The 55,082-nt window shown below is 66.3% G+C and carries 56 protein-coding genes (1 of these 56 cut by a window edge); 32 read left to right on the top strand and 24 right to left on the bottom strand.

All coding sequences use genetic code 11. The features are described from left to right. The 3 genes from BLJ79_RS23665 to BLJ79_RS02320 form a co-directional block, all read left to right on the top strand. On the top strand, positions 1 to 393 hold a 393-nt coding region (locus tag BLJ79_RS23665), incomplete at its 5' end, for a GMP synthase (glutamine-hydrolyzing) (RefSeq protein WP_502686090.1). Between the two features lie 236 nt (positions 394 to 629). Next, positions 630 to 4,466, top strand: a complete 3,837-nt coding sequence (locus BLJ79_RS02315; protein WP_071213026.1) for a DNA helicase — start codon at positions 630 to 632, stop codon at positions 4,464 to 4,466. Positions 4,467 to 4,468: 2 nt separating this feature from the next. Then, the gene (locus BLJ79_RS02320) at positions 4,469 to 4,762 is read left to right on the top strand and encodes a hypothetical protein (RefSeq protein ID WP_071213027.1); all 294 of its coding nucleotides are present in this window, start codon (positions 4,469 to 4,471) and stop codon (positions 4,760 to 4,762) included. Between the two features lie 9 nt (positions 4,763 to 4,771). Here BLJ79_RS02320 and cpaB read toward each other — a convergent pair whose 3' ends face one another. From cpaB to BLJ79_RS02335, 3 genes are all read right to left on the bottom strand, one after another. Next, positions 4,772 to 5,476: a Flp pilus assembly protein CpaB gene (gene cpaB / locus BLJ79_RS02325; RefSeq protein WP_083410941.1), complete on the bottom strand. Its 705-nt coding sequence runs from the start codon at positions 5,474 to 5,476 to the stop codon at positions 4,772 to 4,774. Positions 5,477 to 5,596: 120 nt separating this feature from the next. Then, positions 5,597 to 5,878, bottom strand: coding sequence for an FmdB family zinc ribbon protein (locus BLJ79_RS02330; protein WP_071213028.1), 282 nt, complete (start codon positions 5,876 to 5,878; stop codon positions 5,597 to 5,599). A 153-nt stretch (positions 5,879 to 6,031) separates the two neighbouring features. Continuing rightward, positions 6,032 to 6,625 (bottom strand): 5-formyltetrahydrofolate cyclo-ligase, encoded by a 594-nt coding sequence (locus tag BLJ79_RS02335; RefSeq protein WP_286135248.1) that lies wholly within the window; start codon positions 6,623 to 6,625, stop codon positions 6,032 to 6,034. Between the two features lie 87 nt (positions 6,626 to 6,712). Between BLJ79_RS02335 and BLJ79_RS02340 the strand changes: the two genes are divergently transcribed. The 3 genes from BLJ79_RS02340 (at position 6,713) to BLJ79_RS02350 (ending at position 9,751) form a co-directional block, all read left to right on the top strand. Continuing rightward, the gene (locus tag BLJ79_RS02340; protein WP_071213031.1) at positions 6,713 to 7,333 is read left to right on the top strand and encodes a GNAT family N-acetyltransferase; all 621 of its coding nucleotides are present in this window, start codon (positions 6,713 to 6,715) and stop codon (positions 7,331 to 7,333) included. Positions 7,334 to 7,603: 270 nt separating this feature from the next. Continuing rightward, positions 7,604 to 8,458, top strand: a complete 855-nt coding sequence (locus BLJ79_RS02345; protein ID WP_071213032.1) for a hypothetical protein — start codon at positions 7,604 to 7,606, stop codon at positions 8,456 to 8,458. Positions 8,459 to 8,479: 21 nt separating this feature from the next. Further along, positions 8,480 to 9,751, top strand: coding sequence for a phosphotransferase (locus BLJ79_RS02350; RefSeq protein ID WP_071213034.1), 1,272 nt, complete (start codon positions 8,480 to 8,482; stop codon positions 9,749 to 9,751). 76 nt (positions 9,752 to 9,827) lie between these two features. Here the strand turns inward: BLJ79_RS02350 and BLJ79_RS02355 are convergent, their stop codons facing one another. Then, a complete protein-coding gene (locus tag BLJ79_RS02355) occupies positions 9,828 to 10,361 on the bottom strand; it encodes an Lrp/AsnC family transcriptional regulator (RefSeq protein ID WP_071213035.1) in 534 nt (177 codons plus the stop codon). Positions 10,362 to 10,441: 80 nt separating this feature from the next. On the opposite strand from BLJ79_RS02355, the gene BLJ79_RS02360 reads away from it, so the two are divergent. From BLJ79_RS02360 to BLJ79_RS02375, 4 genes are all read left to right on the top strand, one after another. Then, entirely contained in the window at positions 10,442 to 10,930 is a 489-nt protein-coding gene (locus tag BLJ79_RS02360; RefSeq protein WP_071213036.1) for an NUDIX hydrolase, read from the top strand. Then, on the top strand, positions 10,927 to 11,943 hold the full coding sequence (locus BLJ79_RS02365) for a type 2 periplasmic-binding domain-containing protein (protein WP_071213038.1): 1,017 nt from the start codon (positions 10,927 to 10,929) through the stop codon (positions 11,941 to 11,943). The genes BLJ79_RS02360 and BLJ79_RS02365 overlap by 4 nt, the downstream gene beginning before the upstream one ends. An 86-nt stretch (positions 11,944 to 12,029) precedes the next feature. After that, positions 12,030 to 13,259 (top strand): pyridoxal phosphate-dependent aminotransferase, encoded by a 1,230-nt coding sequence (locus BLJ79_RS02370; RefSeq protein ID WP_071213039.1) that lies wholly within the window; start codon positions 12,030 to 12,032, stop codon positions 13,257 to 13,259. A gap of 194 nt (positions 13,260 to 13,453) precedes the next feature. Then, the gene (locus BLJ79_RS02375; RefSeq protein WP_083410942.1) at positions 13,454 to 14,329 is read left to right on the top strand and encodes a PPK2 family polyphosphate kinase; all 876 of its coding nucleotides are present in this window, start codon (positions 13,454 to 13,456) and stop codon (positions 14,327 to 14,329) included. Positions 14,330 to 14,409: 80 nt separating this feature from the next. Here the strand turns inward: BLJ79_RS02375 and BLJ79_RS02380 are convergent, their stop codons facing one another. Together BLJ79_RS02380 and xseA are read right to left on the bottom strand one after the other, a co-directional pair. Further along, the gene (locus BLJ79_RS02380) at positions 14,410 to 14,646 is read right to left on the bottom strand and encodes an exodeoxyribonuclease VII small subunit (RefSeq protein WP_071213040.1); all 237 of its coding nucleotides are present in this window, start codon (positions 14,644 to 14,646) and stop codon (positions 14,410 to 14,412) included. Positions 14,647 to 14,651: 5 nt separating this feature from the next. Then, on the bottom strand, positions 14,652 to 15,914 hold the full coding sequence (gene xseA, locus BLJ79_RS02385; RefSeq protein WP_071213041.1) for an exodeoxyribonuclease VII large subunit: 1,263 nt from the start codon (positions 15,912 to 15,914) through the stop codon (positions 14,652 to 14,654). 186 nt (positions 15,915 to 16,100) lie between these two features. Between xseA and BLJ79_RS02390 the strand changes: the two genes are divergently transcribed. Continuing rightward, the gene (locus tag BLJ79_RS02390; protein ID WP_071213042.1) at positions 16,101 to 17,042 is read left to right on the top strand and encodes a hypothetical protein; all 942 of its coding nucleotides are present in this window, start codon (positions 16,101 to 16,103) and stop codon (positions 17,040 to 17,042) included. Positions 17,043 to 17,096: 54 nt separating this feature from the next. Next, positions 17,097 to 18,197, top strand: a complete 1,101-nt coding sequence (locus BLJ79_RS02395) for a 4-hydroxy-3-methylbut-2-enyl diphosphate reductase (RefSeq protein ID WP_071213044.1) — start codon at positions 17,097 to 17,099, stop codon at positions 18,195 to 18,197. An 86-nt stretch (positions 18,198 to 18,283) separates the two neighbouring features. On the opposite strand, the gene BLJ79_RS02400 is transcribed toward BLJ79_RS02395, so the two are convergent. Then, on the bottom strand, positions 18,284 to 19,621 hold the full coding sequence (locus tag BLJ79_RS02400; protein WP_071213045.1) for a DNA recombination protein RmuC: 1,338 nt from the start codon (positions 19,619 to 19,621) through the stop codon (positions 18,284 to 18,286). A gap of 54 nt (positions 19,622 to 19,675) precedes the next feature. Between BLJ79_RS02400 and ychF the strand changes: the two genes are divergently transcribed. Next, on the top strand, positions 19,676 to 20,761 hold the full coding sequence (ychF, locus tag BLJ79_RS02405; RefSeq protein ID WP_071213046.1) for a redox-regulated ATPase YchF: 1,086 nt from the start codon (positions 19,676 to 19,678) through the stop codon (positions 20,759 to 20,761). A gap of 176 nt (positions 20,762 to 20,937) precedes the next feature. On the opposite strand, the gene BLJ79_RS02410 is transcribed toward ychF, so the two are convergent. After that, positions 20,938 to 22,242, bottom strand: coding sequence for a glycine cleavage T C-terminal barrel domain-containing protein (locus tag BLJ79_RS02410; protein WP_071213048.1), 1,305 nt, complete (start codon positions 22,240 to 22,242; stop codon positions 20,938 to 20,940). 515 nt (positions 22,243 to 22,757) lie between these two features. Here BLJ79_RS02410 and BLJ79_RS02415 point away from each other — a divergent pair. The 4 genes from BLJ79_RS02415 (at position 22,758) to BLJ79_RS02430 (ending at position 27,777) form a co-directional block, all read left to right on the top strand. After that, on the top strand, positions 22,758 to 23,402 hold the full coding sequence (locus BLJ79_RS02415) for a dihydrofolate reductase family protein (RefSeq protein WP_071213049.1): 645 nt from the start codon (positions 22,758 to 22,760) through the stop codon (positions 23,400 to 23,402). 545 nt (positions 23,403 to 23,947) lie between these two features. Beyond that, positions 23,948 to 25,141 carry a mechanosensitive ion channel gene (locus BLJ79_RS02420; RefSeq protein WP_286135235.1) on the top strand — a complete coding sequence of 398 codons (1,194 nt, stop codon included), beginning with the start codon at positions 23,948 to 23,950 and terminating at the stop codon, positions 25,139 to 25,141. 304 nt (positions 25,142 to 25,445) lie between these two features. Next, entirely contained in the window at positions 25,446 to 27,356 is a 1,911-nt protein-coding gene (gene typA / locus BLJ79_RS02425) for a translational GTPase TypA (RefSeq protein ID WP_071213052.1), read from the top strand. Continuing rightward, the gene (locus BLJ79_RS02430) at positions 27,337 to 27,777 is read left to right on the top strand and encodes a hypothetical protein (protein WP_071213054.1); all 441 of its coding nucleotides are present in this window, start codon (positions 27,337 to 27,339) and stop codon (positions 27,775 to 27,777) included. The genes typA and BLJ79_RS02430 overlap by 20 nt, the downstream gene beginning before the upstream one ends. A 102-nt stretch (positions 27,778 to 27,879) precedes the next feature. On the opposite strand, the gene BLJ79_RS02435 is transcribed toward BLJ79_RS02430, so the two are convergent. Further along, positions 27,880 to 28,374, bottom strand: coding sequence for a helix-turn-helix domain-containing protein (locus BLJ79_RS02435; protein ID WP_071213056.1), 495 nt, complete (start codon positions 28,372 to 28,374; stop codon positions 27,880 to 27,882). A gap of 103 nt (positions 28,375 to 28,477) precedes the next feature. Beyond that, positions 28,478 to 28,729 carry a putative acetyltransferase gene (locus BLJ79_RS02440; protein WP_071213058.1) on the bottom strand — a complete coding sequence of 84 codons (252 nt, stop codon included), beginning with the start codon at positions 28,727 to 28,729 and terminating at the stop codon, positions 28,478 to 28,480. A gap of 280 nt (positions 28,730 to 29,009) precedes the next feature. Between BLJ79_RS02440 and fdxA the strand changes: the two genes are divergently transcribed. The 4 genes from fdxA (at position 29,010) to BLJ79_RS02460 (ending at position 32,661) form a co-directional block, all read left to right on the top strand. Then, positions 29,010 to 29,333: a ferredoxin gene (gene fdxA, locus BLJ79_RS02445; RefSeq protein WP_071213059.1), complete on the top strand. Its 324-nt coding sequence runs from the start codon at positions 29,010 to 29,012 to the stop codon at positions 29,331 to 29,333. A gap of 11 nt (positions 29,334 to 29,344) precedes the next feature. Further along, positions 29,345 to 30,454 carry a succinyldiaminopimelate transaminase gene (dapC, locus tag BLJ79_RS02450; protein ID WP_071213061.1) on the top strand — a complete coding sequence of 370 codons (1,110 nt, stop codon included), beginning with the start codon at positions 29,345 to 29,347 and terminating at the stop codon, positions 30,452 to 30,454. 103 nt (positions 30,455 to 30,557) lie between these two features. Further along, positions 30,558 to 31,841, top strand: a complete 1,284-nt coding sequence (locus tag BLJ79_RS02455) for a citrate synthase (protein WP_071213063.1) — start codon at positions 30,558 to 30,560, stop codon at positions 31,839 to 31,841. A gap of 220 nt (positions 31,842 to 32,061) precedes the next feature. Next, the gene (locus BLJ79_RS02460) at positions 32,062 to 32,661 is read left to right on the top strand and encodes a hypothetical protein (protein WP_071213064.1); all 600 of its coding nucleotides are present in this window, start codon (positions 32,062 to 32,064) and stop codon (positions 32,659 to 32,661) included. Positions 32,662 to 32,672: 11 nt separating this feature from the next. Here the strand turns inward: BLJ79_RS02460 and BLJ79_RS02465 are convergent, their stop codons facing one another. Together BLJ79_RS02465 and dapD are read right to left on the bottom strand one after the other, a co-directional pair. Further along, positions 32,673 to 33,590, bottom strand: coding sequence for a hypothetical protein (locus tag BLJ79_RS02465; RefSeq protein WP_083410944.1), 918 nt, complete (start codon positions 33,588 to 33,590; stop codon positions 32,673 to 32,675). After that, positions 33,580 to 34,542, bottom strand: coding sequence for a 2,3,4,5-tetrahydropyridine-2,6-dicarboxylate N-succinyltransferase (gene dapD / locus BLJ79_RS02470; protein ID WP_083410945.1), 963 nt, complete (start codon positions 34,540 to 34,542; stop codon positions 33,580 to 33,582). The genes BLJ79_RS02465 and dapD overlap by 11 nt, the downstream gene beginning before the upstream one ends. A gap of 37 nt (positions 34,543 to 34,579) precedes the next feature. Here dapD and dapE point away from each other — a divergent pair, with 37 nt between their 5' ends. Beyond that, positions 34,580 to 35,731, top strand: coding sequence for a succinyl-diaminopimelate desuccinylase (gene dapE / locus BLJ79_RS02475; protein ID WP_071213065.1), 1,152 nt, complete (start codon positions 34,580 to 34,582; stop codon positions 35,729 to 35,731). A 126-nt stretch (positions 35,732 to 35,857) separates the two neighbouring features. Here the strand turns inward: dapE and BLJ79_RS02480 are convergent, their stop codons facing one another. From BLJ79_RS02480 to BLJ79_RS02495, 4 genes are all read right to left on the bottom strand, one after another. Further along, entirely contained in the window at positions 35,858 to 36,763 is a 906-nt protein-coding gene (locus BLJ79_RS02480; protein WP_071213067.1) for an amino acid ABC transporter permease, read from the bottom strand. Continuing rightward, entirely contained in the window at positions 36,760 to 37,440 is a 681-nt protein-coding gene (locus tag BLJ79_RS02485; RefSeq protein WP_071213069.1) for an amino acid ABC transporter permease, read from the bottom strand. The genes BLJ79_RS02480 and BLJ79_RS02485 overlap by 4 nt, the downstream gene beginning before the upstream one ends. A gap of 87 nt (positions 37,441 to 37,527) precedes the next feature. Beyond that, positions 37,528 to 38,358, bottom strand: a complete 831-nt coding sequence (locus BLJ79_RS02490; RefSeq protein ID WP_071213070.1) for a glutamate ABC transporter substrate-binding protein — start codon at positions 38,356 to 38,358, stop codon at positions 37,528 to 37,530. A 73-nt stretch (positions 38,359 to 38,431) separates the two neighbouring features. Beyond that, on the bottom strand, positions 38,432 to 39,208 hold the full coding sequence (locus BLJ79_RS02495; protein WP_071213071.1) for an amino acid ABC transporter ATP-binding protein: 777 nt from the start codon (positions 39,206 to 39,208) through the stop codon (positions 38,432 to 38,434). 124 nt (positions 39,209 to 39,332) lie between these two features. On the opposite strand from BLJ79_RS02495, the gene BLJ79_RS02500 reads away from it, so the two are divergent. The 3 genes from BLJ79_RS02500 (at position 39,333) to BLJ79_RS02510 (ending at position 40,795) form a co-directional block, all read left to right on the top strand. Continuing rightward, positions 39,333 to 40,121 (top strand): LOG family protein, encoded by a 789-nt coding sequence (locus BLJ79_RS02500; protein ID WP_071213072.1) that lies wholly within the window; start codon positions 39,333 to 39,335, stop codon positions 40,119 to 40,121. Between the two features lie 48 nt (positions 40,122 to 40,169). Beyond that, on the top strand, positions 40,170 to 40,517 hold the full coding sequence (locus BLJ79_RS02505; protein WP_071213252.1) for a DivIVA domain-containing protein: 348 nt from the start codon (positions 40,170 to 40,172) through the stop codon (positions 40,515 to 40,517). Between the two features lie 110 nt (positions 40,518 to 40,627). Beyond that, positions 40,628 to 40,795 (top strand): DUF3117 domain-containing protein, encoded by a 168-nt coding sequence (locus BLJ79_RS02510; protein WP_007269948.1) that lies wholly within the window; start codon positions 40,628 to 40,630, stop codon positions 40,793 to 40,795. Between the two features lie 131 nt (positions 40,796 to 40,926). Here the strand turns inward: BLJ79_RS02510 and BLJ79_RS02515 are convergent, their stop codons facing one another. Beyond that, complete coding sequence (locus tag BLJ79_RS02515; RefSeq protein ID WP_071213073.1) at positions 40,927 to 41,562, bottom strand: O-methyltransferase; 636 nt, start codon at positions 41,560 to 41,562, stop codon at positions 40,927 to 40,929. Positions 41,563 to 41,786: 224 nt separating this feature from the next. On the opposite strand from BLJ79_RS02515, the gene sigE reads away from it, so the two are divergent. From sigE to BLJ79_RS02530, 3 genes are read left to right on the top strand one after another with little or no spacing between them, the layout of a single operon-like run. Further along, on the top strand, positions 41,787 to 42,401 hold the full coding sequence (gene sigE / locus BLJ79_RS02520) for an RNA polymerase sigma factor SigE (protein WP_071213253.1): 615 nt from the start codon (positions 41,787 to 41,789) through the stop codon (positions 42,399 to 42,401). A 24-nt stretch (positions 42,402 to 42,425) separates the two neighbouring features. Further along, positions 42,426 to 43,304, top strand: coding sequence for a zf-HC2 domain-containing protein (locus BLJ79_RS02525; RefSeq protein WP_071213074.1), 879 nt, complete (start codon positions 42,426 to 42,428; stop codon positions 43,302 to 43,304). Between the two features lie 42 nt (positions 43,305 to 43,346). Next, complete coding sequence (locus tag BLJ79_RS02530) at positions 43,347 to 43,724, top strand: sec-independent translocase (protein ID WP_071213075.1); 378 nt, start codon at positions 43,347 to 43,349, stop codon at positions 43,722 to 43,724. Positions 43,725 to 43,890: 166 nt separating this feature from the next. On the opposite strand, the gene BLJ79_RS02535 is transcribed toward BLJ79_RS02530, so the two are convergent. From BLJ79_RS02535 to BLJ79_RS02545, 3 genes are read right to left on the bottom strand one after another with little or no spacing between them, the layout of a single operon-like run. After that, positions 43,891 to 45,000 (bottom strand): Mrp/NBP35 family ATP-binding protein, encoded by a 1,110-nt coding sequence (locus BLJ79_RS02535; RefSeq protein WP_071213076.1) that lies wholly within the window; start codon positions 44,998 to 45,000, stop codon positions 43,891 to 43,893. Further along, a complete protein-coding gene (locus BLJ79_RS02540; RefSeq protein ID WP_071213077.1) occupies positions 44,997 to 45,620 on the bottom strand; it encodes a DUF1003 domain-containing protein in 624 nt (207 codons plus the stop codon). Before BLJ79_RS02540 ends, BLJ79_RS02535 begins: the two co-directional genes overlap by 4 nt. Next, positions 45,613 to 46,950, bottom strand: coding sequence for a magnesium transporter MgtE N-terminal domain-containing protein (locus tag BLJ79_RS02545; RefSeq protein ID WP_083410947.1), 1,338 nt, complete (start codon positions 46,948 to 46,950; stop codon positions 45,613 to 45,615). The genes BLJ79_RS02540 and BLJ79_RS02545 overlap by 8 nt, the downstream gene beginning before the upstream one ends. 150 nt (positions 46,951 to 47,100) lie before the next feature. On the opposite strand from BLJ79_RS02545, the gene BLJ79_RS02550 reads away from it, so the two are divergent. Beyond that, a complete protein-coding gene (locus tag BLJ79_RS02550; RefSeq protein WP_071213078.1) occupies positions 47,101 to 47,949 on the top strand; it encodes a YflT domain-containing protein in 849 nt (282 codons plus the stop codon). Between the two features lie 164 nt (positions 47,950 to 48,113). On the opposite strand, the gene BLJ79_RS02555 is transcribed toward BLJ79_RS02550, so the two are convergent. Next, a complete protein-coding gene (locus BLJ79_RS02555; RefSeq protein ID WP_071213079.1) occupies positions 48,114 to 49,664 on the bottom strand; it encodes an aminopeptidase P family protein in 1,551 nt (516 codons plus the stop codon). A gap of 217 nt (positions 49,665 to 49,881) precedes the next feature. On the opposite strand from BLJ79_RS02555, the gene BLJ79_RS02560 reads away from it, so the two are divergent. The 3 genes from BLJ79_RS02560 to BLJ79_RS23520 all read left to right on the top strand — a co-directional run bounded on the left by BLJ79_RS02560 (position 49,882) and on the right by BLJ79_RS23520 (position 53,232). Further along, the gene (locus BLJ79_RS02560; protein ID WP_071213080.1) at positions 49,882 to 50,742 is read left to right on the top strand and encodes a PHP domain-containing protein; all 861 of its coding nucleotides are present in this window, start codon (positions 49,882 to 49,884) and stop codon (positions 50,740 to 50,742) included. Positions 50,743 to 51,394: 652 nt separating this feature from the next. Continuing rightward, positions 51,395 to 53,077, top strand: a complete 1,683-nt coding sequence (locus tag BLJ79_RS02565) for a sodium:solute symporter family protein (RefSeq protein WP_071213081.1) — start codon at positions 51,395 to 51,397, stop codon at positions 53,075 to 53,077. Positions 53,078 to 53,100: 23 nt separating this feature from the next. Then, positions 53,101 to 53,232, top strand: coding sequence for a putative transporter small subunit (locus tag BLJ79_RS23520; protein WP_217641775.1), 132 nt, complete (start codon positions 53,101 to 53,103; stop codon positions 53,230 to 53,232). A 142-nt stretch (positions 53,233 to 53,374) separates the two neighbouring features. On the opposite strand, the gene BLJ79_RS02570 is transcribed toward BLJ79_RS23520, so the two are convergent. The 3 genes from BLJ79_RS02570 to BLJ79_RS23235 form a co-directional block, all read right to left on the bottom strand. Further along, a complete protein-coding gene (locus BLJ79_RS02570; RefSeq protein ID WP_071213082.1) occupies positions 53,375 to 53,842 on the bottom strand; it encodes a hypothetical protein in 468 nt (155 codons plus the stop codon). A 480-nt stretch (positions 53,843 to 54,322) separates the two neighbouring features. Continuing rightward, complete coding sequence (locus BLJ79_RS22740) at positions 54,323 to 54,979, bottom strand: DUF6318 family protein (protein WP_139194674.1); 657 nt, start codon at positions 54,977 to 54,979, stop codon at positions 54,323 to 54,325. Positions 54,980 to 55,074: 95 nt separating this feature from the next. Then, positions 55,075 to 55,082, bottom strand: the end of a protein-coding gene (locus BLJ79_RS23235) for a hypothetical protein (protein WP_175475365.1). It continues 160 nt past the right edge of the window; the window shows 8 of its 168 coding nt (coding positions 161-168); its start codon lies off the right edge, out of view; it ends in the stop codon at positions 55,075 to 55,077.

Below are 55,082 nucleotides of genomic sequence, written 5' to 3' on the forward strand. Positions count from 1 at the left end.
AGCGTCATGCGCCAGCCGTTCCCCGGCCCGGGCCTGGGCATCCGCATCATCGGTGCAGTCAACGAGGAACGCCTGGAACTGCTGCGCAAGGCCGACGCCATCGCGCGCGCCGAGCTGACCGCCGCCGGCCTGGACGAGGAAGTCTGGCAGATGCCCGTCGTCCTGCTGGCCGACGTGCGCTCCGTGGGCGTGCAGGGGGACGGCCGCACCTACGGCCACCCGATCGTGCTGCGCCCGGTGTCATCCGAGGACGCGATGACCGCCGACTGGTCGCGACTGCCCTACGACCTGCTGGCAAGGATCTCCAACCGGATCACCAACGAGGTCGACGGGGTCAACCGCGTGGTGCTGGACGTGACGTCCAAGCCGCCGGGCACCATCGAATGGGAGTAGGCCCGAGGACGTAGGCGCCAGAGGAAAAGTTCAGGGGGAGGCCCACGCCAGGGGCTCCCCCTGAACTGTATGCGCAGGGAGCCCCGGCTCCCCGCGCGGGAACGGGGCCGGTGCGGACGTGTTTCGGTCCGGCACCGGAGCCCCGTTTTGCACTAGGTTGGTAAGGGCTGACTGTATCCGTGCGGCAATGCGCCACGCGGCTGCGGTCGCATTCGCGGCAGAGGTGAAGGGACGGTATGGTGACAGAGCACCAGCAACACACAGATGAATTGGTCTCCACGTGGGTTGACTCCCTGGGCCCCGGGGTGGGGACCGACACGCTGCTGCGTTTCGCGCCCTCGGTGTCCAACAGCATCGACATCACCCATGCGCACCCCTCGGGGCTGGCCCAGTTCCTGGCCGGACGACGCACCCGGCTCTCCACGCTGCTGCGCGACTCCGACCAATACGACTCGGCCCGCCGCACTGCCGACGCCCTGCGCGGGAAGATCCGCGAGCTCTGGGATGAGCGCGGCATCGACGTCGGGTACCTCTCCGCCGGCCAGGCCAACTGGCGCGCCGTGCACGAGGGCCGCAGCGAACAATTCAACGCCCCGATCATGCTCGGGCGCATCGTGCTCTCGGTGCGCGAGGACCAGGACGACTTCGAGATCCAGCTGATGGGCCGGGCCGAGTTCTCGCCCGCCCTGCTGCGCTACTTCAAGCGCCAGCACCACCTGGACATCGACGTCGAGGGTATCAATGCCGCCGCCTACTCGATCGCCCGCTTCGACCCGACCCGCGCCATGGATGCGCTGCGCACCCAGGTTGCCGACGTATCCGGCATGGTCATCGCCCACCGCCTGCTGATCTCCACCTTCGCCGACCTGGCCGATCCGGCCGACCCCGGCACCATCAATCTGCAGCACCCGGTGCTGGCCAGGCTCTTCGACGCGGAAATCAACCGCACCCGTGATTCCGCCCCAGGCACCGGCGAGGCGAATGCCGGCACCGCGGGCGGCCGCCAGGGCACCAGCCCCCGCCGCACCAGCGACCAGCGCGACCCGGCCGACGAGCTGTTGCTGCTGGATGCCGACGAATCCCAGCAGGCGGCCCTGGACCTCATCGAGGCCGGCGAATCGGTGGCCATCAGCGCCCCGGCCGGCAGCGGGCAGACCCAGACGGCGCTCAACGCCGCCGGCGTGCTCGCCGCCGCGGGCAAGCGCGTGCTGGTGGTGGCCGAGCGCCGCTCCAGCGCCGAGGAATTCGTCTCCCGCTTTGCCGAGCTGGATCTGGCCGGCACCGCGCTGCTGCTTTCCCCGGAGGATGACCCCGATGCGCTGCGCAACCTGCTGACCCGGGCGATCCTGCGCAACGAGCGCGCCACCGAACCGTCGCTGGGCAAGCTGCACGCCGCGCTGCGCGACCACCGCCATGCCCTGCTGGAGCACGTGCACTCGCTGCACTCGACCCGCGCCCGCTGGGGCTGCTCCCCATACCGGGCGATGCAGGAACTGGCCCGGCTCACCTCGCTGTCCCCGGCCCCGGCCACCACGGTGCGCCTGAAGCGCTCGGTGCTCGACTCGATCACCGACCGCACCGCCACCGCCGCCAAGCTCACCCGCGCCGCCGAGCTCGGCGCGTTCGTGCGCGCCTCGGCCTCCAGCCCCTGGTACGGGGCCCGGTTGCGCAACAAGCGCGACACCGACACCGCCCTGGACCTGGTCACCGGCCTGCAGCGGGACCTGCCGATCCTGCGCGACCACATGCTCAAGGTCGCCGCGCACTCCGAGATCCGCCTGGCCGACTCCTACAACAAGTGGGGCGAGCAGCTGGACTTGCTGGTCGCGGTGCGCGGCTCGTTGGACAAGTTCGAGTCCGACATCTTCGACAAGTCCGTCGAGGACCTGATCTCCGCCACCGCCTCCTCGTCCTGGCGCCGGGAACGCGGCATCGAGATGAGCTCGATGACCCGCTCGCGGCTGCGCAAGGTCGCCAAGGACTACGTCCGGCCCGGCGTGCACGTCACGGACCTGCAATCCGCGCTCGAGGCCGTGCAGGAACAGCACCTGGCCTGGCACCACCACGCCACCTCCCAGCGCCACCCGATGGTCCCGGCGGGGCTGCTGGACGTCAACGCCGGCTACCAGGACGCCGGGGCGCGCCTGGACAAGCTGGCCACGCTGCTGCCCGCCGCATCCGGCGCCCACCTGCGCGACGAATCCATCGCCACGCTGCTCGAGCGCATGGGCAAGCTGCTGGAGCACCAGGGCGAACTGGCCCAGCTGCCCGAACGCACGTTGATCACCGAGCAGCTGGCCGAACACGGCCTGGGCGAACTGATGGACGACTTCCGGGCACGCAACGTCGCCCCCGGCGCCGTGCCCGCGGAACTGGACCTGGCCTGGTGGCAGTCGGCGCTGGAGGCGATGATCTCCGGCGACGACTTCCTGGCGATGAACGACGGGGAGAAGCTGCGCCGGCTCGAGGCCGAGTACCGGCTGGCCGACTCCGCGCACGTGGCCTCCGGCGCCTCGCGCCTGCGCTGGGCCCTGGCCAAGAACTGGAAGGCGGCGCTGGCCGACCACCGCGCGGCCTCGCGCGAGCTGCGCGCCATGCTCAAGGACGGGGAACCGGCGGTTTCGGACCTCGAGGCCCTGGGGGACGCGCTGCTGAACTCGCTGTGCCCCGTGTGGGTCGGCTCCCCGCTGCTGATCCCCGCCACGGTCCCGGCCGGAATGGAATTCGACGCGGTGATCCTGCTCGACGCCGACTCGCTGTCGCTGCGTTCGGTGCTCGGCTCGATCTCCCGCTCCAAGCAGGTCATCGCGTTCGGCGACACCATGATGGGCGCCCCGAACCCGTTCGAGGTCTCGGTGGACCCGACCGCGCACGCGCGCATCGAACCCGCCCCGATCTCCGCGATGGAATCCCTGCAGGGGGTGCTGCCGCTGTGCCGGCTGGCCACCGCCTACCGGGGCATCGACGAGGGGCTGACCGAGTCCCTCTCGCACGACTTCTACGCCGACTCGCTCTCCCGGCTGCCCGCCGCCCGCTCGCTGGGTGCCGGCACCCCGGCGCTGAAGGCCGAGTACGTGATGGACGGCACCGGGTCCCTGGGCGCCGACGGCGAATCGGTGGCGACCACCGTCGCGGAGGTCCAGCGCGTCGTGGACCTGGTCTTCACCCACCTGGCCCGGCGCGGCGAGCAGACTCTGGCCGTGGTCGCCGGGAACCGCCGGCACGCCGCCGCGATCGCCGAGGGCATCCGCGTGCAGCTGCCCAACCACCCGTGGGCGACGAAGCACTTCCGCGCCGCCAAGGAGCGCTTCCTGGTCACCAGCGTCGACAGGCTGGCCGGACTGCAGCGCGACTCGATCATCCTGTCCCTGGGCTACGGCCGGACCACCCACGGCAAGGCCGTGCACGACTTCGGCGCGCTCTCGGTGGCCGGCGGCGACGAGCTGTTCGTCAACGCCGTGACCCGGGCGCGGGAGTCGATGGTGCTGGTCTCGGCGTTGCGCCCGCAGGACATGGACCTGTCGCGGATGCGCTTCGGCGCCTACCGCTTCCTGGAGCTCTTCGGCCGGGTGCTCGGCGGGGACTCGGGCATGTCCGCCACCGCCACCCCGCTGCAGGACCCGCTGGTCACCGACCTGATGTCGCGGCTCTCCGAGCGCGGGGCCATCGTCACCCAGCACTACCGCGGCGTACTGGACATCGCCGCGCACGCGCTGGATGTCACCGGCAACGGCACCGCGGTGCCGCTGGCCGTGGTGTACGACGGCACCCAGGGCTACCGGGAACTGTCGGTGCGCGAGCGCAGCCGCCTGCGCCCGCAGCTCTTCGAGGCCCTGGGCTGGCGCTATGTGCCGCTGTGGACCATCGACGTGTTCTCCGACCCCGACAAGGTCGCCAACATGCTGGCCGGCTTCCTGGGTCTCGAAGGCACCGACGAGGGCACCGGCGGCGGCGCCGATGCCGCGCCCGCGGGTGGCCCGGGGCAGGGTTCCCGGTCCTCCGGGACCCCCGGTTCCGCGGCCCCGAACGCCGCGGGCGCCGGCTCCCGCGCCTCGGACCTGGCCGATGCCTAGCCATGCCCGCCGCTAACGACGCGCCGCGGCGGAAAAAGCCGCGGCGCTTCACCGCCCCGCCCCAGCAGGTCAGCGAATCGGCGCTGGTCGGGGTCTTCCGGCTGCCCCATGGTGCCGGCCGCCCCGAAGCGGCACCCGGCACCCAAAAAGCCACTCCGGCGAAGCAGCCGGATGCCCCGGCGACCGGCCCGGTCCTTGAACAGCGCGCCGCGGACGACGATCCGCGGCGTTGGGGAGACGCGGACGACGACCTCGGCGACTGGATGAAGGCCCAGCGCCCCCCGCACTGGGACTGAGCCGCCCGACTACGGGTTGACCAGGACCACCGAGACCTTGCCGCGCTGCGCCGCGGTGGAAAGCTGCTCGGCACTTCCCGGACCGGCGCCCACCACGATCAGCCCGCCCTGGCCCGATCCCGCGGCCACCGACCACGGCGCCTGCCCGTCCGGCTGCGCCTGGGCCCCGGTCCACAGGATCGGCACGGCCCGCGCGAGCACCCGGGAGACCAGCTTGGTCTCGAACCCGTTGCCCTCGGTGAGCACCACATCGACCAGCTGGCCCGCCCGCACCAGGGACGCGGTCTGCTCGTCGTCCAGCCGCAGCGGCACGGCCACCGACCCCGGGGCCAGCCCGGCCAGCAGCCCGGGCCCGATGACCATGCCGGGCAGCACCGGGGTGCCGGCGGGCACGGGTATCGCCAGCCGCGACCCGGCCGCCGGGGGCTGGCGGTCGGAGGTGCCTGCGGGCACCAGCGAGCGCGCCACCGGCTGGCGCCGCAGGTCGCCTTCGCGCAGCGCGGCGCCAACCGGCAGGTCGTGCGCGGCGACCAGCACCTCGACGCGTTCCTCGGTGTCGGGGGCCAGCACCGCCAGGGACACGGCCAGCGAGAGCATCAGCAGCGCCGCGGCAAGGTGCCTGCGGTACTTGGCGAACAGCTCCGGGCCGGTGCGGCGGGGCACCCGGGTGGCGGTGGACGGGCGGGCCATGGCGGAGCGGCGAAATAGGGACATGCCTTAAGCAACTCATGGGCCCCACCCAAACGGATGGAGCCCATGGCGAAGCGGTGATACGAGCGGCCGGGGCGAGGCCCCTGTGCGAGGAAGTGCGCCGCGGCCCGCCGGGGAAGGGGCCTAGGCCGAAGCCGACGCGGAAGCCGAGGCGGAAACCGGTGCCGCGGCAGGAGCCGGCGCGGATGCCTTGGTGTCGGCGGCGGCCGGGGTGCTGGAGCTGGTGGTCGAACGCGAATCGTTGCGGTAGAAGCCCGAGCCCTTGAAGACCACGCCGACGCTGTTGAACTTCTTGCGCAGGGCGCCCTGGCATTCGGGGCAAACGGTCAGTGCCTCGTCGGTGAACGACTGGACGACCTCCAGGCCGTGGCCACAGTCCTTGCAGGCGTAAACATAGGTAGGCATATCGATCCTTTCGCACGGGTAGTGCGTGCATGGCGCGGGGCCGCCGGGGCAGCAAAGCGGCACGGCACGGCACCCGGGCAAGCGACTGTTGATGGGGGAGTGCGGGCGCCCGAGGGCGTCCACCTGCACCAATTCTAACGCACCCGCCCGCGGCTACCGGGTGAGGTTACGCACCCCGGAGGGCAGCACGACCGCCTCGACCCGCTGGTCGAAGGGCTCGACGGGGATCTGCCCGGCCGCGACGAACTCGTGCTCGAACAGGATGCTCACCAGCTTCGGCCGCTTGCCGGGCCCGGGAAGCGCGGAGATGAAGCGGTCGTAGTAGCCGCCGCCCTGCCCCAGCCGCTCCCCGTTGGCGTCAACCGCCTGCGCGGGCACCAGGATCACGTCGACCTGCTCCATCAGCCCGGGGCCGAAGCGCTCACCGACGGGCTCGTCGATGGGTCCGACCGCGCTGCGGGCCATCTCGACGCCGGGGTGCCAGCGCGTCCAGGACAGCTGCCGCCCCGGCTCGCAGATCGGCACGTGGATCGTGTAGCCGGCCGCATGGAGCCGGGCCAGCAGGGCCTCGGTGGGCGGCTCGGCGCCGTAGGACAGGAAGCAGGTCACGGACCGGCGCGGTGCATTGGCCTCAAGCCACGGCAGCAGGTGCTCGGTGAGCAAGGCCATTTCGGCGGCGCGCGCCGCCGCTCCCATATCCCGGCGTCGGGCACGAAACCGGTTCCTCACCTCGTCCTTGGAGTTCATCTGTGTCACGATCCACAGTCTAGCCCCGCCGCCGCGGGCCCCGGGGCGGTGCATGCGCGGGGCCCGCGCATCGCTAGGATTGTTGACATGTCCGAATTCGATCGCCACTGGCCCGTCACGGTGCAGGGCCCGCGCGTGGTGCTGCGCCCGATGCGCCGCCGCGACAAGGCCGAATGGATGCATTTGCGCCGCACCAACGAGCAGTGGCTGACCCCCTGGGACGCTACCCTGCCCGAGGGGGCCGGCTACCCGGCGGACTTCGGGCAGATGGTCTCCACGCAGAACCGGTCCGCGCGCCTGGGCCAGTGCCTGCCCTGGGCCATCGCCCTTCCGTCGCTGCACTCCAAGCACGCCCCGATCGTCGGCCAGCTGACCGTCTCCTCGATCATGTGGGGTGCGGCGCGCAGCGGATCGATCGGCTACTGGGTTGATGTGCGCCACGCCGGGGAGGGCATCGCGCCGGAGGCCGTGGCGATGGCGGTGGACCACTGCTTCAAGGCGATGGGCCTGCACCGGATCGAAATCAACATCCGCCCCGAGAACGGCCCGAGCCTGCGCGTGGTGGAGAAACTGGGCTTCCGCGACGAGGGGCTGCGCAAGGACTTCCTGCACATCAACGGAAACTGGGCCGACCACCGCAGTTTCGCGCTGACCGCGCCCGAGGTCCCGGGCGGGATGCTCAATCGGTGGCTGGGCATGACGCAATAGCGACACAAGCACCCCAAACACCTCGAAATCCCGATTTTGGCCAGAGTATTGCCAGACACACCGGGTCGAATGCGGCGTCGCACGCGCTTGCATGCTTAATGTGGTTGACGTGGACGTTTCACATTGGTGAGCCAAACCCCGCAGCAACCTGCGCGAGCGGGGCCGAGGCACCGCCAGTGAACCGCCGCGACGGGGTAAACCGGCCACCAGGACACTGGGCCGGGCGGATCCGCCACAAAGAAGTCAGTCGCCAGCCGACGAAGGAGCAACATGGCACCGGTAGCATCCAACGCTTCAGCCGCGTCACGTCCGGCTGCGCAGGCGCCCTTGCGGATTTTCTACGACCGCCTGGCCGTTGCACTGCTCGGATGCCTCGCCGTCCCCACCCTGCTCATCGGCGGGGTGCTCGCCCTGGTTTCGGTGGTCTCCGGCTGGGTGCCGCTGATCGCCCTGCTCGTGGGCCTGGCCAGCTTCTCCACGCTGCGCGGCCTGGCCGTGCGCGACCGGCGCAAGAAGCTCCTGGCCCGCCTGGATGCCACGCGCACCCGTGCCATGGAAACCGGCCGCACCCCGGTGAGCGAACCGGTGAAGAAGACCGCCGTGGTCTTCGACGCCCAGCCGAACTCCAACAAGCGCGCCCCGCGGCTGACGGTCCAGGAACTGCGCGCCGAGGCGCTGCGCATCGCCCACAAGGGGGCAGCGGTCCAGCGACCCGAGGGCTGGGAGCCCACCGAGGTCCCGCTGCCGCAGTACGTCGTGGCCAACACCGCCAAGCGCCAGGCCCCGGCCCCGCTGGAAGCCGCCGAGGCGCCCCAGGCATCGTCCAACGCGACGCTGCGCTCCCAGGAGGCCGCCGCGCGCCTGGCCGAAGCCACCGGCTCCGCCAACGCATCCGCGTCCGCCGATTCCTCGATTGCCACCCTTCCCGTGGTCCCGGCAACCCCCGTGGTTCCGGCGGCCGAAGCGACCCCCGCAGCACCGGCCCCGTCGGCCGGATCCGCGCCCTCGACCGCGCCGAAGACCGCCGCCGAAGCATCGGCGGCCAACGGCCCCCGCGCCCCGCGCACCGAGAAGGCCGCCGACCGCATCAACCTCGACGACGTCATGCAGCGTCGCCGCGCCTGACCTGGTCCACCGGGTGACCCGATGACCGCCGGCGAATCCGGCCCCGCGCACGCCTTTACCGACGCGGCAGGGATCATCGATGCCGACGCCCGGGAACTTGCCGCCCTGCCCGCCGCCATCCCCGAGCTGGTGCGCCGGCTGGGCGGGCGCGTGCCCACCGGAAACTGGGACTACGAGGCCAACCGGCTGCGCATCCAGCACCGTCCCGGCGCCGGGATCAGCGCAATGTACCGCATGCCCGCGGGCACCGGGTTCAACGAACTGGGCGTGAGCACCGAGGAGATCACCGTCCCGGGAGTCGCCGCCACCCGCGTCCTTGCCACCCACCGCGCCCCCGGGGTCGTCGTCAGCGGCTGGATCCACCCCCGCGACCCCAGGCTCCCGGCCCTGGCCCGGGCGGCGGACCGGGCCTTCGTGCAGGAAACCTGGGGCGAGGGGGACTTGCTCACCAAGCTCAAGACCGTCGCCTACCGGCCGCTGCGCCGCGCGGTGTTGCGGGCGACCTTCACCACGCGCGGCCCGCTGCGCATCGACCGGACGATCTACCTGAAGGTGGGCCGGCCCCCGGCGATCGAGGCCCTGAACCTCCGCCACCGGCTGCTGGCCGGAACCCCGGTTCCGGTGCCCCCGGTGCTGGGGCCGGAAATCGCCGGCATCCTCGCCCTGGAGGCCGGGCGCGGGGAGTCGCTGTCCGCGGCCATCCGGCCCCACGCAGGAGCGGACCTGGACCCCCGGGACTTCATTTCCCTGCTCGAGGCCCTGCCCGGGTCGGCCATGGCGCTGAAGCCCAGGGGGGCCTGGAGCGATTCGACCAGGCGCTACCAGCAGGCAGCTACCCTCGCCCTGCCGCATCGCGCCGAACGGATCGAGGAGCTCACCGGACGGATCGAGGCGCATCTAGCCGCCTCCGACCGCGGGGAGCAGGTGCCGGCCCACGGGGACTTCTACGACGCGAACATCCTGTTGCACGGCGGGAAGATCTCCGCGCTGCTGGATTTGGACTCGCTGGGGCCCGGATACCTGGTCGATGACCTCGCATGCCTGCTCGGACACCTGGCAATCCTGCCTACGCTGGGGGAGAAGAACGACGGCGCCGGGGCCGCCCTGGAGCGTTTTGCCGCGGTCTTCGAACGCTGCGTGGACCCACGCGCCCTGTGGGCCCGCTCCGCCGCGGTCGCGCTGACGTTGATTGCCGGGTCCCGCGGCCTGGGCGAAGAACGCTGGCTGCAGGTGGCCGAGGCCCGGCTGCGGGTCGTCGGGGCGCTGGTGCGCCGCGCTGACTCCCGCGCCTAGCAGGCATATAGCCGGTGCCTAGCCGGCGCGGACCGGTGCATGCCGGCCTCGTGGATCCCTGCGGGGGCCTCGGTGCCTAGTGGGCGCCGGCCCGGTGCTCGGCCGGAACCTGGCCGGGTTCCTCCGGGATCGGTCCGCCGGCGCCCTTGTGGTGCCCGAAGACCAACGTGGTTTCGGTGTGCCCCACCGACTCGTCGGTGGCCAGGTTGTCCAGCACCCAGTCGCGCAGGGCCTCGGTGGAGCTCACCGCAATGTGCAACAGGTAGTCGGTGACCCCGGAGGTGTGGAACATCGAGAGCACCTCCGGCAGCTGCGGCATCTTCTGCGTGAACTTGTCGATCAGCACGCGGTCGTGCACGCGCAAACGCACCGAGATCAGCGCCTGCACGCTGCGCCCGACCGCCGGCAGGCTGACCTCCGCGTGGTACCCGGTGAGCACCCCGCGTTCGACCAGTGCACGGGTGCGCAGCAGCGCCGTCGAGGGTGCGATCCCGGTCCGCTGCGCCAACAACGCATTGCTTATGCGCGCATCATTGACCAATTCCTGAATAATCCGACGGTCAACGGCGTCAAGATCAACGGGTTGTTGCGGAAAAGTTGAAGGTGCCATGCTGATATTCCATCACAGTTGCCCGTGGTTCGGGAGATTTGGACCCCGGGATTCCGCCGGCGACACCCTAAAATGGAACAATGACTACCCCTGAACCCCCGGTCCACCGCGGCTTCGACACCCGGCTGGCCGCCTATGCCGTGGTGGTCCGCGACGGCGAGATCCTGCTGGCGCTGTGGGACATGCGCGGCCGCGACCCGCAATTCGTGCCGCGCTGGACGCTGCCCGGCGGGGGAGTGGAGCTCGGCGAGGCGATCGCCGACGGAGCGGTCCGCGAGGTCGAGGAGGAAACCGGGTACCGGGTGCGCATCGACGACCTGCTGTCGGTGGACTCCGGGGTGATCCCCGCGCACAAGCGCTACAGCGGCACCGAGCACCCCATGCAAACCGTGGCGGTGCTCTATTCCGCCTCGGTCACCTCGGGGGGATTGCGCCACGAGGCCGACGGCACCACCAGCCAGGCCGCCTGGTTCCCCCTGGAAGAAGTCTCCTCGCTGAACCGCGTCGAGCGCGTGGACGCGGCCATCTCGCTGTACCGGGAAAACCTGCACAAGGAAAGCGCCAAATGATTCGCACCACCGGCCCCTGGGGCCTTTTGGGCCTCGGCGCGGCGCTGCTGTCCCTTGCCGCCTGCACCTCAAGCACCGAGGTCACCACCTCCCAGGCCGCCACGACGCGCGAGCTGGTCCTGGTCCAGGGCCCCGACGCCACCTCCCAGGCACTGGGCCATGCCTATCGGGACATGCTGGCCGACGCCGGCATCGATGCGCGGATGGCCGACCCGGCCACCGATCCGGTCGGCGAGGTCCTGGCAGGACGGGCCGACTTCACCGCCGCGGGATCCAGCCGGTTGCTCACCGCCCTGGGCAAGCTGCCGGGTGCACACGGCGCGGATGCCTCGGCGTCCGGGACCTCCGCCGACGCGTCCGCGGACGCCACCGCCGGCCCCGACACCTCCGCGGGAAACGCCTCCGCTGCCCCCGGGGACCTGGATGCCGCACAAACCAAGCGGGAGCTGCACGCCCTGGCACTGAAGGGCTTCGCCGTGCTGGAATCGGCCGACGCCGAACGCACCGGCACCCTGGTGCTCACGGCCGCCACCAGCGCGGGGGACCGGCTGGTGAACACCTCCGAGCTCGCCCCGCTGTGCCCGCAGCTGGAGTTCGGCATCGCCGGCGGCATCAAGGCGGAACTCACCTCCCAGCTCGCGGCCAAGCTCGCCTGCCACCCCAAGGCCGTCATCGAGCTGAGCGACGCGCAGGGCCGCGGGGTGCTGCCGGTGATCAGCGACGAGGTCCAGATCCAGGCCACCACCCTGGAGAACGCCGGGATCCCGGACAACTCGCTGGTGGTGCTCCAGGGCGCCGAAAAGCTCTTCGCCCCCGAATCCATCACGCCGCTGATCACCACCGACGGGGTGGGGCAGGACGCGGTCAAGGCCATCAACAAGCTCAGCTCCGCGCTGAAGCAGGAAGACCTGCTGAACCTCAACCGCATGGTCACCGGCCGCGACGCGCTGGAACCGCCCAAGGCCGCCGACGACTGGCTCACCGACAAGGCACTGGTCACCAACCCCAGATGACGCCGCGGCTTCACATTCGCCGCAGGCCGCGAGTTGGCTTGCTCACAGTGCAGGCACGCCCCCGGCCCCCAATGAGAAAGTAGAACATGCCAGAATTCAAGCAGTCCACGAAACTCCACAATGTGCTCTACGACATTCGCGGGCCGCTGCTGGAACACGCCCAGCGCATGGAGGCCGAGGGCCAGCGCATCCTCAAGCTGAACATCGGCAACCCCGCGCCCTTCGGCTTCGAGGCCCCCGACGCGATCCTCGTGGACATGATGCGCAACCTGCCCAACGCGCAGGGCTACTCGGACTCCCGCGGCATCTTCTCCGCCCGCACCGCGGTCTCGCAGTACTACCAGACCCGCGGCATCCAGACCATCGGCGTCGACGACGTCTACCTGGGCAACGGCGTTTCCGAGCTGATCACCCTGAGCCTGAATGCGCTGCTGAACAACGGCGACGAGGTGCTGATCCCGGCCCCGGACTACCCGCTGTGGACCGCCTCGGTCTCGCTGGCCGGCGGCACCCCGGTGCACTACCTCAACACCGAGGAGGAAGGCTGGCTGCCGGACCTCGAAGACATGGAAGCGAAGATCACTCCCCGCACCAAGGGCATCGTGGTCATCAACCCGAACAACCCCACCGGCGCGGTGTACCCCAAGGAAACCCTCGAGGGCATCCTCGAGCTGGCCCGCAAGCACAGGCTGATCGTGTTCTCCGACGAGATCTACGAGAAGATCCTCTACGACGACGCGGTGCACATCAACACCGCGGCATTGGCCGACGACGTGCTGGTGCTGACCTTCTCCGGGCTCTCCAAGGCCTACCGGGTCTGCGGCTTCCGCTCCGGCTGGATGGCCATCTCCGGGCCCAAGCACCTGGCCCAGGACTACATCGAGGGCATCAACCTGCTGACCAACATGCGCCTGTGCGCCAACGTGCCGGGCCAGCACGCGATCCAGACCGCGCTGGGCGGCTACCAGTCGATCAACGACCTGATCCTGCCCGGCGGGCGGCTGAAGGAACAGCGCGACACCGCCTTCACGCTGCTCAACGAGATCCCGGGCGTCTCGGTGCAGCAGGCCAAGGGCGCGATGTACCTGTTCCCGAAGCTGGACCGGGAGATCTACCCGATCCACGACGACGAGCACTTCGCCCTGGAACTGCTCAAGCGGCAGAAGATGCTCATCACCCAGGGCACCGCGTTCAACTGGGTCGCCCCGGACCACTTCCGGCTGGTCACCCTGCCGGCGGTGCGCGACTTGCAGGACGCGATCGGGCGCATTGCCGAGTTCCTGGCGGAGCTGCGCGAGGGCAAGCTCAGCGTCTAGGCCCGCCGCACGGCCCTCCCGGGGGCGCGTTCCTTCCCAAGCCACCGGTGGGGAGGGAACGCGCCCCCTTGCGTTCCCGCCCGCCCCGGGATGCCCACGCAGACACCACCGACTGCCGCGGTCCGCCTGCGCAGGTTGTTAATGCCCATGCCGTACGCTGATCTCCACAAGCCCCGAGGATGAAGGTTGCAGCCATGAGCAAGAAGCAGAAGTCCAAGTCGCGCCCCGTTCCCTTCGCCGATGCCGTGGGCCCCGCGCTTGCGGCCTCCGCGGACTTCGAGCTGGCCGGCGTCGACCCGTCCTCGACCCCGGGCTACACCGGGGACAAGGCCAGCGGCACCCGCGACCTGGCCCTGGTGGGACGCGAACTCGGCGAGCTGCAGGAACGCTTCTATGCCGCCTCGCGCGCCGGGGCCCCGGCCAAGGTCCTGCTCATCCTCCAGGCGATGGACACCGCGGGCAAGGGCGGCATCGTGCGCCACGTCATCGGCGCCGTCGACCCGCAGGGCGTGCAGCTGAGCGCCTTCAAGGCGCCCACGGCCGCGGAGGCCAAGCGCGACTTCCTCTGGCGCATCAACCGGGCGCTGCCCCAGGCCGGATTCATCGGCGTTTTCGACCGCTCGCACTACGAGGACGTGCTGATCCACAAGGTCAGGGGCCTGTCGCCGGCCGAGGAGATCGAGCGCCGCTACGGCGCCATCAACGACTTCGAGGCGCAGCTGGCGGTCAAGGACACCACCGTCATCAAGGTCATGCTGCACATCTCCAAGGACGAGCAGCGTGCGCGCCTGGCCGAGCGGCTGGAGCGGGCAGACAAGCACTGGAAGTTCAACCCCGCCGACATCGACGAGCGCGAGGTGTGGGACGAGTACATGGACGCCTACCAGACCGCGATCCGGCGCACCCACACCCCGGAAGCGCCCTGGTTCGTGGTGCCGGCGAACCGCAAGTGGTACGCCCGGCTGGCGGTGGCGACCCTGCTCGCCCAGACGCTGAAGGGCATCGATCCGCAGTGGCCGGCAGCCGACTTCGACGTGGAAGAGCAACAGCGACGCCTGGCCGCCTCCTAGCGCCGGCAGCTTCCCGGCACCGGGCGCCAACGGGACCGGCGCCGGACACTCTCCGGGCCGGCGCCGGCGCCGGCGCAGGATCAGGACGCGGGCGCCGAGGGCCCGTTGGGCTCGCGGGCGGCATCCAGGCGCGCGGTGGCGCCCTGCAACCAGGCCTCGCAGCGGGCGGCCAGCGCCTCGCCGCGCTCCCACAACCCCAGGGACTGCTCGAGGGTTGCGGCCCCGGCCTCGAGCTGCGCGACCACGTCCACCAGTTCCTCCCGGGCCTGCTCGTAGCTCAGCGTGGCGATGTCGGTGTTTGCTGCTTCGGTGTTCATGGGGTTCATCCTTCTTCCGGGGAGTGGCTGTTGGTGACGGTTGCGGCCAGGCGGCCGCGGGCCAGGCGCACCTGGATCCCGGCGCCCGCCGGTGCATCCGCGGCGGAGCGGAGGATGCCGCCGTCGTCGAGCTGCACCACCGCATAGCCGCGGTCCAGGGTCTGCTGCGGGGACAGCGCGCGGACCTGGGCGCGCAGGTGCCCGATGGAGTCGTGGCCGCGCGTCAGCGCCGCCCGCATCGCGAGGGTGCTGCGCTGGCCCAGGCGCACCACGTCCTCGCGGCGCAACTGGACCATGGATTCGGGGTTGGCCAGCACCGGGCGGGCCCGCAGCGAGGCCAGGCGCTGGGCCTCGCGCTCCACGTTCCCCCGCACGGCCCGGTCCAAGCGGTTGCGCGCCATCGCCAGGTTGGCCAGCTCCTCGGCCAGGTCCGGCACCACGCGCTTGGCGGCATCGGTGGGGGTGGAGGCACGCACGTCGGCCACGTCGTCGAGGATCGGTCGGTCGGCCTCGTGGCCGATGGCGGAGATGACCGGGGTGCTGCAGGCGGCGACCGCGCGCACCAGGTCCTCGGAGCTGAACGGAAGCAGGTCCTCCAGCGCGCCGCCGCCGCGGGCGATGATGATCACATCGACGTCCGGGTTCGCGTCCAGCTCGCGCAGCGCGGCGGTGACCTCGGAGACGGCGTTGACGCCCTGCACCGCGGTGTTGCGGATGTCGAAGGCCACCGCCGGCCAGCGCAGCGAGGCGTTGCGGACCACGTCCTTTTCCGCATCCGAGTCCCGGCCGGTGATCAGCCCGATCCGGTTCGGCAGCAGCGGCAGGGGCAGCTTGCGTGCCGGGTCGAAGAGTCCCTCGTCGAACAAGGCCCGGCGCAACCGCTCCAGGCGGGCCAGCAGGTCGCCCAGGCCCACCGGGCGCAGGTCGAAGGCGTTCAGCGAGAGCCGGCCGGTCTTGGCGTAGAAACTGGGCTTGACCCGCGCCACCACCCGGGAACCGACCTCGGGGGGCATGTCCAGCGAGCGCATCACCGAGGCCCAGACTGTCACCGAGAACGACTGGTCGGCATCCACGTCGCGCATCACCAGGTAGGCGTGCCCGTTGCGGACGTTGGCCTCCAGCAGCTGGCCCTCTACCCAGGACTCGGGGGAGTTCTCGATGTGGATCTTCAGCTTGTCGCTGAGCACCCGCAGCGGCCAGGGGTTCTCGGGCGTGGTCGCCGCGGCGGTGCGCGGCAGCGAACCGTCTTGCTTCTGTGCTTGCTCCACGTGTGCTGGGCCTTCCTTGCCGCCGGGTCTGCAGGGGCGGGTTGCCGGGCTGCCGGGATTTGCGGCGGCACCGGTTTTGCAACCACACCAAGTCCATTCAAGCAGTAACGTGGGACAAAACGCAGACGGCGGGGAAACACCGCCCGGCCCGGGACCGACCGGAAGACCACCAGGAGCGCCGCAGCCATGCGAACCACTACCAGCAACATCACCGCGATCGTCCTGATGGTCATTGCCGTGCTACTGGGCTTCGCGGCAATGTTCGGCTCCGCCGCAGCCCGCATGGCCGACACTCCCGCCCCGCTGCAGGCGATCCTTGGCCCGCTGGCCTCGGACCCCGAGCTGCGCCGGGTCCTGCCCGGCACGCTCGGCACCGAACTCGCGGCCCGCATCACCGCCCAAACGGCCGTCCCGCAGATCCTGGCCGGGCCGCTGGACAACGCGATCGCCACCGCCGGCGGCGCCCTGCTCGAGGACCCGGCCTTCCGGCCCGCGTGGGAGGCGACCATCGAGGCGACCCGGGTCGACTTCACCGCACGGCTGCAGGCGGCGCAGGACCCAGGGTCGGGAAACCCCGCGGAGGCCGAACAAGTCACCCTGCACCTGGACCTCGCCCCGTTGCTGGGCTCCGGCTACGGGACCTTGCATGCCTCCCTGCAGGGCTCCGCCCTCGGTGCCGTGCTGCCCGAGGCGATCCCCGCCACGCCGGTGGTCCTTGACACCGGGTGGCCGCGGGCGGACCAGCTGCCCACCGCAACCCTGAACAACTGGCTGTCGCTGGCACGCGGTGCCAGCTGGATGCTCGGTGGCGCGGTGCTGGCTGCGGCGGCCGGGATGCTGCTTGCCACCCGACGGGCACGCCCCTGGGCACTGCTCGCCGGCGGGGCCGCAGCCCTGCTGCTGGGCACAGCCACCCGCCTGTGGGTCGGATCCCTGGGCTCCACCGGCACCGAAGACGGGACAGCCAGCCTCCAGGGCCTGGTCACCGACAGGCTCGTGGCCGGGGTGGCGGGGGAGTTCGGTGCGGCCACCACGATCCTTGCCACCGGCGGCATCATCGTCATGCTCGCCGGCGCCGGATGGGCATGGATGGCCTCGCGCACTCCGGACGCCGGCCCGCGCGGCTAGGCCGGTGGCGGAAAGCCGCCCGCCGATTTTGCGCACCCCAGTAGACTTGGACCCATGGCTACCAGTTCCACCGTTCAGGTCTCCCTTCCGATGCCCACCATCCCGCGCTCCCGCCGCTCCCCGGCAGAAATCGCCGCCGCGGCGCCCGTGAGCGGGGAACGCCACGTCCTGCTGGCCGCCCCGCGCGGCTACTGCGCCGGCGTCGACCGGGCCGTCATCGCGGTGGAAAAGGCGTTGGAGCACTACGGCGCACCGGTCTACGTCCGCAAGCAGATCGTGCACAACCTCCATGTGGTCTCCACCCTTGAGGCCCGCGGCGCGATCTTCGTGGAGGAAAACGAGGAAGTCCCCGAGGGCGCCCTGGTCGTCTTCTCCGCCCACGGCGTCTCCCCGGCGGTCGTGCAGTCCGCCGCTGACCGCGGCCTGCGCACCATCGACGCCACCTGCCCGCTGGTCACCAAGGTCCACAAGGAAGCGGTGCGCTTCGCCCGGGAGGACTACGAGATCCTGCTGATCGGGCACGAAGGCCACGAAGAGGTCGAAGGCACCTACGGCGAGGCCCCGGACCACACGCAGATCGTGAACAACCCCGACGAGGCCGACACCATCGAGGTCTCCAACCCCGACAAGCTCATCTGGCTCTCGCAGACCACCCTGTCCGTGGACGAGACCATGGAGACGGTCCGCCGCCTGCGCGCCCGCTTCCCCAAGCTGCAGGATCCGCCCAGCGACGACATCTGCTACGCGACCACCAACCGCCAGGATGCGATCAAGGCCATCGCCCCGAAGAGCGACCTGGTCATCGTGGTCGGTTCCTCGAACTCCTCCAACTCGGTGCGCCTGGTGGAGGTCGCCCTGGAATACGGCGCGAAGGCCGCCCACCGCGTGGACTACGCCTCGGAGGTCGACGAGACCTGGTTCGAGGGCGTGGCCACCGTCGGGGTGACCTCCGGCGCCTCGGTGCCCGAGGTCCTGGTCCGCGACGTGCTCGCGCTGCTGGCCGACTACGGCTACGGCAGCGTCGAGGAAGTCACCACGGCGCAGGAAGACATCCTCTTCTCGCTGCCCAAGGAGATCCGCGCCAAGCTCAAGGAAGTCGGCGATGATTCCCGCGGCCCCGGCGGGCGCATCACCAAGTCCGACATCAGCAGCTAGGCACTTGCCGCAGCGCACTTGGCGTTGCGGCGCGAAGCCAGTGGCGTGGAGCCCCACCATCCGGTGGAGCCCCACGCCACAGCCGCTTAACCGCCGGCCTGGCCCTTCTTGGCCTCGCGCCGCGTCAACGGCGTCAGCGGGCCATCGACGCGCCCGTCGCCGAATCCGTCATCGTCATCGGCATCGGCCCCGTCCGGGTCCTGCCGGCCACCCGCGTCCAGGTGCTCGAGGAACTCCCCGGCACCGAGCGCGCGCGGGGTCGCCTCGATGACCGGCAGCCCATGCAACACGGCGGCCGGATCGTGTTCGTCACCGAGCCCCGGGTCCAGGTCCCGGATGCGCCGGGCACTGGGCAACACCCGCGATTCCAGGGTCCCGACGAATGCGTTGTACTTCTCCACGCTGGAACGCAACGAGGATCCCAGCTTGGCCACGTGCCCGCCCATGGTTCCGAGCCGTTCGTAGAGTTCGCGCGAGCGCACAAATAGCTCCCGCGCGTTCTCGGTCAGCAGCTCCTGCCGCCAGGCGAACGCCAGCCCCTTGAGCATCGCCAGCAGCGTGGCGGGGGAGGCCAGGGCGACGTTCTTCCCGAAGGCGTGGTCCAGCAGGGAGGGGTCCGCGGCCAGCGCGTCGGCCAGGAACGACTCGGCGGGAAGGAAGCACACCACCAATTCCGGGCTGCCCGCAACCGCATTCCAGTAGGACTTGGAGGCCAGCGCATCGACGTGCAGGCTCAACGCCTTGGCATGCTCCTTCATCGATTCCTTGGCCCGGGCCCGGGAGGGCGCATCGAGGGAGGCCGAAAGCTGCTGCGCCTTCAGGTAGGCCGCCAGCGGCACCTTCGCGTCCAACACGATCAGCTTGTTCCCCGGCAGCCTCACCACCATGTCCGGGCGCAGGCCCTCGACGGTGCGCAGCTGCTCGGAAAAGTCCACGTGCGCCAGCATGCCGGCGGCCTCCACGACGCGGCGCAATTGCGCCTCGCCCCAGGTGCCGCGCACCGCGTTGTTGCCCAACGCGGCGGCCAGCGATCCGGTGGCGCGCAACAGCTCGGCATCGTTGGCCGCGGCATGCACCAGCTGCTCGCTCAGCTGCCCGAACTGTTCGACGCGGTCCCGCTCCAGCACCGAGACCTGTGCCCTGACCTGGCGCAGCTGCTCCGCCACGGGTGCCAGGGCATGGAGCACGGACTGGTCCTCGCTGCCGCGCAGGCGTTCCTCGGCGACGCGGTCGCGCAATTCCAAGACCTGCGCCTGCGCCCCGGCCAGCAGCTGTGCGGTCCGGGCCAGCTCGTCGCGTGCAGAGCCGGCGGCGGAAAGGGCCGCGGCCCGCGGTTTCCGGTTCACATACCACCACGCAACAACACCCAAGACGAACCCAACAACCAGCGAGCAGAGGGCCGCCACCCAGACCAAAGCATCCATGGGCAAATCATCCCAGCAAGCACCGACGGTTTTTCCCCGGTAGACTCTATTCCCGTGGCTCTTACAATCGGAATCGTCGGACTGCCCAATGTCGGCAAGTCAACCATGTTCAATGCTCTTACCCGCGCGCAGGTCCTCGCGGCCAACTATCCGTTCGCAACCATCGAACCCAACGTGGGTGTCGTGCCGTTGCCGGACGCGCGCCTGAAGGTGCTCGCCGGAATCTTCGGCTCCGAGCGCATCCTGCCGGCGACGGTGTCCTTCGTGGACATCGCCGGCATCGTCAAGGGCGCCTCCGAGGGGGAAGGCCTGGGCAACAAGTTCCTGGCCAACATCCGCGAAGCCGAGGCCATCTGCCAGGTGACGCGCGTCTTCTCGGATCCCGACGTGATCCACGTCGACGGCAAGGTCGACCCGGCCTCGGACATCGAGACCATCGCCACCGAGCTGATCCTCGCGGACCTGCAGACCATCGAGAACCAGCTGCCGCGCCTGGAAAAGGAGCTGCGGGCCAAGAAGATCGAGGCCTCGTTCATYGACGTGGTCAAGGCCGCGCAGAAGGTGCTCGAAGAGGGCAAGACCCTCTACGCTTCCGGCAAGGCCGCGGGTATCGACATCGACGAGCTGGCTCCGCTGCAGCTGATGACCACCAAGCCGTTCATCTACGTGTTCAACACCGACGAAGAGGGCCTGGCCAACACCGCCATGCAGGAAGAGCTTTCCGCCCTGGTCGCACCGGCCGAGGCCATCTTCCTTGATGCGCAGTTCGAATCCGAACTGGCCGAGCTGACCGAGGAAGAAGCCGAGGAAATGCTCGAGGACGCCGGCTACACCGAGTCCGGCCTGGACAAGCTCGCCCGCGTCGGCTTCGACACCCTGGGCCTGCAGACCTACCTGACCGCCGGCCCCAAGGAAACCCGCGCCTGGACCATCCCCAAGGGCGCCACCGCCCCGCAGGCTGCCGGCGTCATCCACACCGACTTCCAGCGCGGCTTCATCAAGGCCGAGGTCTTCGGGTTCGAGGAATTGGTCGAAGCCGGTTCTGTGTCTGCGGCCAAGGCCGCGGGCAAGGCGCGCATCGAAGGCAAGGAATACATCATGAAGGACGGCGACGTGGTGGAGTTCCGCTTCAACGTCTAATTCCATTCCCGCAAGGGACGCGGCAAGATTCGGCCCCCGGCTCCATTTCATGGAGTCGGGGGCCTTGTCGTCTTATGGTGATGGAGCGATTTTGCAGATGGAAGATGAGCGTGTCTCGACCCGGCAATTCTGCATCCACGAATGCACCCGCAGTTGGGCCCGCTGCGGCACAATCCTCAGACGGCTGCATCCATCCCGCGGTCCTTCAACCGCTCGCGCTGGTTCGGGTTGACCGAGTCGCGGAACGGCATTTCGACCACGTCGCCGCTGACGGGCCGCCCGGGCTCTGAGGCATAGGAATCGGGCAGGTGTATCCACAACTGAGTGCCGAGCGCAGCAAGATCCACTGGAACCATTCCCATCGCAATGTTGGATTCCAGCTCCGGAGAGTACCAGGGCGAGGTGACATAGCCGATCGGATCGCCGTCCTGCGCTGCGCTGATCAACCAGAAGTCGGGCGCATAGTCGTCGATCGGCCGACCACCGAGCTTCATGCCCACGAGGGTGTGGGTATAGGGAGGTGATCCCGCTTCCACTGCGTCGCGCGCCGTCTCCAAGGCTGCTTTTCCGATGTAGTCCGCGGTCTTCTGGCGGGGTACCTGATAGCCCAGATTCACCTGGAACGGCAACGTTTCGGCGTCCATATCCTGGCCCCAAGATAGAATTCCCGCTGCGATCCGCCGGTGGTGTGCCGGAGCAACCACCATGAGGTTGTGGCGTTTACCTGCCTCCAGAACGGAATTCCAGAGTTCTTCCGCGTGCAGGGATGCGTCACGGAGATAAATTTCGTACCCCTTCTCGCCGGTGAAGCCAGTCTGAGAAACGATGACCTCACACCCGCCAACCGAAGAGGCGAGTAGCCCATAGGAAGGAATGTCCGCGGCTGCCTGACCAATCAGGTCCACCATAAGGTCAACGGATTTCGGTCCCTGAATCTGCACGGGTGAAACGTCGATTTCCTCGATACTCACATCGAAGCGCTTGCCTACATTGACGCCCTGAAGCCATAGCCAGAGGTCGGAGTCGGAAATACTGAACCAGAACTCGTCCTCGGCCACGCGAAGCAACACCGGGTCGTTGAGGATTCCGCCAGCTTCGTTGCACAGGATCACGTACCGGGCCCTCATCGGGGGAATCTTTGTGGCATCGCGCGTAATCACGAAGTCCACAAAGGCCTCCGCATCCGGGCCCTTGACCTGGATCTGCCGTTCCACGGCAACGTTCCACATTGTCACGTGATTGACCAGGGCCTCATACTCGGCCATCATTCCGCCGTCTTCGGGCCGAATGTAGCCTCTCGGGTGGTACATCCGGTTGTAAACCTGGGCACGCCAGCATCCTGCTTCATGGGAAAGCTGCCAGTACGGTGATTTGCGGACCCGGGTGTCGATCTGCATCTCCACCGGCGTCGGGCCGGATTGGCGGAGATTGATCGGAACGGTTCGGTCACGTTGGTCAACAGATGGAACGTTGTGATGCATTGTGAACTCCCTATCGACCGGCTCAGGGGAATTACGGACCGAAGCAGTCGGCGTAGTCTCATAATGTGGAACTTAAGTCCCACACGACGAGTGTATAATCACGCGGATGTGGCAGGCAAGGGGCTTCGCGAAGCCTTCCTAGCGCAGGCTGCTGAGCATGCCCGGTATGAAGTCCTGCCGACGGCATCCATGGTGGATGAGGTGATGGCGCACCGAGATCACTTCGCTCGATGAAATTGAGGATCCAGGTGAAGCGGTCGAGCTTCTGGTTGTGATTGCACCAAACATTCGTGGCATCTTGCCACAATTGGTTCGGAAATCCGTTCAACATGCAAATGGGCAGGGGAAGGGAAACCCCCCGACTCGTGGACCCCTGCGGAAGTCCCCATCAACCTTTGCAGCCCGGTAGCGATCTGAAATGGTCCCGGCCACGTGACCTCCAAAATGATTGCGGTTGGAAACCTCACTGGCTAGAGTTCAAATGTTTCCTGATTTCAACTACGCAGGGAGTTGCCATGGTCCGGACGCGGGTGCACAACCTGTTCGTTTCTTCGGATGGATATGCCGCTGGTGATCACGTGACGCTCGAAAATCCCATCGGTGGGGCCGAAGCGCTCTTCGGCAGGTTCGACGGACGCGTCATCCATGGCATCCATGGCGTGGACGAACCCGTGACCGTGGATCGAGCCATGTTCAGCATGTGGGGCCAGGGTATCGGGGCGGAAATCATGGGCCGACGCAAATTCGGTCCGCAGTCGGGCGAATGGCCCGACGACGGCTGGGAAGGATGGTGGGGTGATGAACCGCCCTTTCTCACCCCGGTCTTCATCCTGTCCCACTATCCCCGCAAGAGACTCGAGTTCGCCAACGGCACCAGCTTCCACTTCGTGGATGCGTCCCCGGAGAAAGCGCTCGCCCTGGCGCAGGATGCTGCCGGCGGGTTGGACGTTCGGATTGGCGGCGGGCCCTCGACCGTGAGCGAATTCCTCCAGGCTGATCTCATCGACTTCCTGCATGTGGCGATCGTTCCGATCGTGCTCGGTTCCGGTGTCAGGATCTGGGATCACCTTGCTGGCCTGGAAGACCGGTTCAGCGTCGAATCCATCAGTACCTCCAGTGGACTGACGCATCAGCTGTGGAACAGGGAGGACCGCGTGTGAGGGCTCCACGTCCTTACCAAGAAGTTGCCATGCACCGAAACATGGTGGAGTCCCGCTGCAACGCCTAAGCCGCCTTCCGGCGGGGGCGCGATCGAGCTGCCTGCCAACGAACGAGGATCCTTCGTTCCATGGGATGTTTCCCTGGGACGGAGGATCTTTTCGTTTCCGGCACCGGCAAGGACGCCGCGGGCCGGATCAACATGTCGACATGCCCCGGCCAGCTCGCACTTTCGTCCGGGTGGTCGCAAGGCCAACAGCGAGAGGACTCATGGACTTGTTGTTTCTTGCAAGCGGTTATTGGCGGAGGAAGAAACACTCGAACGGTGTCAACCATGCGCTTGGACAGTGCATTCGCGTTGTGGGGAACCGCTGGTTCCGGTGAATTCGTTGTTCATGCCGGTTAGGGTCACTGAAAACGCGGCTTCGCCAGCGGGACCATTGGTTGTTTTAGTGTCGCAAAACATGTTTCTTATAGTCAGCACACTATTCGGAAAGGACAGCGGTTCGCAGGCACGATTCCTCCAAGTGAAGGATTTCTCATGAACATGGAAAGTTTCGATTGGGCCGGCATGGCGCAAAAGGTTGCCATCGCCGTAATCATCCTGCTGGTGACTTGGCTGCTGGCCAAGTTGGTGAAGTGGGGTATTGGAAAACTCGTGGGGCGGGTTAAAGGGTTGCAGCGTCAGGGCAACGATGGACAACAACTTGGGGAATCACTCGGCAAGATTGCGGCACTGATCATCTGGCTTTTTGGGCTCGTTGCCATTTTGCAGGTCTTCGCACTATCCGAGGTCTTGGCCCCGGTGCAGGATCTGCTTGGCAAGGTCATGGCCTTCGTCCCGAATCTCATCGGTGCGGGCATCATCTTCTTCATCGGCTACATGATCGCCAAGATCGTACGCCAATTGGTGACGACCGCCCTGGGTGCCGTCGACTTCAGCAGGTTGACCGCCAGGTTCAGGCGCGGAGCCATGGAGCCCGACCTCGTGCAAACCCGTGAGCAGAACGCCAAGATCATTTCGATCATCGGCAACATCCTTTTCGCGATAATCGTCATCGTGGTCGGCATCAGTGCCTTGCAGGTGCTGGGCATCGCGGCCATCTCCGATCCAGCCCAACAGATGCTGGCCTTGATCCTGAACGCCATACCGCAGATCATTGCCGCATTGATCTTGCTGGCCATCGGCTTCGTCATCGCCAAATTTGTCGGAACGATCCTGGAAAGCACGCTGCAGGGAATCGGCACCGACCCGGTCGTACATCGGTGGGGAATCGTCCCCGCAGACAGGAGCCCCTCGGGCATCATCGCGCTGTTGGTGAAGATCGCCATCATGCTGTTCTTCGGCATCATGGCAGCACGCCTGCTGAACTTCCCGGAAGTCACGGTCATTCTCAACGAGATCCTGGCCCTGGGCGGCAACGTCCTCTTCGGCGGTTTGATCATCGCGGCGGGCTTCCTGATCGCCAACGTCGTGGTCTCGATCGTCGGACCGGGAACGCCTGCGACCATCATCCGGTGGGCTACGATCGTGCTTTTCGTCGCCATGGGCCTGAAGTACATGGGCCTGGCCGATTCGATCATCAACATGGCCTTCGGTGCGTTGGTCATCGGAGCCGCTCTCGCCGCGGCCCTCGCCTTCGGGCTGGGCGGGCGTGAGACTGCCGCTCGGACGCTGCAAAAACTGGAACAAAGGCAGCCTCCTGCGGCACCTGCCGGGCCGGTGGACCCTCTCGCCTAAGCGGCAGCCAAGCAAGCAGTAGTTGATTTCTGCAAGTTCCACGGGAAGATGGGGGCGGCTACGGGTTTCCCGCAGCCGCCCCCTTTCCGTCGGATCGGACCACTCGTGGCCGCCGCGGCATCGTGGCCGTGGCCGCAAAATTCCCGGGATGACGGGGCGCAGCAGCCCTTCGTACAAATTTGGCCACGTGAGATAAGGCACGTTTTACACCAGATTTCCCATTGGGACTAGAATGGTTAATTGGGTCAGTCGTGGCCCCGATCCCCGAGACCCAAAATTCTCTAGAAGAAGTGAGCCTTTTCGCATGTCAGATACCACCACCATTCGTCGTGAAGACCTGCGCAACGTTGCCATCGTTGCCCACGTCGACCACGGCAAGACCACCATGGTCAACGCAATGCTCCAGCAGACCGGTGCGTTCGACAGCCACGGTGAAACCGAAGACCGCGTGATGGACTCTGGCGAGCTGGAACGCGAAAAGGGCATCACCATCCTGGCCAAGAACACCACTGTGTTCTACAACGGCCCGGCCGCCAACGGCCACAACATGACCATGAACATCATCGATACCCCGGGCCACGCCGACTTCGGCGGCGAGGTCGAGCGCGGCCTGTCCATGGTCGACGGTGTAGTTCTGCTCGTGGATGCTTCCGAAGGTCCGCTGCCGCAGACCCGCTTCGTGCTGCGCAAGGCGCTTGTCGCCAATCTGCCGGTCATCATCGTGGTCAACAAGACCGACCGCCCCGATGCCCGCATCGACGGCGTCATCTCCGACTCCATGGACCTGCTCCTGGGCCTGGCCTCGGACCTGGCCGACGAAGCACCGGACCTGGACCTGGACAAGATCCTGAACGTCCCGATCGTCTTCGCCTCGGGCAAGGCCGGCTACGCGTCGGTCAACCAGCCTGCAGACGGCACCCTGCCGGACAACGAGGACCTCGAGCCGCTGTTCGAGACCATCATCAAGCACGTCCCGGCCCCGACGTACACCGAAGGCGAAGTCCTTCAGGCACACGTCACCAACCTTGACGCCTCCCCGTTCCTGGGTCGCTTGGCCCTGCTGCGTATCTTCAACGGCACCCTGCGCAAGGGCCAGCAGGTTGCCTGGGCCCGCCAGGACGGCCAGCTCAAGACCGTAAAGATCACCGAACTGCTGGCCACCAAGGGCCTGAGCCGTGTTCCGGCCGAGTCCGCAGGACCGGGCGAGATCGTCGCAGTTGCAGGCATCGAAGACATCATGATCGGTGAAACCCTCACCGACCTGGAGAACCCGAAGCCGCTGCCGCTGATCACCGTCGACCCGCCGGCCATCTCGATGACCATCGGTATCAACACCTCGCCGCTGGCCGGCAAGGTCAAGGGCGCCAAGGTCACCGCACGCCAGGTCAAGGACCGCCTCGACAAGGAACTGATCGGCAACGTGTCGCTGAACATCCTTCCGACCGAGCGTCCGGATGCCTGGGAAGTCCAGGGCCGTGGCGAATTGGCCCTGGCCATCCTCGTGGAGCAGATGCGCCGCGAAGGCTTCGAGCTGACCGTTGGCAAGCCGCAGGTTGTCACCAAGATGATCGACGGCAAGATCAACGAGCCGATGGAGCACATGACCATCGACGTGCCCGAGGAATACCTTGGCGCCGTGACCCAGCTGATGGCTGCCCGCAAGGGCCGCATGACCAACATGGCCAACCACGGCACCGGCTGGTGCCGCATGGAATTCATCGTTCCGGCCCGTGGCCTGATCGGCTTCCGCACCCGCTTCCTGACCGACACCCGCGGTGCAGGCATCGCTTCTTCGCTGGCCGAGGGCTACGAGCCGTGGCACGGCCCGATCGAATACCGCAACAACGGTTCGATCGTGGCTGACCGCTCCGGCGTCGTGACCCCGTTYGCGATGATCAACCTCCAGGAACGCATGTCCTTCTTCGTGCAGCCGACCTCCGAGGTCTACGAAGGCATGATCGTGGGCGAGAACTCGCGCTCCGATGACATGGACGTGAACATCACCAAGGAAAAGAAGCTCACCAACATGCGTGCGGCTTCCTCGGACACCTTCGAGAACATGACCCCGCCGCGCCAGCTGACGCTGGAAGAGTCCCTCGAATTCGCCCGTGAGGACGAATGCGTTGAGGTCACCCCGGAAGCGATCCGCATCCGCAAGCTCATCCTGAACGCCAATGACCGCGCCAAGGCCTACCGTGCCCGGGCCAAGGCCTAACCAGGCCCAAGGCGCCGGCGCCTCGGCAATCGGCAGCGTCCTGGTCGCCTTGGCGGCCGGGGCGCTGGCCGCGGTGGTCGGCACGATCCTGCATGCCTCGCTGGGCTATGTCGGCGACGTCCCGGTGCCGTGGGGTGCCGCCCTCGCCTTGCTCCTCACCGGGACCCTGACCTACTGGGTTGGCCTGGTGCGGGGAAAGCTGTGGGTCAGTGCGCTGACGGGCCTGGCGACGTATGTGTTTGTCGCGTTGATCTCGACCGACCAGCACAACCAGATGATCGTCTCGACACAGTTCTTCAAGATGTTGCCCGGCCCGGCATTGGCCGGCGGCATCTGGGTGTACGGCATCATCGTCCCGGTCGTCGTGGCGATCCTGCTGGTCTCCAAGCAGTTGCGACTCCTGGCGCGCTCCGGGCGCTGATTCGTCGGCTGGCCCGGACAACGCAGGAACCTAACATCTAATAAATAGCTTGGCCCCCGCAAGGATTCTTGCGGGGGCCAAGCTATTTGGTTTACGGGGCGGCTACGCCGACTTGAGATCCAGGTGGTGGGCCAGGAAGAGGGAGGTGGCCACTCCGTCGGGCTCGGCGTCGCGCATGGCGTAGTCCTCGATGACCGAATGGATGCGGGCCATCATTTCCTTCTGCGTTCCTTCACTGAGCTTCAGCCCCACCCGCATGACCTGGATCTCCTGCGGGGCCAGGCCGTCGATTTCCTGCAGGAACGTGTCGACGAGCAGGGGTGCGGCGTCCGGCAGCTTGGTGCCCCAGGAGAGCTTGGTGCTGCGGTAGGGCACTTCCTTGGCCCCGCGGTTCCCCCGGCGGGTTTCCTCGGCCGCGAGGAACCCGTTTGAGAGCAGCGTGCGCACATGGTGGAGCGATGTTGCCGGATTGATCTCCAGCAGGTCCGCTATTTCCTTGTTGGTACGAGATTCGTGCAAGCAAAGTCGCAAAATGCGGAGTCGGAGCGGGGAGCTCAACGCCCGTGCACGGGCCTGTACCTCTTCATCTGTGGCCATGGAATCAGCATACGGGAAAATCCGCCACTGATTGAATCATTCAAATCACATGTCCGGGGAGTGCGAATTCACCGCGTCGGGGGCCTGTGCGCGGCTTGCCGGGTCAGCCGCCGGGAGCGGAGCGCCTGCGCGCCGGGGGCGGGGGCACCCGCTTGGCGTGGGTGATGGCCGCCCGGCTGACCTGCATATCCCCGGTGCGGGTCTGGACGGTCACGGAGTGCTCGTCGACCGCCAGCAGGTAACCCAGCGCGTCACTCATCTGTTCGCCCGCCTGCCCTTGCTCGCCGGGGGAGAGACGATAGCGAAGCACCACGCGGGCGCCGGGGTCCAGGGAATCCAAGAAGTCCGTGCTCATGCCCCAATCCTAGGTCCTGGGTTGCGCCCGCCGTTGGTGACGCAATTCGTAAGATTTCCGGCATGGCGGGTTCCCGCGGGTTCCGGATGCGATGCGGGAGGTAAGAATTCGCCGGGAGCGGCAGCGGGGGCGATCCGCAGTGTGACGCAGAACGTAAGAATTCCGCGGCGGGGGAGCTGCTGCGGCATTCGGGGCAGGTCGGGACTAAGCTGGTGTCATGCATGTCTAGCCGCATGCAAATCACCGAATGTTTCTGTAGTGAAGGAAGGCCCCGGGTACCGTGACCTACATCATCGCCCAGCCGTGCGTCGACGTCAAAGACAAGGCGTGCATCGAGGAATGCCCCGTGGATTGCATCTACGAAGGCGAACGCTCGCTGTACATCCACCCCGACGAATGCGTTGACTGCGGCGCCTGCGAACCGGTGTGCCCGGTCGAAGCCATCTATTACGAAGACGACACCCCTGAGCAGTGGGCCGAATACTACAAGGTCAACGTGGAGTTCTTCGACGAGGTGGGGTCCCCGGGCGGGGCCGCGAAGCTCGGCAACATGGGCATCGACCACCCGATCGTGGCCGCGCTTCCGGCGCAAGCACAGGGCTGATCCGCGACACCATGCTGACGCTCCCTGACTACCCGTGGAACGCCCTTGCCCCCTACCTGGCGCGTGCCGCCGAGCATGAAGGCGGGGCGGTGAACCTGTCCATCGGCACGCCGGTCGACCCCACCCCCGAGATCATCATGAACGCGCTGCGCGACGGCGCGAACGCCCCGGGATATCCCACCACCCACGGCACGCCCGCGGTGCGCGAGGCCATCGTGAACTGGTTTGCACGCCGGCGCGACGTGCACGGCCTGTCGAGCGACGACGTCATGCCGACGGTCGGCTCCAAGGAACTGGTCGCCTGGCTGCCGCTGCTGCTGGGCCTGGGCGCCGGGGACCTGGTGGTCCGTCCACTGGTTGCCTACCCCACCTACGACATCGGCGCGCAACTGGCCGGTGCGGACTCGATCGCCGCCGACTCGCTGGCGTCCCTCTCCGACGCTGACCGTGCACGGGTCAAGCTGGTCTGGGTCAACTCGCCGGGGAACCCCACGGGCATCATCCGCGGGGCCGCGGACCTCAAGGCACTGGTCGATGACGCGCGTTCGCTCGGTGCCGTGGTGGCATCGGACGAATGCTACGCGGAACTCGGTTGGGGCGAACACGAGGCCGGGGTGCCCAGCATCCTGCACGAGTCGGTCAGCGGCTCGGACCACAGCGACCTGTTGGCGGTGTACTCGCTGTCCAAGCAGTCGAACCTTGCCGGATACCGTGCAGCCTTCGTGGCCGGGGCGCCGAACCTGATGCCCGCGCTGATCAACAACCGCAAGCATGCCGGGATGATCGTGCCGGCCCCGGTGCAGTCCGCCATGGTTGCCGCACTGAACGACGACGAGCACGTCAAGGCACAAAAAAACACGTACCGGGCACGCCGCGAGGCGCTGGTTCCGGCGCTCAACGCCTTCGGGCTGCGCATCGAGGAATCGGTGGGCGGACTGTACCTGTGGTGCACCGCGGACGAGGACTGCTGGACCACCGTTGGGCGGCTCGCCGACCTGGGCATTGTCGCTGGCCCGGGGGCCTTCTACGGAACGGCCGGGGAGAACTTCGTGCGCATTGCCCTGACCGAGAGCGACGAGCGGATCGCCAGCGCCGTTCAACGGCTCAATGCGGCAGCCTGATACACAAACGTGACCAACCAATTGGTGTCAAGAGCCTACTAAAAGGTAGCGTGACAGTGATTACTGACCATCGGACTCATCTGCATTCCGGTTAGGAGAGACAATGACGGAAAACAATTCTGCTCAGCTCAGCTTTGGCGGCAACAGCATCGAACTACCTGTTGTGCCCGCGGTAGAAGGCAACAACGGCTTTAACATCGCGCCGCTCTTGAAGGCGACGGGTGGCGTGACGTACGACCCCGGCTTCATGAACACCGCTGCGACCAAGTCCGCAATCACGTTCATCGACGGCGACGCGGGCATCCTGCGCTACCGCGGTTACCCGATCGAGCAGCTGGCGCAGAAGTCCAGCTTCCTCGAGACCAGCTACCTGCTGATCTACGGCAACCTTCCCTCGGCCACCGAGCTGGAGGCCTTCGACCAGAAGATCCGCCGCCACACGCTGCTGCACGAGGAGCTCAAGGGCTTCTTCGGCGGCTTCCCCCGCGATGCGCACCCGATGCCGGTGCTGTCCTCCGCGGTTACGGCACTGTCGACCTGGTACCAGGACTCGCTGGATCCCTTTGACGAGGAGCAGGTCGAGCTCTCGACCATCCGCCTGCTGGCGAAGATGCCGGTCCTTGCCGCCTACGCCCACAAGAAGTCCATCGGCCAGGCCCTGCTGTACCCGGACAACTCGATGAACCTGGTCGAGAACTTCATGCGCCTGAGCTTCGGCCTTGCCGCCGAGCCATACGACATGGATCCGGTCATCGTCAAGGCCCTGGACCAGTTGCTGATCCTGCACGCCGACCACGAGCAGAACTGCTCCACCTCCACGGTGCGCCTGGTGGGTTCGTCCAACGCCAACATGTTTGCCTCGGTCTCCGCGGGCATCAACGCGCTTTCCGGCCCCGCACACGGCGGCGCCAACGAAGCGGTGCTGAAGATGCTGCGCGAGATCCAGTCCGAGGGCCTGAAGCCAGCGGACTTCATGGAGAAGGTCAAGAACAAGGAAGACGGCGTCCGCCTCATGGGCTTCGGGCACCGCGTCTACAAGAACTACGACCCGCGCGCCAAGATCATCAAGTCGACGGCCCACGAGATCCTCAACAAGCTCGGCGGCAACGACGAACTGCTGGACATCGCCATGTCCCTGGAAGAGCGCGCACTGAGCGACGATTACTTCATCTCGCGCAAGCTCTACCCGAACGTGGACTTCTACACCGGCCTGATCTACAAGGCCATGGGCTTCCCGGAGAAGATGTTCACGGTCCTGTTCGCCATCGGCCGCCTGCCTGGCTGGATTGCCCAGTACCGCGAAATGCTGCAGGACCCCGAAATGAAGATCGGCCGTCCGCGCCAGCTCTTCGTCGGCGAAACCGAACGCAACTACCCGAACCGCTAAACCGCCAGCCTTCCCCCGGGTCATTGCATCCCGTGGGCCCAGGTGCACGGCAGCGTTCCCTCAGGGGGTCGGTGTCGTGGAAGTAAAGCTCCTTCCACGACACCGGCCCCCTTTGCCGTGCCGGGGCAGCTGCCCGGCCCCCGGTTTTTCGGGCCAATTGTGCGGTTTCGGGCTTATCCTTGAGATAGGCGAGGGAATTGAAAGAAACGAGTGTGCCCGCATGGTGCAGGATTCTGGATCCGGTTGGAAGGTTTCGGCTGATACCCACACGGAGATGATGCTGGCACTGTACTTTCGGGACCTGGCGGCCATCGAGCCACTTGGAACCCCGTGCCTGGCACCACTGACCCCCAAGGTCAAACCCGCTGCAGCCAGTGAACTGGGGGACCATTCCGCCGGGGAACTGCGCCAGGAATGGCAGAGCTGGTGGGAGAGCATCATTTCCGACACCCACCCGGCCATCGACATCCATGCGGAGCCGGACTTCGCCGACTTCTCCGATTCCCCGAGCCTGCAGCACCTTCTGCGCGCCCATTACGGCAACGCCTACACCTGGACGCAGAACAGGCTGGGGGAGTACCAGCAATCCCGCCACGACCACACCAAGGAGCGCCTGGCGTTGGTCGCGCAGCTCTTTGCCGAGCGCGAGCTCGAAGGCAAGAACGTCTCGGACCTGCACCTGAAGCTGGTGGAGCTGCCGCTGGCCGAGCGCCGCGCCTGGTTCGTGGAGCCGGATACCGTGATCCTCAGCCAGGACCTGATGCGCGATGCAACGCTTTTCCGCAGCTACCTGCAGCCGATCATCGACATGCTGGCCTAGCTCCCGGCCGGCTATTTTCCGCTGTCGGCCAGGGACACCACGACGTAGCCGTCGCTGGTGGCCGCGGGCACCCAGTGGCCCTCGGAGCGGTTCCACACCAGCCCGGCGTAGGAGACCGACTCGGTGTGCTGCTTGTCCGCGTTGGCCACGGCCCATTGGGCGATGGCCCAGCCCTGCTTCCCGCTCACCGGGATCCGCACCCGGTTCCCGCCCAGCACCTGCGCCGCCTGGCCCGTGGCCGCCTTCAGGTCCGCGGCCAGGTCCTTGGCCGACCCGGCGCCTTCGGCCGGGCGCAGCGTGCAGTTCAGCGTCGAGGGCGAGGCCCCGGTCAGCGCCGAGGCGAACGCCGCGGCCTTCTCCTCGTGGGGGGCGTAGGCCAGCGGGAACGCCGAACGTTGCACGCGCTGCGCGGCGTCCGTCAGCGACATGGAGGCGTAGTCGAAGGTCTCCAGCTCCTGGAAGAAGCGGTTGGCCGCGTACAGCGGGTCCATGACCTGGGCTTCGGTGCCCCAACCCATCGAGGGCCGCTGCTGGAACAGGCCCCGGGAGTCGGGTCCGGCATTGTCGCCGTAGTCGATGTTGGTGAGCTTGGATTCCTGCAGCGAGGTGGCGATGCCGATGGTTGCGGCCCGCGTGGGCATTCCGCGCCGGGTGGCCACCGCGGCGATCAGTGCCGCGTTGGAGGCCTGTTCGGGGCTCAGGGTGTGCAGCGTCGAACCCACCAGCGCGGTGCATTTTTGCCTCACCACCGCGGTGTCCAGCCCGATGAAGTTCACCGCCGCGTAGAGCCCGCCGCCGATCAGCCCGGCGGCCAGGGTCAACGCGAGCAGCGTGCGGCCCCAGCGGCGCGGCCCGCGGTGCCGTCCGTGCTGCTCTTGCGCCTGCCGCGAGCCCAGCGCGAGCACGCGTTGGTGTGCGTCAATTGGCATGCAGGATGCTGTTCAATTCAACGTGTTGGCCGGCGCGCGGCAGCGCCTCCACGGCACCGGAAATCGAGTTGCGGCGGAAGAGCAGGTTGGGCACGCCGGAGAGTTCCACGGCCTTGACCACGGCGTCCCCGAGCTGGACGAGGGTGCCGGCGGTGACGTACAGCCCGGCCTCGACCACCGAGTCGTCTCCGATGGAGATGCCCACGCCCGAGTTGGCGCCCAGCAGCACGCGCTGGCCGATCGTGATGCGCTGCTTGCCGCCGCCCGAGAGCGTGCCCATGATCGAGGCGCCGCCGCCCACATCGGACCCGTCGCCGACCACGACCGAGGAGGAAATGCGCCCCTCGACCATGGAATGGCCCAGGGTGCCGGCGTTGAAGTTCACGAATCCCTCGTGCATGACGGTGGTGCCCTCGGCCAGGTGCGCGCCCAGGCGCACCCGCCCGCCGTCGGCAATGCGCACGCCGGTGGGCACGACGTAGTCAAGCATGCGGGGGAACTTGTCGACCCCGAACACCGTCAGGGTGCCGCGCGAGCGCAGCTTCAGGCGGGTGGTTTCGAAGTTGCCCACGGCGCAGGGCCCGAAGTTGGTCCACACCACGTTTTGCAGCAGGCCGAAGGCCCCGTCGAGGTTGACGTTGTTCGGCGCCACCAGGCGGTGGGAGAGCAGGTGCAGGCGCAGCCAGACATCCGGTGCGTCCGCGGGGGCCACATCGAGGTTGATCTCCAGCGAAATGACCGACTGGGTGGTGCCGCGGGCTTCATCCTTGGAAGCGGCGGCGGCCAGGTCGCCGGAGACCTGCGCGGCGTCCTCGAGGAGCGCCATCACCGGATGGGGGAACCAGACGTCCAGGACCGTGCCGTCGGATGCGTAGGTGGCCAGGCCGTGGGCCGAGGCGATCCTGAGGTCTTGGGTGGAAGCATGCGTCAGTCTGGTGTCTACCGGAGTCATGAATCAATCCTAGCGCGGGCACCGGTACTAATCTTGGATTGTGCACAGCAAACCCAGCCCCGCTTCCGCCATCCGCCCCGCCGCGCCCATCGACCTGGACCTGCAGGGGGACGTGGCCGAGCTGACCGCCCGCCTGATGGACATCGAGTCGGTTTCCGGCAACGAGGGGCCCCTGGCCGACGCCGTCGAATCGGCCCTGCGCAAGCTCCCGCACCTGGTGCTGCACCGGGACGGGGATGCGATCGTGGCCCGCACCATGCTCGGCCGCCCGGAGCGGGTGGTGCTGGCCGGGCACCTGGACACCGTGCCGCTGCCCACCACGCCCGGGGCGCGGGGAACGGTCCCGGCCAGCTGGGACGGCGAGACGCTCTACGGGCGCGGGGCCACCGACATGAAGGGCGGGGTTGCGGTCCAACTGGCGCTGGCGGCCACCCTGGAAAACCCCAACCGCGACGTCACCTTCATCTTCTACGACCACGAAGAGGTCGAGGGTTCCAAGTCGGGCCTGGGCCGCCTCTTGCGCAACAGCCCGGAACTGCTCGCCGGCGACTTCGCGATCCTGCTCGAGCCCACCAACGGGACTGTGGAGGGCGGCTGCAACGGCACCAGCCGCTACAAGGTGCGCACCCGCGGAACGGCTGCACACTCGGCCCGCGCCTGGATGGGAGAGAACGCCATCCATGCCGCGTCGCCCATCCTGCGCATCCTGTCCGACKACACTCCCAGGACCGTGGACGTGGACGGCCTGGCCTACCGCGAATCGCTCAACGCCGTGCGCATCGCCGGGGGCATCGCCGGGAACGTGATCCCGGACTTCTGCGAGGTCGAGGTCAACTACCGCTTCGCCCCGGACAAGGATGTGGCGGCCGCCGAGGCCCATGTGTTCGAGCTGTTCAAGGGCTTCGAGATCGTCCGCACCGACGGCGCGCCCGGGGCGCGGCCCGGGCTGCAGCACCCGGCGGCGGCCTCCTTCGTGGCGGCCGTGGGCCGGGAGCCGAAGCCGAAGTTCGGCTGGACCGATGTCGCCCGCTTCTCCGAGCTGGGGATCCCGGCGGTGAATTTCGGCCCGGGCGATGCGCTGCTGGCGCATTCGGACGACGAACATGTCACCCGCGCGGCCATCCACGAGTGCCTTGCCGCCTTGGAACTCTGGCTGGGCGGGCCACCGGCCACCGGCCACGGGTCGTAGCCCGGGAACCCCACGGGGCGCGCACAAGCAAAGGGCCGGGCGGCGGTCGGGGCCTCGTTCAATACGAGGTCGACTGCTGCCCGGCCCTTGGCCGCATCGCACGGCGCGGCACCCGGATAAGCGGGATCAACCGTTGGGGTTGCCGCCCGGAACCGTGGTGTTCAAATCCGCAACCACCACGGGGACCGCAGGGTCCAGGGGCTTGCCGGCACTGATGCCGCGGCTGCTGAGCCGGCCCGCCACCACGGTGGCCAGCTTCGAGAGCCCGAAGTTGATCAGGATGAAGATGGCTGCAACAACCACCAGCGCCTGCAGCACGTTCGCGTTGCCGGTGCCGATGAGCTTGCCGTTGAAGAGCAGTTCGTTGAAGTTGATGATGTACCCCAACGCGGAGTCCTTCAGGATGACCACAAACTGTCCGATCAGTGCCGGCAGCATCGCAATGAGCGCCTGCGGGATCTCGATGTTGCGCAGCGACTGCCCGCGGGTCAGGCCGATGGCAATGCCCGCCTCGCGCTGGCCCTTGGGCAGGCCGAAGACGCCGGAGCGGATCAGTTCGGCAACCACCGAGCCGTTGTACAGGGTCAGGCCCACGACCACTGCGACGAACGGGGCATCGCTCGGAGCCACGATCCCGGAGCGGGCCAGGATGATCCACAGGAAGATCATCATCAGCAGCACCGGGACGGCGCGGAAGAATTCCACGACGATGGAGCTGATCCAGTTGATGACCTTGTTGGTGGACAGGCGCCCGATGCCGAAGATGAACCCGAACACCATCGAGGTGACGATGGCGACGGCTGCCGCCCGGAGGGTGTTCAGCAGGCCCGGGATCAGGTAGTTCTCCCAGATGGAGCCCTTGCCGAACACGGACCACTTTTCGGCCGTCAGCTGCCCGGCGTCGTTCATGACCTTGTACAGGTAGTAGACCAGGGCGAGGGCGATCAGCACGCCAATGATGTTCACGATGACGACGCGACGGCGGGCCTTGGGGCCCGGGGCGTCGAAAAGGACCGATTCGGAGACTTTCATCGTGCCACCGCCAACTTCTTGGATAGGTAGGTGGTCAGCAGGCCCACCGGGATCACGACGATCACGAAGAACACGGCGATCGTAAGGAAGATCAGGATTCCGACATCGGCCCGAAACTCAAGCATGGTCTTCATCAGGCCGGAGATCTCGGCCACGGATCCGGCCACGGCGACCGTGGTGTTCTTGATCAAGGCGATCAGCACATTGCCCAACGGGGCGATGGCCCCGCGGAAGGCCTGCGGCAGGATGACCAGTCGGGCGGCGGGCATGAAGCTCAACCCGATTGCACGGGCCGCCTCCGCTTGTCCCAACGGCACGGTGTTCACACCGGACCGGATGGCCTCGCAGACGAATGCCGAGTGGTAGATCGTCAGGCCCACGATGGCGATCTGGAAGAAGTTGAGATTGAAATCCGAGCTGAACTGGACCTTGAAAACGCCGAAGAGCACCAGCACGCCAAAGGTCATGATGATGGTCAGCGGGGTGTTTCGGAAGATGTTCACGTAGGAGGTCCCGAAGGCACGGAAGCTGGGCACCGGCGAAATTCGCATCAGTGCCAGGATCGTGCCCAGGACCAACGACCCGATGGCTGCCCAAAATGTCAGCTGCAGGTTGCCCCAGAAGGCGGACAGCATTTGTCCGCCGTATTCATCCCATAGGGAAAGGTAGCCTTGCACGGCTTACTCCTTTAGGGTGCGGTTGGTGGAGGACCCACCCGGCACGGATTGCGTGCCGGATGGGTCCGATGAAGAAACAGTCAACGACTAGGCGCAGGGCTCAGGCGTCGGAGGGTTCAGCTTGGCATTCGGGGTGTAGCCGGTGCCCTCGGTGTTGGCCTTGAGCGACTTCTCCCATTCACCGGAATCGATCATCTTCGTGATGGCCTTGTTGATGTCGGCGCAGGTGGTGTTTTCCTTGTTCAGGCCAACTCCGTACTTCTCCTCGGAGAAGGTGTTGCCAACGACCTTGAACTTGCCCTTGTTTGCCGGGGTTGCTGCCAGGCCGGCGAGGATGATGTCATCGGTGGTGACGGCGTCGATGCCGCCGGTCTCCAGCAGGCCGAGGCAGTCGGCGTAGCCGCCCTGCTCAACGAGGGCGACACCGGGGTAGGAGTCGGAGACCTTCTTGGCCGAGGTCGAACCGGTCACCGAGCAAAGCTTCTTGCCCGTCAAGGTGTCCGGGCCGGTGATGGACGTGTCGTCCTGGCGGACCAGCAGGTCCTGGCCTGCGACGAAGTACGGGCCGGCGAAGGCAACGCGCTCCTTGCGGGCATCGGTGATCGAGTAGGTTGCGAAGATCATGTCAACCTGCTTCGTCTCCAGCAGGGTTTCGCGGTTGGCCGACGGTGCAGAGACCCACTCGATTTTGTCCTCGGCGAAGCCGAGTTCCTTCGCCACGTATTTGGCGACATCGACGTCGAAGCCCTTGTATGCCTCGCCGTCCTTGAACCCGAGACCCGGCTGGTCGAACTTGATGCCGATCTTGACTGTGTCGCCGCCGTCGCCGGTATCTCCGCCGGAACCGCCGCAGCCGGTCAGGGCCAACGCCGCGGCCGCTGCCATGGCTGCTACTGCTGAAATGCGAGACTTACGCATCGTTTCTCCTTGTTTGGTCAAGGATGAGAGCGAGTTTCTCATCCATCGAGCATGAAATGTCCTGAGGGTGGCCCTAGCTCGTGATGAGCTTGCCAAGGAAGTCCTTGGCGCGGGCACTTTGGGGGTTGGTAAAGAACTGGTCGGGCGTGGACTCTTCGACAATCTGGCCGTCGGCCATGAAGATCACTCGGTCGGCGGCCTTGCGGGCGAAGCCCATCTCGTGGGTCACCACGATCATGGTCATGCCTTCCTTGGCCAGGCCGACCATGGTGTCGAGCACCTCGTTGATCATTTCCGGGTCCAATGCGGAGGTCGGCTCGTCAAAGAGCATGACCTTCGGACGCATGGCCAGGGCGCGGGCAATGGCAACGCGTTGCTGCTGACCGCCGGAGAGCTGTGCCGGAAGCTTGTCCTTCTGGTTTGCAACACCAACCCGCTCCAGGAGGGTGAGCGCGAGCTTGTCGGCTTCGGATTTCTTCATCCCCTTGGCCTTGATCGGGCCGAGGGTAACGTTCTCCAAAATCGTTTTGTGTGCAAAAAGGTTAAACGACTGGAAAACCATGCCGACATCGGCACGGAGTTTGGCCAGCATCTTCCCTTCTTCTGGCAACACCTTTCCATCGATCTCGATGGTCCCGCTATCGATGGTTTCCAGGCGGTTGATGGTGCGGCATAGGGTCGATTTGCCCGAGCCCGAGGGGCCCAGAACCACGACGACCTCACCCTTGGTGACTTCAAGGTTGATGTTCTGCAGAACATGGAGTTGGCCATAGTGCTTGTTCACTGCGGATAGCCTGACGATAGGAGTCAGGTCCGACTTAGCGCTATTCGAGTGGGAATCAGTGCTCATGACATGAACCCTATCCGAAGTGACGCGCTTCACGGCGACATTTTGGCTAGTCGATGCCAAATCTTTGCCTAAACGCGCCGTGACGCGGCCAGTGGGAGCAGGTATTGCCGATACAGTGGGGGGCATGCAACGCCAGAATTCGCAATCCAAGAACTTTGATTCCCTGCCGGATCCCGCACGCAGGAAGGGCTCGGTTGTCTTGCGCCGGGCACAGGCGAAAACCGAGCAATCCGACGCCTACTTGCTCGATACGCGCGAAAACCAGGATTTCACCCATTCCGACCCTTGGCGGGTGCTGCGCATCCAGAGCGAATTCGTTGAGGGGTTCGGCGCGCTTGCCGGGTTGGGGCCGGCCATCAGTGTGTTCGGCTCGGCCCGCACGCAGCGTGGATCGGAACGGTACATCCAGGCCGAGAAGATCGGCGAGCTCATTGCCGCCGCCGGGGTGGCAGTGATCACCGGCGGCGGACCCGGAGCCATGGAAGCCGCGAACAAGGGCGCCGTGGCAGCCGGTGGGATCTCCGTCGGCTTGGGCATCGAGCTTCCCTTCGAAACCGGTCTCAACGAGTGGGTGGACCTGGGAATCAATTTCCGGTATTTCTTTGCCAGAAAGACGATGTTCGTCAAGTACTCGCAAGGATTTATTGTCTTGCCGGGCGGCTACGGAACCTTGGATGAACTCTTCGAGGCGCTGACCCTGGTCCAAACGGAAAAGGTCACGGGATTCCCGATTGTTTTGGTGGGCACCTCCTATTGGGGTCCGCTTCTGGAATGGCTGAGAAACACTGTTGCCGAAGAGGGTGCAATTTCCGTTTCAGACATTGACTTGGTCCACATCACCGACGATATCGAAGAAGCCGTGGATATCGTGGTGAATTCCGCCCGCCCCAATGGGTTTATCGCTGCCGAATAAAACCCAACAGATTCATTCCCCACACCGAAGGAGCCCAGGTTGGTGTACATGTTGTTGGTGGTCGCCATCGTGATACTCGGTGCCGGGGTGTGCCTCGGAGTCGGCACCAAACGCAGTCGCACCAGCCAGGACGGACGCCGTTTCGAACCGATTCGTGGTCCGCTCCAAGGGCTGGTGGAGCCGGTCGCCAGCTTGCCTCCGGTGCTCCTTCCCGCGCGGCCACGCGCCGAGGACGTCGACTCGGTGAATTTCTCCTTGGGCCTGCGGGGGTACCGCTGCGATCAGGTCGACGAGGTCCTCGATGCGCTTTCGGCCGAGATTTCCCGGTTGCATGAGGTCATCGCGGCACACGGAAAAGACCCTGTGATTAGCAACACGAGCCATTCTTCGGAATAATAGGACGTAGCAAGTTGAAAGCGGATCACTAACGTCATGATTTGCCGATTAACTCACCACTGGGTGAAGGACCAAAAGCCCTTTACCTCAAATGAAAGGGAACAGCGCTAATGGCTGCGATGAAACCACGTACCGGGGATGGTCCGATGGAAGTCACAAAGGAAGGCCGTAGCCTGATCATGCGCGTACCGATTGACGGTGGCGGACGTCTGGTTGTCGAGCTGAATGCCGACGAGGCCGCCGAGCTGCGCGAATGCCTTGTAGGTGCCACCGAGTAGTGCTCGGTGTCGAAATGCCGCGGGGCGGGACTTGGCCGGTAAGGCCAGGTGCCCGCCCCGAGGTGTGTCACGGGGCGGATGCGGCCTGGCGCTGTTGGAACCCTGCGGCGTCCCAGGACGCAGGGGTCAAGTTAGCCGATGCGGGCTGCGATCTGCAGACCCAGTCCCGTGGGCACCAGCGTGGAGACGAATCGTTCATCCTCGCGCAGCATGCGGGTCGCATTGCGCGTGGCCACGGTGCTGGGCCGTCGGACCGCGGGCTTGGGGACCCGATGCTGGTCGAAGGCGTCGTGCATGATGACCATCCCGCCGACCTTGACCAGGCGAATGGCCTGGGTGACGTACTCGAGCAGGTGCGTCTTGTCGGCATCGATGAACACCAGGTCGTACGCGCCGTCGGTGAGCCTGGGCAGCACGGCCTGGGCCCGGCCGGAAATGGCGCGGGTGCGGGAACCGTCGACGCCGGCGTCATGGAATGCCTCGCGGGCGGCGGCCAGGTGGTCGACATCGATGTCGATGGTGGTCAATGCGGACTGCTTTCCCGCCCCGCGCAGCAGGCTGGTGCCCGACACCCCGACCCCGGTCCCGATTTCCACGATGTTCCGGGCCCCGGAGACGGCAGCCAGGACCGTGAGGAAACCGGCGGTGGCAGAACCCACCGATTCGACCCCCAGCTCGCGTCCGCGTTCGCGGGCCCGCTCGAGCACCGCATCCTCCGGGGCTTGGGCCTGTGCATATGTCCAGCTGCTAAAGATGTCCAGGTTCATGGTTGTGCAGCAAGTCCTTTGCGGTGCGAAAGAGAGTACATGTGCGAGCGGTGCGGCCGGGATGCGGCAGCGGAACCGATCGCGTCGGAGGGAAAACCCTGCGCCCATCTTATCCCCGTGCGGGCGGCCCCGCCCGGGAACGCCAAACCAAAGTGGGGGCACAGGCCGCTTTCAGCTTCTGCTCAGGAGCCTACGCGAGACTTGTTGTCGTGAATGCATCGAAATTGTCCGTGACCAGCAACGTACGCTCCCTTGAGGAGCCTGCGGAGCACACGGTGCCCAGCTGGGACGAAATCGTCAGGGACCATTCGCCGCGGGTATACCGCCTGGCCTACCGGCTGACCGGCAACAGGCAAGACGCCGAGGACCTGGCCCAGGAGACCTTCGTCAGGGTCTTCCGCTCCCTGCACACCTTCACCCCGGGCACCATCGGCGGCTGGCTCCACCGCATCACCACGAACCTGTTCCTGGACCAGGCCCGCCGCAAGTCCCGGATCCGCTTCGACGGACTGGCCGAGGATGCCGAGGCCAAGATCCCCGGGACCGCACCGGGACCGGAACGCAGTTTTGAATACAACAACCTGGATGTCGACGTGCAGGCGGCGCTCGAAGCGCTGGGCCCCGAATTCCGGGCGGCCGTGGTCCTGTGCGACCTGGAGGGACTGTCTTACGAAGAGGTCTCCGAAGCGCTAAACGTGAAGCTTGGAACGGTCCGCTCACGCATCCACCGCGGGCGGGGGATGCTGCGCGAGAAGCTGGCGCACCGCAACCCCGCCGCCCGGCAGCCTGCAACGATCTCGTTGCCCAAGATTCGGCGGACGATCCCGGGAGTGCGCTAGGGCATGCATCGTTATGAACGTTGGATGGGTGAATACGTCGCCGGCTCCCTGGAGGGGCGCCGCGCGCAGGCATTGGAACGGCACGTGCAGCATTGCGCGCAGTGTTTGGCGGCGCTGGGACATGCCCGGCGCGTCGGGTCGCGCGGGCCGGCGTCGGTGCCCCGTCCACTGGGCCCGCTGAACGCCCAAACCCTGCTGGGCACACACTACTCGCTGCCGCGTGAACGCGAAGCCGGATCCCGCAGTGCCGCCGCCTTTGTGCCCATGGCCGTGTTGCTGATGGTCTTCGCCCTGGTGGGCACGATCGCCGCGATGTCATGGTTCCTCGGTGCACCGGCTGCCCAGGGGGCACCGGAGCGTGATCCGGCGGAATCCTTCAGTGCCTCGGCCCGCAACCTGGATGCCGAAGCCATCAACCAATTGCGCCAGGCCGGCTGGACCTGCCCGGTGATCGAAGCCGCGGGGTTCACCCTCACCTCCGCCACCGGGTCGCTGAACCAGGGCGAGGCGACCGTGACCCTGGTGCTGAGCGACAGCCGGCACACCGTGCAGGTGGCCGAGACCCGGGCCCTTTCCGGCAGCCCGGCCGCGTCGCTGCAGAAGTCCGTGGCAGCCGGGGCAACCGCCGACCCGACCTCGGGCATGCTCACCGAGCTGGGGCACCGCCTGGGCGCCAAGGCGGCGGCAGCGGTCACGTATGCTGATGGAACCGCCACGTTGAACATGGAAGACGTCAAGTACAAGGTCACCACGAATCTTTCCAAGTCAGACGTGGAAGGGATCCTGCAGCGGCTGGTCGTGGGGGAGCACACGCGCATTGTGTCGCTGGACCCGGCGGCCGAGAATTTCTCCCAGCGCCTGCTGCGGGGCTTTTCCCGCCTCATGGTTTTGGACTTCCAGTAGCAAATGGCCTCACCGCCGCTCGAAAGCAGGTAGTCTACAAAGGTGTTTTTGGGAATCAATGGCAGTGAACTGCTCGTGCTTGCGGTGTTGGCCGTGGTTATTTTGGGACCCGAAAAGCTGCCGGAATACGCCGCCCAGCTGGCGCGCCTGGTCAAGGAGCTGCGCCGCATGGCCACCGGGGCCAAGGAACAGCTGCGCGAAGAGGTCGGCGACGACATCGCCGACATGGATTGGCGCAAGCTCGACCCGCGCCAATACGACCCGCGGAAGATCATCAAGGACGCGCTGCTTGAGGACTTCGAGGATGCCGTGTCCGCGGTGAAGGAAACCCCGGCCATCGCGCAGCGTCCGGTGGCGATCGCCCGCAGCGCTCCGCTGGCCCCGCACGAGCCGGCGCCCTTCGACAACGAGGCGACCTGATCCCACGGCCCGTGGCCCCGGGAGTTGACCCCCGCATCGGGGCCCGGACAAGGAATGTGAACGGCGAAGGCGGCATCCACCGGATGCCGCCTTCGTTCTGCCCGCCGGGCGGGTGTCCGGCTTGGCCGGCCGGCGCGGCAGGAGCCCGGTGGGGGCGTCGGGGCGCCTAGACCGGGGTGACGCCCAGTTTCAGGCCCGCCAGGCCGCGTGGGCGGCGGGTGAGGGCCCTTGACATGGCAACGATCTGCACCGCTGCCGGCGACTCGGGGTGCGAGAGCACCAGCGGGACCCCCGCGTCGCCCCCGGCCCGCAGCATCGGATCCAGTGCGACCTGCCCCAGCAGCGGAACCTCGGTGCCCAGCACCAGCTCCAGGCGCTTGGCCAGCTCCGCCCCGCCCCCGGCGCCGAAGACCTCCATGGTGGACCCGTCGGGCAACACCAGCCAGCTCATGTTCTCGATGACGCCCACGACCTTCTGCCCGGTCTGCACCGCAATGGACCCGGCGCGCTCGGCGACCTGGGCGGCGGCGGCCTGCGGGGTGGTGACCACCACCAGCTCGGAGCCGGGCAAAAGCTGGGAGACGGAGATGGCGATGTCCCCGGTGCCCGGGGGCAAATCCAGCAGCAGCACGTCCAGGTCCCCGAAGTGCACGTCGGTGAGGAATTGCTCCAGCGCCCGGTGCAGCATCGGCCCGCGCCAGATCACCGGCTTGTTGTCCGGCACGAACATGCCGATGGAGATGACCTTCACCCCGTGGGCCACGGGCGGCAGGATCATCTCGTCCACGCGGGTGGGCTTCGCCTCCGGGATGCCCAGCAGCCCGGGGATGGAAAAGCCGTGCACGTCGGCGTCGATGAGCCCGACGCGCAACCCGTCCGCGGCCATCGCACAGGCCAGGTTGGCGGTCAGCGAGGACTTGCCGACCCCGCCCTTGCCGCTGGCGATGCCGATGACCCGGGTCAGCGAGGAGGGGTCGGAGAACGGGACGGAGCGGCTTTTTAGCGACTCGCGCAGCTCGGCCCGCTGCGTCGGGCTCATCACGCCCAGCTCCAGCTTCACCTCGCGGACCTCTGGCAGGCCCGCCAGGGCGGCGGAGACGTCGGACTCGATGGTGGAGCGCATCGGGCAGGCGGCGATGGTCAGCAGCACCTTCACATGTGCGGCGCCATCGGCCAGGACGGCCGATTCGACCATGCCCAGCTCGGTGATGGGGCGGCGCAGCTCGGGGTCCTGGACGGTGGCCAGTGCTTCAAGGAGCCGGGGTTCAAGGCTCATGGGGTGTCGTTCCTTCGGGTGCGCCGTTCGCGGCGCGGCGCGGGGACCTGGGGGATCAGCCCGGTGTTGGTGGAGGTGCGGTCGCGGCGCCGCGGGTTCCGGGCGCGCAGGTTCAGTTCCTCGCCGTCGCTGGTTTCCAGCAGGTCCTCCAGGGCCGAGCGCAGCTCGGAGCGGACGTAGTCGCGGGTCGCGACGTCGCGCAGGGCAATGCGCAGGGCGGCGAGCTCGCGGGTGAGGTACTCGGTGTCCGAGAGGTTGCGTTCGGCCCGGCCGCGGTCCTCGGACAGCGAGACCCGGTCGCGGTCGTCCTGCCGGTTCTGGGCCAGCAGCAGCAGCGGGGCCGCGTAGGAGGCCTGCAGCGAGAGCATCAGGGTCAGCGCGGTGAAGCCCAGCGCCGCGGAGTCGAAGCGCCAGCCCTCGGGGGCCATGGTGTTCCAGATCAGCCAGAACACGCAGAAGATCGTCATGTAGAAGAGGAACTGCGGGGTGCCCATGAAGCGAGCGAACTTCTCGGTGCTGGACCCGAACCGGTCCGGGTTCGGGGAGAAGCGCGGGAAGAAGCGGGCACGCGCGGTCATCGGGGTGTCGAGGCCGGTCGACACCCGCCGGTTTTCAGCCATGGGGCCCTCCATTCACTGGTGGTTTCGGGGTGCCGGACACCTCGGTGTCCGGGACATGCACGGCGGCGCCGTCGGGGTGGTCGTCGTGGGTGCGCCAGTCGTCGGGCAGCAGGTGGTCCAGCACGTCGTCCACGGTCACCGCCCCGACCAGCCGGCCGTCGTCGTTCACCACGGCCAGCGAGGTCAGGTTGTAGCTGGCCAGGGTGCGGGCGACCTCGGCGACGCCCGCCTGGTCGTCGATGGGCTCGACGTCGGAGTCCAGGATGTTGCCCAGGGATTCCGGCGGCGGGGTGCGCAGCAGCGCCTGGATGTGCACCGCCCCCAGGTAGCGCCCCGTGGGGGTCTCCAGCGGGGGACGGGTGACGAACACCGTGGAGGCCAGCGCGGGGCTCAATTCCTCGCGGCGGACCGCGGCCAGGGCCTCGGCGACGGTGGCCTCGGGGGAGAGGATCACCGGGACCGGGGTCATCATCGACCCGGCGGTGCCCTCGGCGTATTCGAGCAGGCGGCGCACGTCGCGCGCCTCCTCGGGCTCCATCAATTCGAGCAGTGCGTGCTTGGTGTCCTCGGAGAGCTCGCCCAACAGGTCGGCGGCGTCGTCGGGGTCCATTTCCTCCAGCACGTCGGCGGCGCGTTCCATGTCCAGGGCGGAGATGATCTGCACCTGCTCGTCGTCGGGCATCTCCTGCAGCACGTCGGCCAGGCGTTCGTCCTGCAGCTCGGAGGCGACCTCGACGCGGCGCTTTTGGTTCATCTCGTGCAGCGCGTCGGCGAAGTCGGCGGGCTTCATCTCGTCGTGGGCGGCGACGTAGGTGCTGGCGGCCTGCGGCTCGTGCAGCGCGGTGTGCATGATCGCGTCCCAGGGCACCAGCAGCCGCTCCCCGCGCGCCCGGCGCAGTCCCAGCAGCCCGGAGGCCGGGTCGCCGCGGCGAACGTAGTAGTCGGAGATGATCCAGTCCCCGTTGCGTTCGCGGGCCAGCCCGATGTCCTCGACCACGGCGTTGCCGCTGCCGTCCTCGAAGACCACGCGCYGGTCGAAGAGCTCGGCCGCGACCAGGATCTCCGCGCCGCGCTGGACGAAGCGGCGCATGTTCACCAGGCCGGTGCAGATGATCTGCCCGGACTCCATGGCCTGGATGCGCGTCATGGGCACGAAGACCCGCCGTTTGCCGGGCACCTCGACGACCACGCCGACGCATTGGGCGGGCTTGGTGGCCAGGCGTGAGATGACCACGACATCGCGCAGCCGTCCCAGGCGGTCGCCCAGGGGGTCAAAGACGTCAAGGCCCAGCAGGCGTGCGATGAAGACCTTCGTAGAATTGCTGCTCACGCTCTCTAGGCTACTGCCTACGCCGCACCCGGACCCGGTTTGGTCGATGTGTTGAGCGCGACGCCGCCAAACCCCGCGGCGCGCCGCCCGCGCTTTCACCTTCAGCGATCAAGCCCGGTCTTCTGCCCGCGCAACGTGCACAATGGATATATGTCTTCCCCACTTGGTGCGTCCCCGTCCAACCCGAACTCGCTCGGCCTGCCGCGCGGCGAGCTTTTGGGGCGCTACAACACGTACCTGGACGCGCAGAAAGTGGTCGACTACCTGGCCGACAACGACTTCCCGGTCGCGAACCTCACGATCGTGGGCAACGACCTCAAGTCCGTGGAGCGGGTCACCGCCAAGCTCAGCTACCCGAAGGTTGCCGCCGCGGGTGCGGCGCAGGGCGCGATGTTCGGCGTGTTCGTCGGCCTGGTGCTGACCATCTTCAGCCCGGGCTCCAATGCGCTGGCGCAGATCCTGTCCTCGGTGGGCATCGGCATGGCCATCTGGATGCTGGTGGGCGTGGTGAGCTACTCGTTCAGGCGCGGCAAGCGCGACTTCGCCTCGCAGTCCCAGGTGCTGGCCACCAGCTACGACGTGGTGGTGTCGTTCTCCCATGCGCATGCTGCACGCGCGATGGCCGCCAAGCTGCCGATGAGCCGCACGGCCGCTGACGCCGGGGTCGGCGCCAACCACGGCACGCACCAGCACCAGCCTCCGGCGCAGACCCAGGCGCCCGCCCAGCCCGAGGCACCCACGGTGCCGTCCGCCCCGTCGACGGGCAGCTATTCGGACCTGCCCGACGGGCGCCCCCAGTTCGGCATCCGGATCCAGGACAACCCACCTGCCGTTGTTCCCGCACCCGAGCCGGCACCCGCACCCGCGCCCGAGCCGGCCGCGGAGCCGGAAACGAAGCCCGAAGCGGACGCACCTGCTGATGGCGATGCACCGGCGCCGAACGGATCGGGCCCAGAGGCGCACAAGCACAACCAGGCGGAACACGGCAAGCACTCCTAGGCCGGGCAGGCCGCGACCCGGCCAAACCGGTACGCGAACCGGAGGGACGCAAGGCCACAGGCGGCCCCGTGATACAACGTGAAACACCAACGGCGGTCCTTCACCCGAAAGGGTGGGGACCGCCGTTGCCATGCCAGGGGTCATCCGCCGGGTCGCAGCCGGATCTAGCCCTTGCGGACCTGCGCCATCCAGGCCTCGACGTCGGCCGGGGTGCGGGGAAGCGCCGCGGAGAGGTTCACGCATCCGTCGGCCGTGACCAGTACGTCGTCCTCGATGCGCACGCCGATGCCGCGGTATTCCGCCGGCACGGCAAGGTCCTCGTTCTTGAAGTACAGCCCCGGCTCGATGGTGAAGACCATGCCCTCCTCCAGGATCCCGTCCAGGTACAGATCGGCCTTGGCCTGCGCGCAGTCGTGCACGTCCAGGCCCAGGTGGTGGCTGGTGCCGTGCGGCATCCAGCGGCGGTGCTGCTGGCCCTCGGGGGACAGCGCCTCTTCCAGCGGCACCGGCAGCAGGCCCCAGGCGTCGAGGTTCCGCGCCAGCACCGTGACGGCGGTGGTGTGCAGGTCGCGGAACCTGGTGCCGGGCTTGGCGACGGCGAAGGCGGCATCGGCCGCGTCGAGCACCGCCTGGTAGATCTTGCGCTGCACCTCCGTGTAGGTGCCGTTGACCGGCAGGGTGCGGGTGACGTCGGCCGTGTACAGCGACTCGGCCTCCACCCCGGCGTCCAGCAGCAGCAGGTCGCCGTCGTTGACGGTGCCGTTGTTGTTGATCCAGTGCAGCACCGTGGCGTTGTTGCCCGAGGCGGCGATGGTGTCGTAACCCAAGTCGTTGCCCTCTTCGCGGGCACGGGCGAAGAAGGCGCCCTCGACCACGCGCTCGCCGCGCTCGTGGGTCATGGCACGGTCCAGCGACTTGACCACTTCGTGGAAGCCGTTGACGGTGGCGGCCACCGACTTCTTCATCTCGCCGATTTCCCAGGCGTCCTTGACCAGGCGGATCTCGCTCAAGGCCTCGGTGAGTTCCCCGTCCAGGGCGTCGGAGGCTTCCAGGTCCACGCCGGTGTTGATGCGGGAGGTGTCGACCAGTGCGTCGCAGTTCAAATCGACATCGCGCAGCAGGCGGATGCGCATGCCGCCGAATTCCACCACGCCGGCATCGGTGGTGATGGCGAACTCCAGGCCGGTGAGGTCTGCGGTGGGCAGGCCCAGTCGGGCCTGCAGCAGGGCCAGGGTCGGGCGCGGGCCAATCCAGAATTCGCCGCTGCGGGCGCTGGAGTAGAACTCCTCGGAATCGCGACCGGCCATCGGGGCGAAGTAGAGCGTGGAAACATGGTTCGAACCGTTGTCCCCGGAACCCTCAGTGGCCGGCTCCATGACCAGGACCGCGTCGGGCTCGTGGTCAAGGCCCAGGCCGGTCAGATGGGCGAAGCCCGAGTGCGGGCGGAAGCGGTAGTCGGTGTCGTTGGAGCGGACCTTGTGCGGTCCGGCCGGAATGACCAGGCGCTCGCCCGGGAAGCGGGCGGAAATCGCGGCGCGGCGCTTGGCCGCATACGGTGCCACTTCGTCCTGGCCGGGAAGTTCGGCGGTGTCGGGAGCCCAAGAGGACGCCATGAATGCCTTGAAAGCCTCGGAGTTGGGGCGCTGGGAACGGTTGTTCACGCGCTCTTCGAGGGGCTGGTCGCTGCCGGTGGTGGTGGTTGCATCAGTGCTCATTGACCAATCGTCTCAAAGCCCGGGCGCATACGCCAAGGCGCCCGGCACTGTGCGTGGTGCCAACGCGGGCGCGGTCCCTGCTATCGGCCCGATCAGGCCCCCAACTGTCCGTCGAAGTCGCGGCATCGACCCACGGTGGTCCCGGAGGTGTTCGTCCCGGGAAGAACACCGGGGGATCGCGCCCGTTGCCAGTCAGAGAGGGGATACCCTGAGAGCTATGCGGATCGACCTTCATGCTCACTCACACGTTTCCGACGGGACGGAGCCTCCCGCCGATTTGATTGCCTCGGCCAAGCTAGCTGGACTGGACGTGGTTGCCTTGACCGACCACGACCAGACCGCCGGGTGGCAGGAGGCCGGTGAAGCCGCTCTCGAGCTTGGCATCGGGCTGGTCCCGGGGATGGAGATCTCCTGCAAGACGGAGCTCGGCATCAGCGTTCATTTGCTTTCCTACCTGCATGATCCTTCGCATCCGGGGCTGATTGAGGAAATCGACAAGGCCCGCGACGCCCGCATCACCCGCGCCCGGCGCATGGTGGAGTTGCTCGCGGAGGACTACCCGGTGGACTGGGACATGATCTCCCGCCACACGGCCCCCGGCGCAACCATCGGTCGACCACACATTGCCGACGCGCTGGTGACCGCAGGGGTTGTCAGGACGCGCACCGAGGCCTTCGCCCAAGTGCTGACCGCGCGTTCACGCTACTACGTCGGGCATTACGCCATGGATCCGGTGACCGCCGTCAAACTCGTGCGCGAGGCGGGGGGTGTGCCCGTATTTGCGCACCCCGTTGCATCCGCCCGGGGCAGGGTGGTCGGCGAGGAAACATTCGAACAAATGATTGAGGCCGGTCTGCTGGGCCTGGAAATCAACCACCGTGACAACCCGGAAGAAGGCCGGAGGTACTTGCGTGCCATCGCCGCCGAACACGACTTGATTGTTACCGGGTCATCCGATTACCACGGGACCGGCAAGCCGAACATGCTTGGTGAAAACACCACCACCATCGAGATGCTCCAGAGGATTCTCCAAGCAGGTACCGGCACAGCCCCGGTGGGCATGCCCGACCTGTTCTGAACAGCTGCTTTCGGAGCACCTCCGCTGCCCGTCCTGAACGGGCAACGGGTTCTTTTTTGTTGCAATTCCCGACTCTGAGCTGTGCGCTGAGTGGCTCATCGTCCCGCGCGTTATCTACGGTTTCGACGAGCCAAATTCGTCGCCAAAGATAAGCGGCGGGAATCGCAATAACCAACGCAATAACGATTCGGAGAATTCTATATCTTTCCAATCAGCATTGCTGGTTGTGAGTGCTTCAGCGTAGGGAGTGGCGGGTCGTTCCCMGCTGCGGTGTCCCGGATCGTTACCTCTCCCGCGAGCGATCTCATCGCATTCCTGCTACTATCGTTTTAGTTGCTTCGCTGAGTGAAATATTTTTGTTGAGCTTAGTTCCAAGGTTTCACGAAGCAACTCACAACCACGACGGCATGAATTTCGCCGTCATATTGGACATGGAACGGCGTCGCGTTGGTGAGGATAACCTCCCGCGACCAATAGCCGAAGTCCAATAGTCCGGCGTGATGACCGGGTGGTTTAGCGCGCTCTGAATGCGTCCACGCCGGATGCCTTGCCGATTTCGTGTACACGAAGTCGATCTCAATTGTGCCCTTTGTTGGCCAGCGCGCATGTAATAGGAATTTTCCGGCGGAATTCCTATGATGAGAGGACAGATATGGATCTCCAAAGCGGAGAATATCAACTTCTCGCTGGATCGGTTGTCCTGGGGTTGTTGGTGCTTTTTTACGGAGGCACATTCGTGATGACTCTGTTTATTGGCAAGAAGAAAGAAAATGCCGATGGTTATATGACTGCCGGCAATAAAATTGGATTCGGTGTCTCGGCGGCAAGTATGACCGCGACATGGATATGGGCTGCGTCGATGTACGCTTCGGCTACGTCTGGCTACACCTATGGCATTTCCGGGCCGATTCACTATGGCCTTTGGGGGGCCTTGATGATTCTATTCATCTACCCCTTTGGTCGGAGGATCCGTGCGGTTGCGCCAAAGGCACACACCCTGGCCGAGGTCATGTATGCCCGTCACGGACGGTCCAGCCAGCTCATGCTCGCAGGCTCAAACATCCTGGGCAGCGTCATCTCGCTGACGTCGAACTTCATCGCTGGCGGCGCGCTGATTGCGCTGCTCTCGCCTTTCAGCTTCCGCCAAGGAATCATCGCAGTTGCCGCAGGCATCTTGCTCTACACGCTATGGTCCGGATTCCGTGCCTCGGTGTTGACTGACTTCGCGCAAGTGGTGGCGATGCTCGGTGCAGTGGTCATCATCATCCCGGTGGTGTTCTTTGCCGCCGGAGGACCCGGACTCTTTGAATCCGGCGCCTCGAACCTGACTGTGCAGCAGGCCAACTTCTTCTCGTCCGAGGCATTCCTGAACCAGGGTGCTCCGTACATTGCAGCCGTTCTGGCCTATGCCATCGGCAACCAGACGATTGCCCAGCGGCTCTTTGCCGTGCGTGAGGACCTCATCAAGCCGACCTTCATTACGGCGACCATTGGCTATGGCGCCACGGTGATCGGATTCGGCATGCTCGGCGTCATCGCCCTGTATGCGGGTATCACCCCGATGGACGGCGACACGAACAACCTGATTCCGCAGTTGGCTGTCACTTACCTCGGTCCGGTCCTGCTCTGCGTCTTCTTCATCATGATTCTTGGGTCGTTGTCGTCCACGGCGGACTCGGACCTGGCAGCGCTCTCCTCCATCGCCATGACGGACCTCTACGGCCAGACGGTTGGCAAGAAGAACGTCAAGCCGAAAACCATGTTGCTGGTTGGACGCATCACCATGATCCTTGCCACCGCTGCGGGTCTCTTCTTCGCCAGCGGCCAGATGAACATCCTGGACCTGTTGGTATTCGTAGGTGCACTCTGGGGAGCGTTGGTTTTCCCGGTCATCGCAAGCTTCTACTGGAAGAAGGTCACCAACAAGGCCTTCACCGTCTCGACCCTGGCGGCGCTGGCGTTGTTCGTGCCGGTGCGCTTCGAATGGATCTCGATGTCGGGATTCACCGGATATGCCGTGGACGTTCTCGGTATCGTCGGTGTCGGCGTCGTCCTTGGTCTGATGACCTTTGGCTTCTTCGGATTGAAGGTAGCCCGCATCGTGGGCGTCGTGGCCATTGTCGTCGCTGCTCCGTTCGCAATGGGTGCACTGCATGAGTATGCAGTGCTCAGCGGATCGCTGGTGGCCTATTCGGTCTCGACGATCATCTGTTACGCGATGTCGGTGCGTTCGAAGCAGAACTTCGACTTCAGCACGATCAAGGATCACGTTGGTGACTTCGACCCCATCGAGACGATCAAGCGCGACACCGACCCCGTAGCCAACCGCAAGTAGAGAAAAGGAAGCAGGAGACAACAATGGAAATCTTTTGGTTGACCGTATACGTCCTGATCTGGCCAGTCGTCGTTGCCGGAACCCTCTTCGTGATCATTCGGGCGTTCTTCCGTGAATGGAAGCAGGCCCGCGCCGAAGGCCGCAGCTTGGTGTAGTCGCAGGTTGTTTCGTCCCTGGCGACCAACTACTCGACCCCGCTTGTAGAAGCCCCGATGCTCTTCCTGAAATGGCGGAGCATCGGGGCTTCGTCGCCCAAGTTTCATCTGGGCCGTTGGAAAGGTGAGCAGCGATTACAATCTACTCGTCAAACAACGAGTTGCATCCCGGAGCCTCACTGTTCTGGGTGCAGTTTTCGGCGACCAGGATCTTCTTGGTCCGCCACACGCTCATCGTGACCTGCTCGCTGGGCACGTTGGCGACGCCCGGGATCGGGGTCCAGGGGCCGCCCTCGGTCGAGTACTCGCCGCGGAACCGGGTGGTCAGGCCGACCTTGAAGTCGCCGGTGTCCTGGTAGACGTGGCTGGTGCTGGTGGCCTCGTCGAAGCCGCGCTCGGCGACGGGGCCGCCGGGGAATGCGAGCGTCCGGGTGGTTCCGTCGCCGTAGGTCCACAGGTAGGAAACGGGGATCGCGCGCACCCGGATGTCCTGGTCGAACAGGGTGATGTTGAAGTCCTGGGGTTCGGACTGCGCGTACAGGTGGGCGTGCCCGTTGCGCAGCGAGAAGTTCTCGGGCTGGCTGACAATGCTCGAAGCGGCAAGAGGCATTCTGCGGAATTGGTCCGGAGTCACCCTTGCAATGTCGCTTTCTGCTCCAGGAACCTCAATCGCCGGTTCAGTCGAGCAATATTGTCGAAGTGAAATGGTCTGCCCGGCGCGAGGCCCGTTGAGCGCCTTAATGAGTCGGGTCAGGGGGTAGCTTCCATCGGGACACGGAGCGTCTGAATTGGCAGAGCAGGACCTGATAAGGGTCATCGCAGGACTGCATTCTTGGAAATAGGTCACTTCGTAACGGATCTTGGGGCCGTTGTTGATCGTGTGAGTTCGGCCCGGTTGCTTATCGCCGTATGTTTTGCCCTCCGATTGGAAAGGGCATCCCGGACCCGTGGCTTCGTATCCGCTGCCATTTGTGGAGTACTCGGCATCCGGACAAGCAAAAGCAACTTCAGCATCCATGCTTACAAAGAAGGCAGCTATTAGCATCAAAGCTGATCCCGTGGCGAAAAACTTCAAGCGGTTCATTTGAGCTCACTTAGAATCGAGCCATTGAAGATTGACGACTTTCCAGCCGTCAGAATACTCAAGAACAAGCGCCCCAACGTCAGCCTTTGCTGTCCCTGGAAGCTTCCCGTTGTACTCGCCGTTCCGGTCGTAGATCAGTAGATCCTCTCGGTCGAGCCGGAAATTGGCAAGACCGGACTTGCTGTCTGTCACGACAGCCAGCGTTACCTTTGCATCGAGCTTTCCACCCGTGGACCAAGCGCCGCTATTCGCGAGTCCGTCGGCTGGATCAATAAAGTTCTCAGCGCATTCGATGCACTGCGGCCGAGTGATTTCTTTCAGCTGCTTGGTCTCATTGGTGACATACATGTACTCGAGAACGTCGAACCAATGTTCTGTGAAGGAAATGATCCCCGCTTCGGTTCTTTCCCTTGCAACATCCGGCATTTTGGGGACCGGCCAATTCTTTGCCGGGCCTTTCGGGCTGCCCGGTACAGGAGTGGGAGTTGGCTTCGCGGTGGGGGTCGGCGATGGCGCCGGGGACGAACTCGTTGCGGTTGTTTCAGCCGTCGGAGGCGAGTTGGTTGGCCCGACTGGGGCGGCGTTACCGCCGCATCCTACCGTTGCTAGGAGGAGCACGCCGGAGCAGAAGACGAGCATGACCTTTTTGAATTTCGCAAACATGCCAACGGCCTACGATTCGGTTGGAGTCAAGTAGCAGACATCCTAACCCCGTTGCCAAATGTTTGGGAGGGGTTGTCCACAGGCCCGGCCGGCCGTCAGGGCT

It is taken from the genome of Arthrobacter sp. UCD-GKA (assembly GCF_001863355.1).
Classification (GTDB): domain Bacteria; phylum Actinomycetota; class Actinomycetes; order Actinomycetales; family Micrococcaceae; genus Paeniglutamicibacter.

What these genes read in the sequence shown, in the direction of transcription:
- BLJ79_RS02315 (WP_071213026.1), top strand. Translation starts at nt 630, where the DNA reads ATGGTGACAGAGCACCAGCAACACACAGATGAATTGGTCTCCACGTGG.
- BLJ79_RS02320 (WP_071213027.1), top strand. Translation starts at nt 4,469, where the DNA reads ATGCCCGCCGCTAACGACGCGCCGCGGCGGAAAAAGCCGCGGCGCTTC.
- cpaB (WP_083410941.1), bottom strand. Translation starts at nt 5,476, where the DNA reads ATGTCCCTATTTCGCCGCTCCGCCATGGCCCGCCCGTCCACCGCCACC.
- BLJ79_RS02330 (WP_071213028.1), bottom strand. Translation starts at nt 5,878, where the DNA reads ATGCCTACCTATGTTTACGCCTGCAAGGACTGTGGCCACGGCCTGGAG.
- BLJ79_RS02335 (WP_286135248.1), bottom strand. Translation starts at nt 6,625, where the DNA reads ATGAACTCCAAGGACGAGGTGAGGAACCGGTTTCGTGCCCGACGCCGG.
- BLJ79_RS02340 (WP_071213031.1), top strand. Translation starts at nt 6,713, where the DNA reads ATGTCCGAATTCGATCGCCACTGGCCCGTCACGGTGCAGGGCCCGCGC.
- BLJ79_RS02345 (WP_071213032.1), top strand. Translation starts at nt 7,604, where the DNA reads ATGGCACCGGTAGCATCCAACGCTTCAGCCGCGTCACGTCCGGCTGCG.
- BLJ79_RS02350 (WP_071213034.1), top strand. Translation starts at nt 8,480, where the DNA reads ATGACCGCCGGCGAATCCGGCCCCGCGCACGCCTTTACCGACGCGGCA.
- BLJ79_RS02355 (WP_071213035.1), bottom strand. Translation starts at nt 10,361, where the DNA reads ATGGCACCTTCAACTTTTCCGCAACAACCCGTTGATCTTGACGCCGTT.
- BLJ79_RS02360 (WP_071213036.1), top strand. Translation starts at nt 10,442, where the DNA reads ATGACTACCCCTGAACCCCCGGTCCACCGCGGCTTCGACACCCGGCTG.
- BLJ79_RS02365 (WP_071213038.1), top strand. Translation starts at nt 10,927, where the DNA reads ATGATTCGCACCACCGGCCCCTGGGGCCTTTTGGGCCTCGGCGCGGCG.
- BLJ79_RS02370 (WP_071213039.1), top strand. Translation starts at nt 12,030, where the DNA reads ATGCCAGAATTCAAGCAGTCCACGAAACTCCACAATGTGCTCTACGAC.
- BLJ79_RS02375 (WP_083410942.1), top strand. Translation starts at nt 13,454, where the DNA reads ATGAGCAAGAAGCAGAAGTCCAAGTCGCGCCCCGTTCCCTTCGCCGAT.
- BLJ79_RS02380 (WP_071213040.1), bottom strand. Translation starts at nt 14,646, where the DNA reads ATGAACACCGAAGCAGCAAACACCGACATCGCCACGCTGAGCTACGAG.
- BLJ79_RS02390 (WP_071213042.1), top strand. Translation starts at nt 16,101, where the DNA reads ATGCGAACCACTACCAGCAACATCACCGCGATCGTCCTGATGGTCATT.
- BLJ79_RS02395 (WP_071213044.1), top strand. Translation starts at nt 17,097, where the DNA reads ATGGCTACCAGTTCCACCGTTCAGGTCTCCCTTCCGATGCCCACCATC.
- BLJ79_RS02400 (WP_071213045.1), bottom strand. Translation starts at nt 19,621, where the DNA reads ATGGATGCTTTGGTCTGGGTGGCGGCCCTCTGCTCGCTGGTTGTTGGG.
- BLJ79_RS02410 (WP_071213048.1), bottom strand. Translation starts at nt 22,242, where the DNA reads ATGCATCACAACGTTCCATCTGTTGACCAACGTGACCGAACCGTTCCG.
- BLJ79_RS02415 (WP_071213049.1), top strand. Translation starts at nt 22,758, where the DNA reads ATGGTCCGGACGCGGGTGCACAACCTGTTCGTTTCTTCGGATGGATAT.
- BLJ79_RS02420 (WP_286135235.1), top strand. Translation starts at nt 23,948, where the DNA reads ATGGAAAGTTTCGATTGGGCCGGCATGGCGCAAAAGGTTGCCATCGCC.
- BLJ79_RS02435 (WP_071213056.1), bottom strand. Translation starts at nt 28,374, where the DNA reads ATGGCCACAGATGAAGAGGTACAGGCCCGTGCACGGGCGTTGAGCTCC.
- BLJ79_RS02440 (WP_071213058.1), bottom strand. Translation starts at nt 28,729, where the DNA reads ATGAGCACGGACTTCTTGGATTCCCTGGACCCCGGCGCCCGCGTGGTG.
- dapC (WP_071213061.1), top strand. Translation starts at nt 29,345, where the DNA reads ATGCTGACGCTCCCTGACTACCCGTGGAACGCCCTTGCCCCCTACCTG.
- BLJ79_RS02455 (WP_071213063.1), top strand. Translation starts at nt 30,558, where the DNA reads ATGACGGAAAACAATTCTGCTCAGCTCAGCTTTGGCGGCAACAGCATC.
- BLJ79_RS02460 (WP_071213064.1), top strand. Translation starts at nt 32,062, where the DNA reads ATGGTGCAGGATTCTGGATCCGGTTGGAAGGTTTCGGCTGATACCCAC.
- BLJ79_RS02465 (WP_083410944.1), bottom strand. Translation starts at nt 33,590, where the DNA reads ATGCCAATTGACGCACACCAACGCGTGCTCGCGCTGGGCTCGCGGCAG.
- dapD (WP_083410945.1), bottom strand. Translation starts at nt 34,542, where the DNA reads ATGACTCCGGTAGACACCAGACTGACGCATGCTTCCACCCAAGACCTC.
- BLJ79_RS02480 (WP_071213067.1), bottom strand. Translation starts at nt 36,763, where the DNA reads ATGAAAGTCTCCGAATCGGTCCTTTTCGACGCCCCGGGCCCCAAGGCC.
- BLJ79_RS02490 (WP_071213070.1), bottom strand. Translation starts at nt 38,358, where the DNA reads ATGCGTAAGTCTCGCATTTCAGCAGTAGCAGCCATGGCAGCGGCCGCG.
- BLJ79_RS02495 (WP_071213071.1), bottom strand. Translation starts at nt 39,208, where the DNA reads ATGAGCACTGATTCCCACTCGAATAGCGCTAAGTCGGACCTGACTCCT.
- BLJ79_RS02500 (WP_071213072.1), top strand. Translation starts at nt 39,333, where the DNA reads ATGCAACGCCAGAATTCGCAATCCAAGAACTTTGATTCCCTGCCGGAT.
- BLJ79_RS02505 (WP_071213252.1), top strand. Translation starts at nt 40,170, where the DNA reads ATGTTGTTGGTGGTCGCCATCGTGATACTCGGTGCCGGGGTGTGCCTC.
- BLJ79_RS02510 (WP_007269948.1), top strand. Translation starts at nt 40,628, where the DNA reads ATGGCTGCGATGAAACCACGTACCGGGGATGGTCCGATGGAAGTCACA.
- BLJ79_RS02515 (WP_071213073.1), bottom strand. Translation starts at nt 41,562, where the DNA reads ATGAACCTGGACATCTTTAGCAGCTGGACATATGCACAGGCCCAAGCC.
- BLJ79_RS02525 (WP_071213074.1), top strand. Translation starts at nt 42,426, where the DNA reads ATGGGTGAATACGTCGCCGGCTCCCTGGAGGGGCGCCGCGCGCAGGCA.
- BLJ79_RS02535 (WP_071213076.1), bottom strand. Translation starts at nt 45,000, where the DNA reads ATGAGCCTTGAACCCCGGCTCCTTGAAGCACTGGCCACCGTCCAGGAC.
- BLJ79_RS02540 (WP_071213077.1), bottom strand. Translation starts at nt 45,620, where the DNA reads ATGGCTGAAAACCGGCGGGTGTCGACCGGCCTCGACACCCCGATGACC.
- BLJ79_RS02550 (WP_071213078.1), top strand. Translation starts at nt 47,101, where the DNA reads ATGTCTTCCCCACTTGGTGCGTCCCCGTCCAACCCGAACTCGCTCGGC.
- BLJ79_RS02555 (WP_071213079.1), bottom strand. Translation starts at nt 49,664, where the DNA reads ATGAGCACTGATGCAACCACCACCACCGGCAGCGACCAGCCCCTCGAA.
- BLJ79_RS02560 (WP_071213080.1), top strand. Translation starts at nt 49,882, where the DNA reads ATGCGGATCGACCTTCATGCTCACTCACACGTTTCCGACGGGACGGAG.
- BLJ79_RS02565 (WP_071213081.1), top strand. Translation starts at nt 51,395, where the DNA reads ATGGATCTCCAAAGCGGAGAATATCAACTTCTCGCTGGATCGGTTGTC.
- BLJ79_RS23520 (WP_217641775.1), top strand. Translation starts at nt 53,101, where the DNA reads ATGGAAATCTTTTGGTTGACCGTATACGTCCTGATCTGGCCAGTCGTC.
- BLJ79_RS02570 (WP_071213082.1), bottom strand. Translation starts at nt 53,842, where the DNA reads ATGCCTCTTGCCGCTTCGAGCATTGTCAGCCAGCCCGAGAACTTCTCG.
- BLJ79_RS22740 (WP_139194674.1), bottom strand. Translation starts at nt 54,979, where the DNA reads ATGTTTGCGAAATTCAAAAAGGTCATGCTCGTCTTCTGCTCCGGCGTG.